Source organism: Burkholderia sp. MSMB617WGS, from assembly GCF_001532025.2.
Classification (GTDB): domain Bacteria; phylum Pseudomonadota; class Gammaproteobacteria; order Burkholderiales; family Burkholderiaceae; genus Burkholderia; species Burkholderia savannae.
In genome coordinates, this window is record NZ_CP013458.1 from 1,256,793 (window position 1) to 1,313,138 (window position 56,346).

Genomic DNA, 56,346 nt, shown 5'->3' on the forward strand with positions numbered 1-56,346 from the left:
ACTGCGCGCAGCCGCGCTCGCCGATCCGCCCGGCGAGGTGCGTGCGGTATCGCGTGACGAGCAGATGATCCGCGCAATCGAGCGCGATCACGCCGAGCGCGACGATCAGCGCTTCGATCCGCGGCTCGACGGACAGCAGTGCGCTTTGCCTGTCGTCGAGCCGCGCGGGCAGCGGCGCGCGCGGAAAGCCGCGCCGCGCGACGATCAGCCGGTCGATCGCCGCGCGGCACGCCGGATGGCGACGATAGCTTTCGCGCCACGCGGCGAGCCCGAGATGCGGCCACCAGCCGTCGTGCATCGTCGCGCCGGGCTGCCAGCCGAGCCGATGCAGGCGCTGCAGCGCGGGCGTGAAGGGCATGGACGACATGGAGGGCGCGAAGGGCATGACGGGCGGCTCGCTCATGATCATGACGCGCGCGGCTCGCCCGCCGAGCGGCCGCGCGACGCGACGACGGCGACCGCGAGGCTCGCGACGATGCCGAGCGCGCCGAGCGCGAGCCCGAGCCCGAGCCGGTGCGCGCGCAGCCACGCGATGAGGCCCGCGTCGGCTTGCGGCCCGACTTCGGCCGGCATGTCGTAGCGGTAATCGGCGGGCTGCAGCACGACGCTCACGCGATCCGCCGCGAGCCCCGGCGTGCCGGTGACGACGAGGCTGCGGATCTCGGCTTCGCGCGCGGCGAAGTTGCGCTCGGGGCTGTACTTGACGAACACCGACGCCGACGGCTGCGGCGGATCGCGCCGGTTCTGCGGATCGCCCTCGGCGATCGACACCTGCGCGTCGACGACGCCGTCCATCGCGCGCAGCATCTTCTCGAGCTGCTGCTCCTTGAGGAACGTGATCTTCGCCTGCTCCTGCGCGGGCGACGTGACGAGCTGGCCGGACGGAAACAGATCCTCGAGCGCGGCCGCCTTGCGTCGCGGCAGCCCGTTCTGCCGCATCAGCTCGACCGCGTTGACGAACTGGTTGGAATCGACGCGAATCGTCACGTTGCCGTCCTTCGACAGCTTCTTGTCGACGTCGATGTCGCGCAGCATCAGCAGCGCGATCATCTGGTTCGCCTCGGTTTCGGGCAGGTTCGTGCAGAGATCCGTCTTGCAGGCCGCGAGCGACAGCGCGAGCGCGGCCGCGCACACGGCGCGTGAAGCGCGTGCGGTCATTGCATGTTCACCAGCTTGTTGATGCCCTGCGACACCGCGCCCGCCGCCTTCGCGGTCAGGTCGACTTCGAGGATCGCGCGCAGCATCGCCGACTGGTTCGCGAGCATGTCGAGCGGCTGCATCAGCGCGGCGCCGGGATCGCGCGCCGCGTCGAGCGCGCGTTCGACGCCGAGCGAGCGATGCTGGAAGCCGCTCGCCGCGCGCGCTTCGGGCGTGCTCGCGTCCTGGCCGAACAGCGCGCGCGTGAACGCGTCAATCTGGGTCTGGTCGACGGGCGTCGCGCCCGGCTGCTGCGCCGCTTGCAGCGTCTGGAGCGCGTGTTGCGCGGCTGTGATGTCCATGGAGGCTCCTTGCGAATTCGGATGAGAACGGGGGCGGCGCGCCGGACGGCGCGTGCGCGGGCGCGAGCAGCCCGCGCAGCAGCGCGGCGTCGGGCCCCGGCATCGACGCGAGCAGCCGCGCGGCGCAGCCGTCGCGGCCGAGCCCGATCAGCATCGTCGCTTCGACGAGCCGCCGGTCGCCTGTGGCCGCGACGAGCGCCGGCAGCGCGTCGTAGATCGCCCATGCGTGCCGCGCGAGCCCGTGATTGACGGCCGCGAGCCCGCACTCGACGAGCAGGCGGCGCGCGTCTTGCGAGAGCGCCGTCATATCTTCTGGATGATGCCGGACAGCATGTCCTTGACGGCCTTGAGCACCGCGCTCTGATAGCCGACGAACACCGAGTACTGCTGGATCGCGAACTGCGCCTGCAGCATGCTGGTCGGATCGTTGAGGTCGGACGCGTTCATTTTCGACTCGACGTCGTTGCCGACCTTGTCGACGAGACGCGAGAGCTGCTGATTGACGGCTTCGATATCCATCGCAGGGCCCTCCGTCAGGCCACCGCGGCCGCCGGCCGCTTCGCGCGCAGCCGGTACTGCGTCGGATTGCAGAGGTAGCGGCGGCGGAAGCTGTCGGTGAAATGCGCGTGATTCGAGAAGCCGCATTCGTGCGCGATGTCGAGAATGCGCATCGACGTCGACACGAGCAGATGCTGCGCGTGCGCGAGACGGCGCTCGACGAGCCAGCGCTTCGCGGACATCCCGTATTTCTCGACGAACAGCAGGTTGAACTTGCGCGGCGGCAGCCCGAACTCCTCGGCGAAGCGCGCGACGCTCCACGGATTGAGCGCGTGCGCGTCGACGAAGTCGACGAACTCGGTGTCGCCCGCCATCGCCGCGTGCAGCAGCCGCGAGAAGTACGCGCGATCGGCGCCGAGGCAAAACACGTACAGGAAGCTGAGGAGCGCCGGGCGCGACACGGGCGCGAGCAGCTCCAGCATGCCGATCACCTCGGGCGAGGTCGGCACGACGCGCAGCGGCTCGCCGCGAAACGGCGTCGCCTCGGGCCGGTCGATCAGCGCGCTGATCTCCGCGTACAGCGTGCGGAAGTCGGCCGCGTAGAAGTCGGCGAACTGGATGTCGGTGCCCGCGCCGGCGTCGCACAGCGCGGCGTCGTCACGGGTGACGACGATACAGTCGCCCGGCACCGCATGGATCATGCCGCGCGTCCTCACCTGGCCGCTCAGGCGGCCGAACAGGAATCGTACAACTTGCATCAAGCCCCCGTGGCTGTTGTTGCTGCCCGGTCCGAATCATCGGCCATTTGGCTGAAAAATCGTCTCAGGTCATCACCTGAAACCGTCGGTCGGCGAGGCGGCATGCCGCACTTGCGCGCGTCGCCGGCCCGTTGCCGAAAAACCGGAATGCGCGGCCGGATTCCGACAAAGCGCGGCCGGATGCGTGGCTACGATGGACGCAACGGATCGGGGCGCGGCCGTTCGGGCGCGCCGATCGGCGCTCGTCGCGGACGCAGTCGGACGCGGCGGGCAGCGCCGAGTCAACCACCGGCTGCACGATAAAAAAGGAGGGTCCCACGATGCAAGTTGGCATTGAGCGCCAGGGCGCGGCTTCCGTCGGCACGCAATACGCCGTGGACGCGCCGGGCGAGCGCAACGTCGCGAATTCGCACCCGATCGGCGACAGCATCGCGATGATGCTGGTGATCATGGATCTGCTGAGCCGGCAGACGACGGCGAAGCTGGACGACATGCAGAAGAAGTCGAACATCTCGCGCGACGCGCAGGACATGGCGAACAAGGTGGAGGCGGCGCTCGCGAAGCTCGTCAAGCCGGAGGACAAGACCGAGCTGCCCGCCGACGTGCTCAAGTATATGAAGGACAACGACATCCTCGTGAACGGCATGACGATCGACGAGTTCATGGCGGCGAAGACGGCGGCCGGCCCGGACCCTCGGAAATTCGCGCAGATGCTCGAAAAGATGCAGTCGATGATCGACAAGGCCGATGTGGACGGGATGACGTCGACGCCGTGGCAGGACGTGGTCAGCTACATGGATTCGCTCGGCATCAAGATCGACGGCAAGCGCGTGTGCGACTACATCTGGTCGCTGCCCGAGGTGAACTACCGGCCCGGCCAGAAGATCAGCGTCGATCACATGAAGACGATCATGAGCGCGCTGCAGGGCGCGGCGGGCCTCGACAAGGCGGACCTGATGTCGGTGAAGTCGTCGCTCGAATCGGTATCGGGGCGCGCGTCGGATTTCATCCAGCAGAGCCAGCTGAAGATGCAGCAGCTGATGCAGAACTACAACACGGCGGTGCAGATGATCAACAGCCTGCAAAGCATGCTCGCCGAATCGACGAAGGGCATCGCGTCGGCGATCCGCTGACGCGCCGCGCGGCCGGCGCGGCTTCGCGCGCGCCGGCCGCGCGACGGCGATTGCGGTAAACGCGCATGCGCGGGTACGAATTCGAAAGCGGCCGCGGTTTTCAGTAAAGCGAAATCGCGCGGTGAAATTACGATGAAACCGTCAAGAACGAGGTGAGCGATGCAAGGACTCGAGCAACTGAAGGATGCGATGACCGACCTGCACCGGCGCAAGGAAGCGATGCGCGAGCAGATGCAGGCGTTTGAAGCGTTGCAGGACGAGATCGCGGCGCTGCGCGCGCGGGCCGCGCGCGATCCGGACGCGCGCCGCAAGCTGCAGCGTCTCGACGACCTGATGAAGCACGGCGGGCAGGGCCTCGCCGAGCGCATGACCGAGCAGGCCGGCAAGACGGAGCAGTGCCTGAAGCGGCTCGGCGACGAAATCGCGCAGCTCGCGCTCGCCGCCGCGCCGCAGCCCGAGGCCTCGCGCGAGCGCCGGACGCCGAGGAAATTCGCTCGCGCATTCGTCTGACACCCGTCCGATCCGGCCGCGCAGCGAAACAGCACGAAGCCGGAAACACGAAGCAAGCCGCAGCGAAGCGACCGGAACGTAGCGAAACGAACGAAACGAACGAAACGGAGAATCCGAGACATGACGACCATTCAACCGACCGCCCAGAGCCAGATGTCCAACGTCGACCCGATCGGCGGCGCGAGCGAGCGCAACGTCGCGAATCCGCACCCGATCGGCGACAGCATCGCGATGATGCTGGTGATCATGGATCTGCTGAGCCGGCAGACGACGGCGAAGCTGGACGACATGCAGAAGAAGTCGAACATCTCGCGCGACGCGCAGGACATGGCGAACAAGGTGGAGGCGGCGCTCGCGAAGCTCGTCAAGCCGGAGGACAAGACCGAGCTGCCCGCCGACGTGCTCAAGTACATGAAGGACAACAACATCCTCGTGAACGGCAAGACGATCGACGATTTCATGAAGGACAAGGGCGGCAAGCTCGACAAGGCGGACCTGATGTCGGTGAAGTCGTCGCTCGAATCGGTGTCGGGGCGCGCGTCGGATTTCATCCAGCAGAGCCAGCTGAAGATGCAGCAGCTGATGCAGAACTACAACACGGCGGTGCAGATGATCAACAGCCTGCAAAGCATGCTCGCCGAATCGACGAAGGGCATCGCGTCGGCGATCCGCTGACGCGCCGCGCGGCCGGCGCGGCTTCGCGCGCGTCGGCCGCCGCACGGGAGACCATCCGATGGCCGCACTCAATCAAACGACGCCGCACGACGATCACGCGGTGCTGCAGCGCTTTTTCGCGTCGGGCGGATCGATTCGCATGCTCGCCGACGTCGAGCGGCGCGATCTCGACACGCTGTACGCGTATGCCACGCAGCTCCTCGACGCGGGCGAGCTGCACGCGGCGCGCAACTTCCTGCTGATGCTCGCGCGCGTCGATCACTGGAACTTCGATTACTGGTTCGCGCTCGGCCTTTGCCAGCAGCGGCTCGCCTCGCATGACGAAGCGATCTTCTGCTTCAGCCGCGCCGGGATGATACGCGTGGACGATCCGCGCGCGTCGTATCACGCGGGCGTGAGCTACCGGCTCGCCGGCAATTCCGATTACGCGGCGAAGGCGTTTCGCGCGGCGCTCGGCTGGTGCGGCGAGCGCGGCGAGCACAGCGAGCTGAAGGCGCGCGCGGCGCGGCAGCTCGCGCAATGCGCGCAATGTGAACGGGAGGAATGAAATGACGGTTGCGATCAACGCACATGGAACGCAAGGCGGCGCGCTCGCGCCGATCGATCCCGAACGGCAGGCGGACGGCGCGGCGCGTGCGCGCGCCGCGGCGGGCCTGCTGCGCGTCGCGGCGGCCGTCGTCGACGATGCGCGCGCGGGGCTCGCCGCCGACGGCCGCGCGCCGCTCGCCGCGCAGGCGCTCGTGTCGATGAAGGAGGCGGCGGGCGCGCTTGGGCGCGTGCTCGGCCAGTTCGATCGCGCATCCGGCGAAAAAGGCTCGGCGTCGTCGATCGGCCTGCGCGATTTCGAAAAAATGTCGATGGAGACGATGCTGCTCGCGACGACGCTGCTGTCGACGAAGGCGCTCGGCAACACCGCGGAGCTGAAGAGCAAGGCGCTCGACATCATGTCCGCGAAGCAGGAGGAAGTCCGCCGGCAGGAGATCAAGGATTATCGCGAGCAGATCGACAACGCGGTCGAGCAGCAGCAGAAGGCGAAGAAGGCCGGCATCTTCGGCGTGATCTTCGACTGGATCGTCGCGGCCGTCGAGGTCGTGTCCGGCGTCGCGAAGATGATCGGCGGCGCGCTGTCCGGCAACGCGATGATGGTCGCGGGCGGCGCGATGGACCTGATGGCGGGCTTCGCCGGCGTCGTGAAGGCGACGATGAACACGCTCGCGCTGATCGACGAGAAGAACGCGGACAAGTACCGGCAGGTCGCGGACGTCGCCGCGAAGGTGCAGTTGACGTTCGAGATCGCGGGCGCGGTCGTCGACGTGACGAGCGCCGCGCGCAACATGCTGCTCACGAAGGCGATTCCGAAGGCGACGACCGCCGTGCTCGAGAAGGGCGCGGGCGAGGCGCTCGAGCAGGCGGTCAAGGCGGGCAGCAAGCAGGCGGTCGAGACGGCCGCGCAGGCGGTCGGCAAGGAAGTCGCGTCGCAGGTGTCCGAGCAGATCCTGCAGGGGCTCGGCAAGGCCGCGCTCGAGGCGTCGAAGAAGGCGGGCAAGGAAGCGCTGCAGAAGACGGTCCAGCAGCTCGGCGTGAACCGGATGCTCGAGAGCTTCTCGCGCGAGGCGATCGAGAAGATGGTGACGAAGGCGGTGCAGAAGGTCGCGAACGAGGCGATCGACCGCGGCGCCGAGATGACCGCGCAGGCGCTGACGCAGGCGATCGCCAAGCAAGTGAAGCGCGACGTGATGGCGGCCGCGCTGAAGGCGTCGCTGTCGCCGCTTCTGAACACGACGCGCGCGACGGTCGCGGCCGCGAGCCAGACGACGTCGGGCGTGCTCGGCGTCGAGCGCGCGAAGCTGCAGAAGGAAATCGACCAACTGATTCTCGACCAGCAATGGCTGCAGATGTGCTTCGAGTTCTACAAGCAGCAGAAGGAAGCGCAGACGAAGGACGCGCAGGCGCTCGTCGAGAAGGCGGGGCAGGCGATCGAGGACGGCGGCCAGGCGCTCAGGCAGAGCGGCGCGGTGCAGTCGCGGGTCGCCGCGTCGATGGTTTGAACGCACGGCGCAACGACGCCGTTTGAAATTCGAGGAGAACGAGTGATGAGTACTGTGACGCAAGCCGGCGGCGCGCCGGTCCGCACCGATACGCCGGGGCTCGGCGCGGCCGGCCTGTTCGACGGGGGCGACGCCGCGATGGGGCCGATGGCGACGATCGACCAGTTGAAGGCGAGGCTGCAGAAGATCTTCAGCGACATGCGCGACCTGGAGCGCACGTTCAACGAGACGATGCAGCGGATCGCGTTCGACCGGCAGGTCGGCGTGCTCGAGACGAGGAAGCAGGCGATCATGCAGAACTTCGACGCGGCGATGGCGTCGGCGGTCGCGCAGATCGTCGGCGGCGCGATGAGCGCGCTCGGCGCGGCGTCGGGCAGCCAGCTCGGCGCGACCGCGACCGACGGGCTGTCGAAGGCCGGGCAGGGGATCGCGGGCGTCGCGAACGCGTCGCTCGTGCGCGACGCGCAGCAGACGCAGTTGCAGGGCGATTTCGATAGCCAGTCCGTCGAGCGTCTGCAAAAGGCGCTCGCGTCGACCCTCGAGCGCGCGCTCGACGCGTCGCGGCAGATGCGCGACGCGCTGCGCGAGCTCGTGACGCTGCAAGGGCAGATGGCCGCCGCGGTGCGGTACTGACGGGAGGCGCGATGCAGGCCGAAGCCCTCGATGCGGCAACCCGCTATCTGCAAGCGCAGGGCATGCATCCGGAGCCCGCGTATTTCGGCGAAAGCCATTTCCGGATCGGCTGGCGCGTGCGGGTCAACGATCTCGATCTCGTCTACCGGCTCGTCGACGACAGCCTCGTCGTCTGCGATCTCGCCACGCGCGGCGGCGGGGGCGGCCCGAGCGACGCGGTCGCGACGTTCATCCATCTCGTGCACCGGATGGAGCGCGCCGGCATTGCGCTGCGCGAGGTGCGCGGAACCTTCTTCGAGACGGCGTCGAACGCGCAACTGAACCGGCTGCGGCAGCGGCTCGCGACGGTGCTCGAGGCGCAGGGCGCGTACTGGCGCGACATCGACGGCGATCCGTGGCTGATCTATCCGGTCGGCGCGCGCGGCGCGGAGGCGGCGCGGCAGTAGCGGCGCGATCGCGTGTCGGCGCGCCGCGCGCGTGTCGGCGCGACGCGCGGCCAGGCGGCGGCCGCATGCGCACGACGGCCGCGCGGCGATCAGGGCCGCCGGCGCGGCCGAGGCCCGCGGGCCGGCGCGCCCGGCCGCTTTGCCGGCCAGCCGCGCGGCGGCCCGGCCGTGATAAGCACATAAAAAAGAAGTCGTTGGCGAGGGCGGGAAACGGTGCTTTCATGTGCTGCCCCGATTCTTCCCGCGCGATGCGCGTCGACATCATGAGCGAGATCAGCGAAGCGATCGAGATACGCCGTCCGCCCGCGCATGCGCCGCGCCCGTCGTCCGGGCACGCCGCGCTGCCGTTCCAGCCGCAACGCGCCGGCCGCGCGCTCGACGCGCGCACGCGCCGCGCGATCCACGCGGCGTTCACCGCGAATCCGTGCCTGCGCAACTGGCCCGCCGAATCGATCGATGGGCTCTGCGACGCCGGCTATCTGAAGACCTGGCTGAACGGCGAGCTGATCTTCGCGCGCCATGGCCCGTGCGACGACATCCAGGTGGTGCTGTCCGGCGCGATCGAGATGAGCTGGACGAACGCGGCGGGCGCGCGCGCGGTCGCCGTCTACATGTGGCCGAACGAGGTGATCAACTTCATTCCGGTGATCGACGGCGGCGGCTCGATGCACGACCAGCGCGCGCACGGGCTCACCACGCTGTTCCACATCTCGCGCGACGCGCTCTTCGCGCAGTTCGAGCGCGAGCCGGCGCTGCTGCGCGGCGTGCTCGAGCTCATCTGCGTGCGCAGCCGCGCGCTGCACCGGCGGATCGGCCGGACCGCGCTGTCGGGCTTTCGCGCGCGGCTCGCCGACCAGTTGCTGACGCTCGCCGAATGGCACGGCCAGCCGACGCCGCGCGGGATCGAGCTGACGATCCGGCTGTCGCAGGAGGATCTCGCGTCGCTGCTCGTCGCGTCGCGGCAGAGCGTGAACAAGGAACTGCGCCGGCTCGTGCGCGAGCGGATCATCGATTCGCAGTACAGCCGGCTGACGATTCTCGATCTCGACGGGCTGCGCGCGATCAGCGACGGCGAAGAATGACGGTGTGACGCGCCGCGCCGGGGGCGGGGCTGTGCGTGCACGGCTCCGATCGCGGCGGCGCGGGCGCAGCCGCCGGATCTGCGCGGCCGCGCGCGATACGCGCGGCGCGCGCAATTCCGGTTTCGGTTCCGTCGGCGGCGACGCGAGCGCTCGATCGATCCGCCATGACAATCGGCACGGCCGCGTGACTTCCGTGCGGGCGTGCCACGGCTGCCAACCGTTCCCGGCCGCCGCGATCGCGCGGGCCGGATAGATCCGGCGTTCGATCGCGGCGAGGTTCGACCCGGCCGAGATTCGGCCGTTTCCCTTCGGCCGTTTCCCGACGGCATGCGCCCGCATGCGCATGATCGAAGGCGCGGCGGCGTGCTCCGCAACCCCTGACGCGCAGCGCAGGCGGCTCGCGTCGATCGGCGTCGGATCGCCGAACCGGAGCGCGGGCGCGCGCCGTCCTCCAGGTTTCATCCGAATGCCTGCTGAGCTTTTCAGGCCGCCGCGCATAACGGCATGCGAACTTCTTCTGTCAAATGTCCAACGCGCGATAGATTCGCCGCCGCCGCTCTGCCGATAATGATCTCCATCAAATGCAACCGGCAGAGCCCTTGACGTGCTGAATACGTTCGCGCTATCCGCCCATCGCCCGACTCGACGCCGCGTGCATCCCGCGCCGCGCCGCGCGCGCATCTGCCGCTGTCGCCGCCGCTGATCCGGCCGCGCGGTTCGCGGCGGCCGCCGCACCCGGTTTTTCCGGTTTTTTCCGATTCGCCGCTTTCGTCGTTTCCGTCGCCGCGCGCCGCGCAGGCGCGCCGTTTCGTCTCGTCCATCGTTTTCTCCATCGGAGTCCGTCATGACCAATCTGAGTCTCGCCGTATCGAACACGCTCGACGTGCGCCCCGTCACCGGCCGCATCGGGGCCGAAATCCATGGCGTGAAACTGTCCGCGCAGCTCGACGCGGCGTCCGTCGACGCGATCCGCGCCGCGCTCCTCAAGCACAAGGTGATCTTCCTGCGCGACCAGGCGCATCTGAGCGACGCCGAGCAGGAAGGCTTCGCGAAGCGGCTCGGCGAGCCGGTCGCGCATCCGACGGTGCCCGTCGTCGAAGGCACCGACTATCTGCTCGAGCTCGATTCGCATCGCGGCGGCCGCGCGAATTCGTGGCACACCGACGTCACGTTCGTCGACGCGTACCCGCAGGCGTCGATCCTGCGCGGCGTGACGATTCCGGAAGTCGGCGGCGACACCGTGTGGGCGAACACCGCGGCCGCGTACGACGATCTGCCGGCGCCGCTGAAGACGCTCGCCGACGCGCTGTGGGCCGTGCACAGCAACGAGTACGACTACGCGAGCCACCGGATCGGCACGGGCGACACGCCGCACGACGTCGCGGCGCTCAAGCGCTATCGCGAGGTGTTCGTGTCGACGCGCTACGAAACCGAGCATCCGGTCGTGCGCGTGCATCCGGAGACGGGCGAGAAGACGCTGATCCTCGGCCACTTCCTCAAGCACTTCATCGGCGTGACGCCGGGCGGCTCCGCGCATCTGTTCGAACTGCTGCAGAGCTACGTGACGCGGCTCGAGAACATCGTCCGCTGGCGCTGGCGCGAAGGAGACGTCGCGATCTGGGACAACCGCGCGACGCAGCACTACGCGGTCAACGACTACGGCGACGCGCGCCGCGTCGTGCGCCGCGTGACGCTCGCGGGCGACGTGCCCGTCGGCGTCGACGGCCGGCGCAGCGTCACGCGGCTGCGCGAGCCGAATCCGCGCGCGAGCGCGGACACGAAGGCCGCTTGATGTCGGCATGTCGACGCAGGCGCGCGCCGAGCGACCTCGCCCCCAGCGCGGTGGCGTCGCGCGCTGCCGCTGCCGCCGCCGCCGCGCATCGCGCGCCGCGCGTCGCTCGCTTCGTTCAACCCCAGAACGCCAGGATTTCCATGAAGCATCTGATTCGATGGCTGAAGCCGCTTCGGCTCGTCATGCTCGCGTGGGCGCTCGCCGCGCCGGCCCACGCATTCGCGCAAACCGTCATCCGCATCGCGGTGCCCGACACGAGCGCCGGGCCGAAGCCCGCGGGCGGCGGCGTGGTCGACGTGATCCATGCGAACCGGCTGCTCGAAAAGGCGTTCGCGAAACAGGGCGTGGACGTGCGGTGGACCTTCTTCAAGGGCGCCGGCCCGGCGATCAACGAGGCGTTCGCGAACGGGCAGGTCGATCTCGCGTTTCTCGGCGATCTCGCGGCGGTGATCGGCCGCGCGAACGGCCTCGACACGCGCCTCGTCGCCGCGCTCGCGCGCAACGTGAACGGCTTTCTCGCGGTGACGCCGGGCTCGGGCGTCACTGACCTGCGCGCGCTGAAGGGCAAGCAGGTCGCGGTGTTCCGCGGGACCGCGCTGCAACTGTCGTTCGACAGCGTGCTGCGCGCGGAAGGCCTCGCCGAGCGCGATTTCCGCATCGTCAATCTCGATCCGAACGCGGCGGCCGCGGCGCTCGCCGCGCGCCGGATCGATGCGGCGTGGGGCTCGGCCGGCGTGTTCGTGCTGCGCGACAAGGGGCTCGCGGACGTGCCCGTCAGCACGAAGGGCCGGCAGGGCGTCGGCACGCTGAAGGCGGGGCTCGTCGCGTCGTCCGCGTTCCTGCGCGCGCATCCGGAGCTCGCGCGCACGGTCGTGAAGACCGTCGTCGAGGCGTCGCAGTGGCTATCCGACAAGCGCAATCTCGATGCGTACATCGCGCTCGAACAGCAGCAGGCGAGCATTCCGCCGACCGTCTGGCGCAACGAGCTCGCCGAAAGCGATCCGGCCGTCGTGTTCTCGCCGCTCATCGATCGCCATTACGTCGACGCGTTCAAGCAGGACGTGCGCGTCGCGAAGGAAGCGGGGCTGATCCGCCGCACGTTCGACGTCGACCAATGGATCGACCGCAGCTATCTCGACGCCGCGCTGCGCGAGCTGAATCTCGGCGCGCGCTGGCAGGCGTACGAATCGTTCGGCCGGCCGGGCAGCGCGCTTTGACGGGCGGGGCGATGAAGCGCAATACGATTCGATTCGGCTCGACGCTCGTCGCGGCCGCGCTGGCGCCGGCGGCGGGGGCATGGGCGCAGGCGGAGGCCGGCGCGCAAGGGCAGGCCGGCGCGGCGGCGGACGTGGCGCGTGCGCCGCAGGCGGCGAATGCGGTGAATGCGGGGACGACGCCCGGCGCGGCGAACGCGCTCGATGGGCGCGATGCGACGAGCGCGGCGGGCTTGCCGGCCGCATCGACGCTCGCGCTCGCCGAAACCGCGACGCGCGCGCCCGATCCGGCCCGGGCGGCCGGCGTGCAAGATGGCGTCGAAGCCGCCGGTGCGCCGCCGCCCGCCGCGCGGACGGCGAATGCGTTGCCGGTTGCGGGCGGGGCCGATTCGGCGAATGCGCCCGATGCCGCAAGCGCCGCCGACGCGACTCGCGCCGAGCGTGCGAGCGGACCGGTTCGCGCGACGGCATCGTTCGGGGCCGCAGGCGGCGGCGCGACATCGGGCGCGACATCGGGCGCGACATCGGGCGCGACATCGGGCGCGACATCGGGCGCGACATCGGGCGCGACATCCGACGCGACATCCGACGCGGGCGCTTCCGGCGGCGGGCCGTCGAAGGCGGCCCGATCGGCTGGGCCGACTGGGCCGACTGAACCGAACGGACCGGTCGGACCGGCCGGGCAGGCTGACCGACGCGACGCCGCGTCGCCGGCCGCAACCGCCCCAGCCGCCCCAGCCGCCTCAGCCGCAACCCCACCGGCCGGGCGCAGCGCCGCCGCCTCGTCGAGCGCCGCGCTGAAGGACGTCGTCGTCACCGCGCGCCGCCGCAAGGAGAACGCGCAGCAGGTGCCCGCGCCGATCTCGACCGTCAGCGGCGACGATCTCGAACTGCAGCGCAACTACCGCGTGCAGGACCTGCAGACCGTGCTGCCGAGCACGAACGTCGCGTTCATCCACGCGCGCCAGTCGAGCATCTCCGTGCGCGGCCTCGGCAACAATCCGGCGAACGACGGCCTCGAAGGCAGCGCGGGCGTCTATCTCGACAACGTCTATCTCGGCCGCCCCGGAATGGCCGTGTTCGACGCGTTCGACATCGACCAGATCGAACTGCTGCGCGGCCCGCAGGGCACGCTGTTCGGCAAGAACAGCACGGCCGGCGTGATCAACATCACGACGCGCCGGCCGACGTTCAGGGCCGAGGCGTCGATCGAGCAGTCGGTCGGCCAGCGGGGCTATGCGCAGACGAAGGCGGTGCTGTCGGGGCCGCTCGCGGACACGGTCGCGGGCCGGCTCGTGCTGTACCGCACGCACGACGACGGCGACGTGAAGAACCGCTACACCGGCGGCCGGCTCAACGGCGGCACGCGCGAAGGCGTGCGCGGCGAGCTGCTGTTCAAGCCGTCGGCGAGCCTGAACGCGCGCGTGATCGCCGACTATCACCGCGAGGATTCGAGCTACGGCACGACGGTGCTGTACGGCTTCGGGCCGACGATCAACGGCTACAACCCGTTCCTGAGCCGCGCGGCGTCGATCGGCGCCGCGCCCGTCACGAACCCCGCGCTGCACGAGGTGAACCTCGATTCGCGGCAGCACGTGAGCGTGCATCAGGGCGGGCTGTCGGCCGAAGTCGACTACACGCTGCCGAGCGGCCACACGCTGACGTCGATCAGCGCCGCGCGCTTCTGGAATTTCGAGCCCGCGAACGACGACAACCTCGACAAGCCCGCGATCTACAACACGGGCGTCGCGGTCAACGATCACCAGTTGTCGCAGGAGCTCCGGCTCGCGTCGCCCACCGGCGGCCGCTTCGATTACGTCGCGGGCGCGTACTACTTCCATCAGCGCCTGAGCAACCGGACGTTCGCGTACTACGGCCCGTTCGCCGACGCGATCGTGCTCGGCAACCGCAGCGGCGCGCTCGCGAACACGACGTCGATCGCGCCCGCGACGATGACGACCGACAGCTTCGCGCTGTTCGCGCAAGGCACGTGGCACGCGAGCCCGCGCGCCGATATCACGGCGGGCATTCGCGGCACGTACGAGACGAAATCGGCGAGCGTCACGCGCGACGCGCCGGCGGGCGGCGCGGCCGTGCCGCCCGCCGTGCAGGCGGTGCGCGACGCGGTGATCGGCCGGTACGCGTCGGGCGACCTGAACCTGTACAGCCTGAGCCCGTCGGCGCTGCTCAATTTCGGCTACAAGCTCGCGCCGAACGTGCTCGGCTACGTGACGCTGTCGCACGGCGAGAAATCGGGCGGCGCGAACCTGTCGGTGTCGTCGGCGCCGACGCAGGGCGCGCAATCGCTCCTCGTCGGGCCCGAGCGCGCGAACAACGCGGAGATCGGCGTGAAGAGCGAGTTCTTCGAGCGCCGGCTGACGGTCAACGCGAACCTGTTCTGGACGCAGGTGAGCGGCTATCAGGCGACGAGCTTCCTCGCGACGCCGACGGGCGTCGTCTCGGTGCTGTCGAACGCGGCCGACGTGAGGAGCCGCGGCGCGGAGCTCGACGTGCGCGCGATGCCGATCCGCAATCTCGTGCTCGGGCTCAACGCGTCGTACGTCGATGCGGCCTACACGTCGTACGAGAACGCGCCGTGCCCGTCGGAAGTGTCGATCCCGAATCCGAAGGCGGTCTGCAGCCTGACCGGGCGGCCCGTCGCGGGCGCGCCGCGCTGGATCGTCAACCTGAACGCGCAATACCAGTTCCGGCTGCGTCACGACATCGACCAGTATGTCGCCGCGCAGTATTCGCTGCGCTCGAGCCAGTACGGCACGCTCGACGATTCGACGTACGGCCGGCTGCCCGGCTACGGCGTGCTGAACCTGACGACCGGCTGGCGGCTCGCGACGGGCCGCCATCAATGGGACCTGTCGCTGTGGGCGCGCAACGTGTTCGACCGCCGCTACTACCTCGCGTCGTTCGCGACGATCAACGGCGCGTACACGGCGTCCGTCGGCGACGAGCGGATGTTCGGCGCGACGCTGCGCTACGACTACTGACGCGCGACGACGAAGGAGCCAGACGATGACGAGATCGCCCCGCACCGCATCGGCCGCCGCGCCGTTCCTCGGGCCGGCCCGCGCGCCGCGCGCGGCGTCGTACACGCCGCAGACGCTGCGTCGCGCGTTCGCCCGCCGCGCGGGCGCAGCCGGCTGGCACCGGCTCGCCGGCGCGGTGCTGCCCGCGCTGCTGTTCGCGCTGTGGTGGCACGCGTCGCATCGGCAATGGATGTCGCCGCAGATCCTGCCGACGCCCGAGCTCGTCTGGCAAACGGCCGTCGAGCTCGCCGGCGACAACCTGTTCTCGCAGCTCGCGGTGAGCCTCGCGCGGCTCGCGACGGGGTTCGCGGCGGGCGTGGCCGCGGGCGTCGCGCTCGGCGCGCTGACGGGCCGCTCGCGCACCGCCGACGACATCGTGTCGCCCGTGTTCTATGCGTTCGCGCAGATCCCGACGCTCGCGTGGCTGCCGCTGCTGATGGTCGTGCTCGGCATCGGCGAGGCGCTGAAGATCGCGCTGATCGTCAAGGCGGTGCTCGTGCCGGTGGCGATTCACACGCAGCTCGGCGTGCGCGGCGTGCCGCCGCGGCTGCGCGAGATCGCCGCCGTCGCGCGGCTGCCGCGCGCGGCGACGCTGCGCCTGCTCGTCGCGCCCGCCGCGCTGCCGCCGGTGATGACCGGGTTGCGGATCGCGCTCGCGCAGGGCTGGCTCACGCTGATCGCGGTCGAGCTGCTCGCGTCGTCCGAGGGGATCGGCTATCTGATGGTGTGGGGCCGGCAGATGTTCCAGCTCGACATCGTGTTCGTCTGCATCGCGGTGATCGGCGCGACCGGCTTCGCGATGGACGACGCGCTGCGCCGGCTCGACGCGGGGCTCGTGCGCTGGCCGCGCGCGGCGCTCGCCGAGCATGCGAGCGCGCCGCGCCGCAGCGCGCTCGCATGGCTGCACGGCGCGCTGCTGCCCGCCGCGCTCGCGGCGCTTTGGGCGGCCGCCGCGCACTGGCATTGGGTGGACGCGCGCGTGCTGCCCGCGCCGTCCGCCGTGCTCGCGAGCGCGTTTCGCGACATCGCGAGCGGCGCGCTGCCCGTGCCGCTCGCGCGCACGCTGCTGCGCGCGCTCGAAGGGCTCGCGCTCGGCGCGACGGCGGGCGCGGTCGCGGGCGTGGCGTTCGGTCTCGTGCGCGGGCTCGGCCGCGCGGCCGGGCCGACGTTCGCCGCGCTGCGCCAGGTCGCGATCTTCGCGTGGATTCCGCTCCTCACCGCGTGGGCCGGCATCGACGAGCTGTCGAAAGTGATCTTCGTCGCGCTCGCCGCATTCTTCCCGATGCTCGTCGCCGCGCAGCGCTCGGTCGAGAGCCTGTCGCCGCAGCTCGCCGAAGCCGCGCGCACGCTGCGGCTGCCGGCGCGGCAGCGGCTGGGGCAGCTCGTGCTGCCCGCGATCGCGCCCGGCCTTTTCGCGGGCCTGCGGCTCGGCCTCGTCTATGCGTGGCTCGGCGCGATCGGCGCCGAGTACTTCATGCCGTCGGGCGTCGGCATCGGCGGCTTCATGCTCGACGCGCAGCAACTGTTCCGGATGGACCGGCTGATGAGCGCGGCCGTGATCGTCGGCGCGCTCGGCGCGGCGCTCGGCTGGCTGGGCGGCCGGCTCGAAGCCGCGGCGACGCGCTGGCGCGGCCCGCGCTGAGCGCTTCGCTTTTCTTCCTTTCCTTCGATCGAAACCAGAAACCAGGAACCAGAGCCACCATGTCGACCCAAGCAAGCTCCCGGCGCAAGCCGGCCGATCGGCCGAACTTTCTCGTGATCGTCGCCGACGATCTCGGCTTCTCCGACATCGGCGCGTTCGGCGGCGAAATCTCGACGCCGAACCTCGACGCGCTCGCTTACGCGGGCGTGCGCTTCACCGATTTCCACACCGCGTCCGCGTGCTCGCCGACGCGCTCGATGCTGCTGACGGGCACCGATCATCACGTCGCCGGGATCGGCACGATGGCCGAGGCGCTGACGCCGGAGCTGCAGGGCAAGCCGGGCTACGAGGGGTATCTGAACGAGCGCGTGGTCGCGCTGCCCGAGCTGCTGCGCGACGCCGGCTACTTCACGGCGATGGCGGGCAAGTGGCACCTCGGGCTCACGCTCGAGCGCGCGCCCGCCGCGCGCGGCTTCGAGCGCTCGTTCGCGCTTCTGCCGGGCGCGGCGAACCATTACGGATTCGAGCCGGTGCCGGCGGACGCCGAGCAGCCGCGGCTGATGCGCTCGACGCGCTCGCTGTACGTCGAGGACGATCGCTTCGTCGACGCGCTGCCGGAAGATTTCTACTCGTCCGACACCTTCGCGGACAAGCTGCTGCAATACCTCGGCGAGCGCCCCGACGACGGCCGGCCGTTCTTCGCGTATCTGCCGTTTTCCGCGCCGCACTGGCCGCTGCAGGCGCCTGCCGACATCGTCGCGAAATATCGCGGCCGCTATGCGGACGGCCCGGCCGCGCTGCGCGGCGCGCGCCTCGCGCGGCAGCGCGAACTCGGCTTGCTCGGCGCGCACGTCGACGCGCATCCGGTCGTCGCGCGCAACGCCGAGTGGGCGCAGCTCACGCCGGACGAGCGCGCGTTCTCCGCGCGGACGATGGAGGTGTATGCGGCGATGGTCGAGCGGCTCGACTGGAACGTCGGCCGCGTGGTCGACCATCTGAAGGCGACGGGCGAGCTTGACGACACGTTCGTGCTGTTCCTCTCCGACAACGGCGCGGAGGGCGCGCTGCTCGAGGCGCTGCCGGTGTTCGGGCCGAATCTCCAGCAATTCATCCGCGACTACTACGACAACCGCCTCGAGAACGTCGGCAACGGCAATTCATACGTGTGGTACGGCCCGCGCTGGGCGCAGGCGGCGACCGCGCCGTCGCGGCTGTACAAGGCGTTCACGACGGAAGGCGGGATTCGCGTGGTCGCGTTCGCGCACTATCCGGCGCTCGCGCGGCGGCGCGAGATCAGCGACGCGTTCGCGACGGTGATGGACGTGACGCCGACCGTGCTCGAGCTCGCGGGCGTCGCGCACCCGGGCGCGCGCTATCGCGGGCGGGACGTCGCGGCGGTCAAGGGCGCGTCGCTCGCGCCCTACCTGCGGCGCGACGCGGCGCGCGTGCATGACGACGCGCACGTGACGGGCTGGGAGCTGTTCGGGATGCGCGCGGTGCGGCAGGGCGACTGGAAGGCGGTGTTCATTCCGCAGCCGGTCGGGCCGGGCGCGTGGCAGCTTTACGACCTCGCCGCCGATCCGGGCGAGACGCGTGATCTCGCGGATGCGCAGCCCGATCGCCTCGCCGCGCTGCTCGAGCACTGGGCCCGCTATGTCGCCGATAACGGCGTGCAGGACGGCGCGGTGCGCGTGTTCGCGACGCAGCCGCAAGACGCATGAACGCGCGTGTCGATCGCGGCCGTTGCCTGCGCCGCCGCTGTTGCCCTCGCGGCGCGGGCGGGGGCGCGAGCGGGCGCGTGAGCGGAGGCGGGCGCGCGCCGGCCCATGCGCACGCGTTCGCGCGGGCGTGCGCCGCTTCGTCGTCCCGGCGCGCGGGGGCGTTCGTCGTCGTCGCGGACGACGGCCCGCCCAGCGCGGCGCATTTCCAACGGAGCCCATCGTGACGATTTCCGTGCAGACCGCTTTTTTTCCCGACATCGCGCGGCCGCAGGACGAAGCGGCGTCGTTCGCGCCGATTCCCGCGCGGCGCGGCGCGCATGCGGGCACGGCCGTGTCGGTCGCGCTGCACGGCGCGGCGCTCGCCGCGCTGTGGGCGCTTCACGCGCATGCGCCGCAGCCGCCCGCGCGCGAGCGCGCGATCGAGCTGACGATCGCGCAGCCCGCGCCGGCGCGCACGCTCGTCGCGCCGCAGCCGGCGCCGGCGCCCGTGCATGCGTCGCGCGAACCGGCGAACGCGCCCGTGAAGCGCGCCGCGCCGCCGCCCGTGCGCCGCAGCGAGCCGGCGCGGCCTGCGGCTCCCCGTTCCGCCGAGCCGGCCGCGCGCCCCGCGCCGCCGGCGAACGCGCCCGCCGCGACGGCTGCCGCGACGCCCGCCGCAGCGGCCGCGCAGCCTGCACCGGCCGCACAAGCCACGTCCGCGCTGCCTCCGCCCGCGCCGAGCGCCGCATCGACGCCCGCCGCATCGCGGCCGTCGCCGGCCGTCGTCGGGATGTCGGGCATCCCGAGCGATTACGCGGCGAAGGTGCTCGAGCGGATCGACCGCTACGCGGCCGACAGCTATCCGCGCGCCGCGCGGCTGCGCCGCGACGAAGGGCGCGTCGGCTACCGGCTCACGCTCGATCCGGACGGCCGCGTGCAGCACGTCGAAATCGTCTCGTCCGGCAACGGCGAGCTCGACGCGGCCGCGCGCGAAGCGATCCGCGCGGCCGCGCCGTTTCCGAAGCCGCCGGATCTCGGCGCGAGCGCGTACCGGCTCGCGGGCGCGATCGTCTACCAATTGACCGACTGACGCCGTCTTTTTTCTCAGGAGAACCGCATGAATTCCGCCCACGTCGCCGCCCATTTGTCGCCGCTGCAGCTATTCGAGCAGGCGGACTGGCTCGTCAAGAGCATCATGGCGCTGCTCGCGCTCGCGTCGGTGGCGAGCTGGGCCGTCATCGCCGACAAGCTGCTGCGCTTTCGCACGCTTGAACGCCGCGCCGCGCGCTGGCTCGCGCTGCTGCGCGAGCCGCGGCCGCTGCCCGCGCTCGCGCAGGCGCTCGGCGCGCACGCCGGCGATCCGTTCGCGCGCGTGTATCGCGCGATCGCGGCCGAGTGGCGCGAAAGCTGGCGGCAAGGGCTCGAGCAGCGCGAAGCCGGGCGCGACAGCCTGAAGGAGCGGCTCGCGCGCGTCGGCGCGATCGCGCGCGGCGTCGAGATCGAGCAGTTGCAGCGCGGCTTGCCGGTGCTCGCGACGGTCGGCTCGGTCGCGCCGTTCGTCGGGCTGTTCGGCACCGTCTGGGGGATCATCAATGCGTTCCAGGGGATCGCCGCGACCAACGACACGAGCCTTGCCGTCGTCGCGCCGGGGATTGCCGAGGCGCTGTTCGCAACCGCGCTCGGGCTGGTCGCCGCGATTCCGGCCGTCGTCGCGTACAACCGCGCGTCGGGCGATTTGAACGCGTACGCGAACCGGCTCGACACGCTCGCGGGGCTCGTCGAAGTGCAGTTGTCGCGGCAGCTCGATGCGGGCGATCCGGTCGTCGACGCGGACGGCGGCGCCGGCCGTGACGCGCAGCGCGTCAGCGGCCGCGACGGGAGCGCGGCGCACGGCGATGGCGCGCGGCCGGCGGTCGCTGGGGTAGCGGTGGCGGCGGTCGCGGCGAACACGGCGAACACCGCGAACACGGCGAACACGGCGAACACGGCGAACACGGCGAACACGGCGAACACGGCGAATACGGCGAATACGGCGAATACGGCGAATACGGCGAATACGGCGAATACGGCAAATACGGCAAATACGGCAAATACGGCAAATACGGCAAATACGGCAAATACGGCAAATACGCCGGCCCCAATTGCGCCGGCGGCGGCAATCGGCCGTACCGCGGCGGCCGCACCGGCCGCCGCGAGCATCGCTGTCGTGTCGACGCGAGCGGGGGAGCGCGACGCGTCGTCGGCGCTTGCGCGTTCGACCACGCGCACGTCGTCGGCGGCGGCGACGACCGCGACGGCGACGGCGGTCGAGCCGCGCGACGCGGCCGGCCTCGTGCCCGTTGCCGCAGGCATCGCGGGCGTCGCGACGGGAGGGGCGTGAGATGGGCGCGAAGATCGGAACGACATCGGCCGCGCGCGCGGCGGCCGCGCCCGTCAGCGACATCAACGTGACGCCGCTCGTCGACGTGATGCTCGTGCTGCTGATCGTCTTCATGGTCGCCGCGCCGCTGATGGCGCAGGGCGTGAAGGTGGACTTGCCGCAGGCGAAGGCGGGCGCGCTCACCGAGGACAAGCCGCCGATCGCGGTGAGCTTCGCGCGCGACGGCAAGGTGTTCGTCGGCACGACCGAGGTCGCCGCCGCGCAGCTCGTGCCAGCGCTCGCGCGCGAGGCGGCGGGCGACGCCGCGCGGCGGATCGAGATCCGCGGCGACAAGGCGCTGCCGTACGGCCGCATGATCGAGGCGATGGGCGAGATCAGCGCGGCCGGCTACACGAAGATCGCGCTCGTGTCCGAGCCCGCGCCCGCGCGATGACGGCGTCGCGGCGCGGTCCGGCCGGCGTTCGTTTTTTTTGACCGGAGAACGGAGATGAATCGATTGACGCCCGCCGTCGCGTTTCGCGGCGTCGGCAAGACGTTCGACATGGGCGGACGCGCCTACGAAGCGATCCGCGGCTTCTCGCTCGACATCGCGGCGGGCGAGCTCGTCGCGATCGTCGGCGCGAGCGGCTGCGGGAAGTCGACGCTGCTGCGCCTGCTCGTCGGCCTCGACACCGAGTTCGACGGCGAAATCCGCGTCGACGGCGAGCCGATCGCGGGCATCGGCGCCGAGCGCGGAATCGTGTTTCAGGAGCACCGGCTGTTTCCGTGGTTGACGGTGGCGCGCAACGTCGCGCTCGGCGTCGCCGCGCAGGCGCTGCCGGGCGACGAGGCGGCGCGGCGTGTCGCCGACGCGATCCGGCTCGTCGGCCTTGACGGCTTCGACGACGCGTTGCCGCATCAACTGTCGGGCGGCATGGCGCAGCGGGTCGCGATCGCGCGCGGGCTCGTCGCCCGCCCGCGAATCCTGATGCTCGACGAGCCGTTCGGCGCGCTCGACGCGCTCACGCGCCATCAGCTTCAGGACGAGCTGCTGCGGATACGCGAACGCGAGCGGATCACGACGCTGTTCGTCACGCACGACGTCGACGAGGCGGTGGTTCTCGCGGATCGCGTCGTCGTGATGCGGCCGCGGCCCGGGCGGATCGGACAGGTCGTCGAGATCGCGCTGCCGCGGCCGCGCGATCGCGGCAGCTACGACTTCCACCGCTATCGCGAGCGGCTCACCGAATCGCTGCTGAGCGACGGCGTCGAGGTAGGCGACTTGCGCGCGGCGGCGCATGCGTTCGAGCTCGATCGGATCGCGTGGTAGCGGGGCGGCTGCGGCGCGCGTTCGGCGCGCATGCGTTCCGTGAGGATGCGTTCCGTGAGGATGCGTCGAGGTTCGCGGCGCGACGGCGCGCCGTGACGTGCCGGGACGCGCGGCCGCGAATCCCTCGTATATCCCTCGTATATCCCGGGAATCCCGAGAATCCCGAGAATCCCGAGAATCCCGAGAATCCCGAGAATCCCGAGAATCCCGAGAATCCCGAGAATCCCGAGAATCCCGAGAATCCCGAGAATCCCGAGAATCCCGAGAATCCCGAGAATCCCGAGAATCCCGAGAATCCCGAGAATCCCGAGAATCCCGAGAATCCCGAGAATCCCGAGAATCCCGAGAATCCCGAGAATCCCGAGAATCCCGAGAATCCCGAGAATCCCGAGAATCCCGAGAATCCCGAGAATCCCGAGAATCCCGAGAATCCCGAGAATCCCGAGAATCCCGAGAATCCTCGCCGACTTCGTCAGGCTCTCCAAGTTCCCCGAGTCCGATCGGCCGGTCGCGACTTCCGTCCCGCGACCGCTTGCCGCACGTCGAACATGGCCGCCCGGCTGTCATATTTCGCCCGCCGCGCCGACTGTCGTCATGCCGGGCCCGTTCGCGGGCAACGGCGCATCGATTCGACTACGGAGGACGGAAGCTATGAAGAAAGAAGGGATCTGGATCGGCTCGCACGTGATCGCGTTCGTATTGGGCTTCGCGCTCGGCGTGTATTCGCTGCCGCTCCTGACGGCCGAAGCCGGCGCGAGCGAAACCGAGCTGCGCCCGATCACCGGACGCGCGCTTTACACGGGCCGCTTCGAGCGCGGCCTGACGGGCGGCGATCCGCTGCACTGGACGGACGGCAAGCTGTCCGTCACGCGCACGGCGCTCGCGTTCGAGGGGCGCGTCGCGCCGGGCCCGGACTACAAGATCTACCTTGCGCCCGAATTCGTCGCGTCGAAGCAGGCGTTTCTCGCGATGAAATCGCGCGCGCTGCGGGTCGGCGAGCTGAAGACGTTCGGCGACTTCGTCGCGCCGCTCGCGGAGGGCGTCGACGTCGACGCGTATACGACCGTCGTGATCTGGTGCGAGCGGTTCTCGCAGTTCATCGGGGCGGCGCGGTATCGGTGATGCGTGCCGGTCGGGCGCCGTCGGATCGGCGCGCGGCGAAATCGCGGCGGAATACGGATTGGGCGAGTCGATATCCTAAGAGCGCGAGAGCGCAAGAGCGCAAGAGCGCAAGAGCGCAAGTGCGCAAGTGCGCAAGTGCGCAAGTGCGCAAGTGCGCAAGTGCGGAAGTGCGCAAGTGCGGAAGTGCGGAAGTGCGCAAGTGCGGAAGTGCGGAAGTGCGGAAGTGCGGAAGCGCCGGTCCGCGCTGCCTTGCCCCGTCGACGGCTTGCGCCGGATCGGCGGAGCCGGGCGCTCTGCGCGCATCGAGCCTCTTTTCTCGCCGTTCAGCGTGCGCACGCTTCAATGCGCCGCTCGGCGCGAGTTTCGGGGGCTCGGGGGCACGCACCTCGGCGGGCCGCGCCGTCGCCGGTCACGCTCGCCGTGCTGCCCGATTGCGATGCCGGATGCCGGCGGGCGCCATCCCCGTCGCTTGTCGTCGGCGGCGGCCGATCGTCGGTCGCTGCTCGCTGCTCGCGGCTCGTCGCGCCGCCGCCGCCGCCGCCGGGCAACCGGCGAAGCGCGGCGCCGAACGAACCGTCAGCCATCGCCGTCGCGCGGCGCGGGCTTGCCGTCGTGCGGCCCGAGCGGCCGCGCGGGCCAATCGATCCAGCGGTCCGCGCGCGTCGCCTCGTACGCCTTGTTGCGCGGATAGCGAATGCGATTCTCGGCTTTCGGCCTTTCGCCGACGACGAGCAGCCGAACCTCGGCGTCCGTGTCGTTGATGAACGTGTGGCAAAGTCCGGTGCCGGCCGGGAACCCGACGGCGTCGCCGGGCGCGAGGCGGTGCAGGTGTCCGTCGAGCCAGACGTCCGGCGTGCCTTCCAGGACGAACACGAATTCCTCTTCCGCGCTTTCCGCGTGCGGATACGACGTGCGGCGGCCGGGCGGCAGCCGGCAATGATGAATGCCGATCCGCGTGATGCCGAGCTTCGCCGCGAGCGGCGCGCCGATCGCGAGCAGTTCGGTGTCGCCGCGATAGTGCGCGTCGTCTTCGTCCTCGAGTTCGGTCCAATGGCGGATGCAGTCCGGGCGGGTCAACATGGAAGGCTCCTTGTGAACGTGCGCCATCACACCATGCCGCGCCTGCCTTGTCCACGCTCGCGCGGCGGCGGTTCGGCGCGGCCACGCCGTTTGGATCGAAAGCGCTCGTCGGGCGGGCAAGAGCGTAACGCGGCTGCTCGAGTCCGTCGGCAGCATCGACCGAACTTGGCCGTGGCGAGCGGGGTGCTGCCGTCGTCGGCCGAATGTGCTCCCGATGAAGCCGATACCCGCCGAGTGCCGGCTCGACGGGCGCCGATCGACGATTTGCTCCGGCATGTTTCCCCGCTCCGTAGCGAACCTAGTTCGACCGGCGACGCACGCTTAACGCGTCAGCGCGGACTTGATCGAACGCCAGAGCGAGCGGCGAGCGGGAGACGATGACCGAAGATCGTAGTACATGCTCGAATAGTGTAGCTGGCCACGCTGGACGACGGCGTCGTGGCAGGGGGCGTGATCGAAGTACCGTGGCCTTGCCGAGGCCGGGCAGAAATGTCCGACGAGGCTTTGGCGAGTCAGCGCCGGATCGACGACGGGCGAGCCGCCGTGCGCGAGATCGGCATGCCACACGAGGATGTCGCCCTTCTTCGCGAGGAAGCGTTCGACGCCTCGCTCGCTACTGGCGGCGGAGCTGCGTAGCCAGTCGGACCATTGCTCGTGAACATCCCAGCCGTCCAGGGCGGCGTCGAAGTGCTTGCGTCCCTCGCCGAACGGCCAATCGGGCAGGCGGTGGCTGCCGGGCGCGTACATCAGTTCGCCCGAGCCTTCCTTGATGTCCTCGAGCGCGATCCAGCATGCGGCGAGTTCCATCGGGCGGTCGACGACGACATAGGCGGTGTCGCGGTGCAGGCCCTGCTGCGAACCTTGGTCGAAGCTGAGGCTTTGGAAGAGGAGCGGCGCTTCGCCGAAGATGGCCTTCAGGAAAGTGATCAGCCGCGGCGACGAAAAGAGGTCCAGCGCCTCGCTCATTGCGCCGTAGCAGTCCACGACGCGCGTGCCGAGGCGGTTCACGGGTTCGTCGAGCTTGCGCGTGTCACGCGAGCCGTGCTTTTGGTAGAACAGCTCCGGATTTCCTTCCCGGAACGAAAGGTCGATTTGCGCCTGGAACGCATCCACTGCGCTCGGATCGGCGCCGCCTTCCAGCACGATGAAGCCGTCGCGGACAAAATCCGTAATGAGACGAGCAAGCTCCGGAACAGGCACTCTTGATTTCAATTGCTCCTGCCAGTCGGTGCGGTCGATCCACATACCGCCGAAGTTGGAATGGTTGTCGACATGGCCCGAAGTTGTGATCATCGTTGGTCTCCAAGGGACGATTTTGGTCTGAATTGGGCGCGGCAAATAATGCGATGTATCGCGACATTTTGCTTACGCACAAATATCAATAATATTACATTCGCTGAGAGTGCGAATTACGGGAACGAGCGGGGATGTTTAGTCCAATTGGCTGCGACGCGGGATTGATCGCGTGATCGTGGCCGCAGAAAAGACCGTCCCAAACGGACTTGGGGAATCGAAATGACGAGAGGCGCGAAGCCAGGCGCTGTGCCGTTGCTGCCGTGAAGCGTAAGGAGCGGCATCGGACCGCGTGAATGAGCGCCGTGACAAGAAGCGCCGGCAATCCGCCCGAGCTTCGTTCGCGAAAGGCGAAGACTTTGCCGTATCGCGGGTGTGCGACTTGCCAATGCGTCGGCTCAGTCGGCGGTCGAGCGGTGGACGCGACACGAAGCCGATCCGCCCGACCGAGTTCGCTGGCCGCTCCGGCGCTTCTCCACGGTTTTCGCGCGCGGTAGATCCGCGCACGCTCAGTGAGGAACATGGCACACGTCGCTCGCCACGGCGAGGAGCGATGCGGCGAGCCAAATTGTCCCGAGCGCGACTACCGTGCGAAACGTCGCGCGCAGGGCCGCGTTGCTTCGGGCGCGGTCGCTACCGCTTCCCCGTCACGAGCCGGGCGCAGCACGGAACGAGGCACAGCAGGACGGCCAGCATCCAGAACGCGCTTTCGAGGCCGACGCTCCGGGCGACGAAGCCCATGCCGGCCGGGCCGACCAGATGGCCTCCGTAACCGGTGATCGTGATGACCGTGACGGCCAGCGCGGAAGGCATCGCCCGCTGCGCGCCCGCACGGCGAAACAGCACGGGCACGATGTTCGACGCGCCCAGGCCGATGAACGCAAAGCCGGCCATCGCGACGCCCGCAATCGGCGCGGTCAGCAGAATCACGAACCCGGCGACTGCGAGAAGTCCGCCCCAGAACATCGTCGGCCGATCGCCAATGCGCGTCGCGATCGCATCTCCGCCGAACCGGCCGGCGGTCATCGCGATCGAGAACAGCACATAGCCCAATCCGCCCTGGGCCGCGACGACGAGCCCCTTGTCCGTGATGAGCAACGCGCTCCAGTCGAGCAGCGCGCCTTCGGCGAGAAACGTGATCGCGGCGAGGAGCGCGAGGAGCGGAACCACGCCGCGCGGCATCACGAACCGCGGCCGCTCGCCGGCCTGCGCGCCTTGCAGCAGTCTGGGGCTCGCGAAGAGGATCGCGGCGAGCATCGGCATTGCGCACAGCAAGGTGCTGGCGAACGTGCCGATGCGCATCGAGAGCAGGAACGTCATGATGCTGGAGCCGGCGGCGCCGCCGACGCTGAAGAGCGCGTGAAATCCGGACATCAGCGGCCGCGCGGCGGCGCGCTCGACTTCGACCGCATGGACGTTCATCGCCACGTCGAGCGAGCCGAGCGCCGCGCCGAACGCGAACAGCGCGACGCCGAGCGTGATCGGCCCGCTCGCGACGGTCAGCAGCGGCAGGATCGCGGCGAGCGCGACTCCGCCCGCGACGATGATCGGCTTGCTGCCGTATCGCGTGCTGAACGGGCCGGTGAGCAGCATCGAGGCCACCGAGCCGAGGCCGACGCAGAGCAGCAGCGCGCCGAGAGCGCCGTCGTTCACGCCGAGCCGCTGTTTCGCGAACGGCACGAGGGGCGCCCAGCACGCGAGCCCGAAGCCCGCCGCGAGAAAGGCGAGACGGGTGGCAAGCCGGGTAGCCGGCCGGTCGGCGGACATATCGATCGACTCCACGAAGAACGGGCGTTACGGCCGCACGGGCGGCTGCGCCTGCAACACCGACGCACCGGCTTTCGACAGCAACGCGCATTCGGCGCGCGGCAGATCGTGCTCGACGACGATGCAGCCGATCTCGTCGATCGTCGCGACACGGTGCGGCGCGCGCGCGGCGAGCTTGTCGGCCGTCGCGAGGACGACGCGGCGCTCGCTCGCGGCGACGACGGCGCGCTTGAACGCCGCATCGGCGATGCCGAATGCGCTGAGGCCGCCTTTGGGCGACAGCGCGCAAGCGCCGAGAAAGGCGTGATCGACGTTCATCCGGCTGACGCTCTGAACGGCGGCCGCGTCGACGCATCCGCCGACCGCCGGATCGACCGCGCCGCCGATCATGATCAGGTTCAGATCGGAGCGCCGCAGCACGGCGGCGGCGATGTCGATCGAGTTGGTGGCGACCGTGAGCTCGGCGTCTTCGGGCAGGAACTCGACCAGCGCGAGATTGGTGCTGCCGCTGTCGAGAAACAGCAGTTCGCCGCGCCGGATCAGCGGCGCGGCCGCGCGGGCCAGCGCCTCCTTGCGTTCGCGCGCGGCGTCGATCCTGGCCGCCATCGGCGCGGACGCCGGCGTGACGGGCAGCGCGCCGCCATAGACCCGGCGGCAGCGGCCTTCGGCGGCCAGCGCGCGAAGGTCGCGGCGTATCGCGTCTTCGGAAACGTCGAATTCGGCGGCGAGCGCCGCGGCCTGGACCGGCTGCCCAAGGGCCAGCCGGCTTGCGATGGTGTCGCGTCGCGCGAGGGGAAGTGCGTCGGTCATGCACGCAGTATAACGTGCATAAATAAGAATTGAAACGTGCAAAAACGTGCATTTCGGAATGAGCGGGCGCCGCCGCCGTCGCGCGCCGGCGTTCGGCCGGACGCGCGGCGGCGCGAATTCCCGTGGCTGCACTTCGATCCGGCGCCCGCTGCAGGCGAGCGCGGAATGCCCGCCGCCGCAACGGCGCCTGGCTAACGCGCCGCCCGCGCGGCCGTCCAGCGCCGGTAACGCCGCGTCTGGCAGGACGTGGACAACTGCTGCAGGAGCAGCGCTCTCAGCGGCGAGACGCGCGGATTCGTCACACGCCCCTCACTGAGCCGCTTCAGCTGAAACTTGACGACCGCCATGTTGGCGAGCGAGCCCAGCACCTTGTTCTTCCAGACGATCGGGCGCAGCGCCGGCGCATTGTTTCCGCCCGCCAGCCAGTCGCGCGGCAGGTTCGGATCGACGGACAGCGCGGTGGCGATGCCGACCATCGCGACGCCGCTGTCGACGACCTGCTCGGCGACCGCGCGGCGGCGAATGCCGCCCGTGACCATCAACGGCATGCGCGCGGCCGCAGCGATGTCGCGAGCGAATTCGAGGAAATAGGCTTCGCGGGCGAGCGTGCGGCCGTCGCGCGCTTGTCCCTGCATCGCCGGGGCCTCGTAGCTTCCGCCAGACAGTTCGACCAGATCGACGCCGAGCGGATTGAGCATCTCGACCACGCGCTTCGCGTCGTCGGAGCTGAAGCCGCCGCGCTGGAAATCGGCGGAGTTCAGCTTGACGGACACCGCGAACCCGGGCGACACCGCGTCGCGCACGGCGCGGACGATGTCGAGCAGCAGGCGGGCGCGGTTCTCGATGCTGCCGCCCCACCGGTCCTGGCGGCGGTTCGTGATCGGCGACAGGAACTGGCTCAGCAGGTAGCCGTGCGCGGCATGAATCTGCACGCCGGTAAAGCCGCTTCGTTCCGCCAGCCGCGCGGCCTGCACGAAGCTGCGCTGCACGCCGGCGATGTCGTCGTCCGTCATTTCCCGCGGCACCGGAAACTGCTTGGACAGCGCGCCGAGCGCCAACGGCACCGCGGACGGCGCGAGCGTGGTCTGGCCGAGCGCGGCGGCCATCTGGCGGCCGGGGTGGTTGATCTGCATCCAGATGTGCGCGCCGTGGGCGCGCGCGACTTCCGCCCAGCGCCGGAAGCGGTCGAGGTGGGCGTCGTCCTCCAGCACCACGCCGTTCGGGCCCGTCACCGCGCGGTGATCCACCATGACGTTGCCGGTCAGGATCAGGCCGGCCTTGCCCTTCGCCCATGCGTCGTACAGGCGCAAGAGCGCGTCGGACGGCGCGTGGTCCGCATCCGCCATGTTTTCTTCCATGGCCGCTTTGGCGAGACGGTTCGGAATCACCGCGCCGTTGGGGAGAACGAGGGGAGTGAAGAGCTTCATGGGGAGCACCCGCGGTTGACGACATCGTGACCTTAAGCTTAAAGTCAACTTCAATGTCAAGTGCCGGGAGGGCGCGAATGAAGATCGGCGAGCTCGCGCAGTTGAGCGGCGTGACGGCGTCGCGCATCCGGTTCTACGAGGCGAGCGGCTTGCTGCAGCCTGCGCAGCGGCAGGCGAACGGCTATCGGGAGTATGCGCCGGACGCGTTGACGCGGCTGGAGATCATCGTCGGCGCGCAATGCGCGGGTTTCTCGCTCGACGAAATCCGGGCGATTCTGCCGCCGGATCTGGACAAGTGGCCTCGCGAGGAACTGCTGCAGGCGCTGCGGCGCAAGATCGACGAAATCGAGCTGCTGGAGCGGCGTCTCGCGAGCAGCAAGCGCCAGCTTGTCGCGCTCGCCGACGAGATCGATCACAAGGCGGACGGCGAGGATTGCGCGGGCAGGGCGAAGCGCGTGCTGGACAAGATGAATCGACGGGCCGCCGAGCAATCGCCGGTGGAGCTTCGCAGCCGTCCGAAGAGAAGGCGCGCTTGACCGGCGGGGTCGCCGCACCCGCTGCACCCGCCGTGCTCGCCGCACCCGCCGCGCCCGCCGCACCCGCCGCACCCGCCGCGCCACGAACGACGATCCGAATCCCTCATGCGGAAGCCAGCGGCGCTTCCGTCACGACTTGCGCGATTTGGCTTCCTTCCGGCGTGGTCCAGTTGCCCGAGGGTTGCCTGACGATCCGGCTCGGGCCGGCGAGCGCGACGCCGTGACCTTGCGTGCGGCGCCGGACCATGCCGTCGACGATCTTGCCGGGCGGGCCGTCCGCATCGGCGACGGCGGGCACGCCGCAGCCTTCGCGCACGACGCTCAGCGCCGGGAGCGCCGGGAGCACTGTGCACACGTCGTTGGTGACGCCGGCGACGATGAACTTGGTGCGCCCGGTCGCCTTCACGGCCGCCGCGAAGCGTTCGTCGCCCATCGCGGCGACGATGCCGGCGAGCGCGGATTCGCGCCGCGTACCCGGTGGGCGGGATCGATCCGGGTTCGTTCAACGGCAGCGCCTGCGCATGTCCCTCCATGCCGGAGGTCGGCGCGGCCGGCATGCTCGGGATGCGCGCGGTCTTCGCCGGCATCGGCGAGGTGCGCTTCATGTCGCTGAACGGCATGGACTTGACTCAGCCCATGGCGCCGATCCGATGGTCGATCAGCGCAAGCGCGGCGTGCTCGCCATCGAATCGCTCGCAGCCCATGTTGAAACGCCGTTGCGCTCAGGTTGACGCGGCGTGCAGCGGCGAGCCGGCGAAAAGCATGACCTTGGCGCCGCCGTGACGCGCCTGGAGCAGGATCGCGCGAAGCGCGTCCGCGGCCGGAAAGACGGGAAGCCTGAGATCGCCGAGATCGAAGTCCCGGCCGTCGACCGTCGTCGCGCCGACAATCGGCATGACGAACGCGCAATGGCCCGCCGCGACGGGCACCGCGAGCTCCGTGCCTTCGCCCAGCGAAATGTCGAGCATCGTCACGTCGGTGGGGGCGGCGAGCGGCGAGCGCGCGCCGGCGAAGCTGCCCGCCGGCACGCGCACCTCGACGCCCGGCAGCGACACGACCGGCACGTCCTGCGGTTCGAGACTCAGCGCGAACGGCGCGATCCGCCGCCGCTCGCGGGCGAGGTCGACGAAGATCCGCAGCGAATGGACGGTCTTGCCGGCCTCCGCCGGGACTTCCTCGTGCACGATGCCACTGCCGGCCGCTGTCCAGTGCAGGCCGCCCGGCCGGATCAGGTTGCGGGTGCCGAGGGAATCGCGGTTGTCGATGCCCGTTTCGGAATCCGGAAACAGGTAGGACACCGCCGAGAAACCGGCATGGGGATGAGGCGGGAAAGTCGGCGCGCTCATCCATGCGTGGTCGACGCAGAGGAACGGATCGATCTGCGCGGCGACGCCCCGCAGGCCGTAGGCCCGGAAGTGGCCGCCGTGGTTCGCGCGCTGCGGCGGAGCAAGGATGGGCATGACGAGGGCCTCATGCGCCGCCGGCTGCGTTCAGGCTCGGATAGTCGGTATAGCCCTGCGCGGCGCCGCCGAAGAACGAGTTGCGGTCCGCCGCGTTCATCTGCGCGTTGGCCTTCAGCCGCGCGACGAAATCCGGATTCGCGAGCACCATCTGGCCGTAGGCTTCCAGATCGGCCAATCCGGACGCGACGTCGGCGCCGATCAGCTCGCGCGGGCGGCCCGGCCGATTCAGGATCAGCGTGCGTTGCCAGCGCGCGCGGAGGTCGGCGAGCAGCGGTTCGTCGCCCTGATGCATCACATGCAGGTACGCGAGGCCCAGCTCGTCGAGCTCGGCGACCAGGTGGCGGTAGAGCGCCGGCCCTTCGTCGCCTTCGTCGATACCCCACAGCGTCGTGCTGGGCGACAGGCGGATCGCCGTGCGGTCCGCGCCGATTTCGTCGGCGATCGCGGCGGCCACCTCGATGGCGAAGCGCGCGCGGTTCTCGATCGAGCCGCCGTATTCGTCGGTGCGCGTGTTCGCGCTCGGCGCGAGGAACTGCTGGATCAGGTAGGCGTTCGCGCCGTGGATTTCGACGCCGTGCGCGCCGGCCTCGATCGCGCGGCGGGCCGCGTGGCGGAATTCGTCGACAGTCCGGCGCACTTCGTCCGTGCCCAGCGCGCGCGGCACGGGAATGTCCTGCATGCCGGCAGCCGTGAACATCGGCGCGCCCGGCGCGATGGCCGAAGGCGCGACGCCCGGGCGGTGATGCGGCGTGTTGTCGGGGTGCGACATGCGCCCGGCATGCATGAGCTGGATGAAGAGATGGCTGCCCTTCGCGCGCACGGCCGACGCGATTCGCCTCCAGCCGGCGACGTGCGCATCCGTATAGATGCCCGGCGTGGCGAGGTAGCCCTGGCCGTCGTCCGAAGGCTGGGTGCCTTCGGTGACGATCAGCCCGACGCTCGCGCGCTGTGCGTAATACTCGGCGGCCAGGTCGGACGGCGTGCCGTCGAACAGCGCGCGGCTGCGGGTCATCGGCGCCATGGCCAGGCGGTTTTGCAGCGTATATCGGCCGACGCGGACGGAATCGAACAGGGTGCTCATGATGAAATCCTTGATTGGGGGAAGGGAGAAAAGAAGGGCGTCCGCCGTTACGGCGCCGCATGACGCGCGCCCGTCCGGGCGAGCAGCGCGTTCGGCGCGGCGGCGAACCCGCGGATGCGCTCGTCGGTCAGCCCCGGCGACGGCAGAATGGCGCGCCGCTTGCCGTCGAACATCGCGCCGCCGTGGCCTTCGATGTCCGGCGCGGCTTGTCATGCTTCATGACGGCTTCCTTCGAGTTCCGACGGCGGCATCATCGCCCGCTTCCCGTTCGGGATAAATATGGTAATTTGGATATCATTGATCCATTCATGGAGCAGTTGGCGTGGAGCTGCTGAACGACATGGCGTTGTTCGTCGAGGTCGTCAAGGCGAAGGGCTTTCGCAGCGCCGCGGACGCGATGGGGATGCCGAACTCGACGCTGTCGCGGCGGATCAGCGGGCTGGAGAAGGCGATCGGGCTGCGCCTGCTGCATCGCACGACGCGCAAGATCGAATTGACCGAAGCCGGACAGATCTATTTCGAGCGATGCAAGCGCATCGTCGACGAAGCGCGCCTCGCGCACGAGCAGCTCGGCGAAATGCTCGCGCAGCCGAGCGGCGTGCTGCGCGCGTCGCTGCCGGTGGATTTCGCCGTGACCTACCTGGCGCCGCTGATCGCCGAGTTCGCCGCCCTCTATCCGGGCATCACGTTCGATTTCGATCTGACGCCCAGGCGCGTCGATCTCGTCAGCGAGCCCTTCGACGTGGCGATCCGCATGGGGGAATCCGAAAGCTCGCAGCTCATTGCGCGCCCGCTGGCGTCGCTCACGCCGCATCTCTATGCGTCGCCGGGCTACCTCGAACGATCGGGCGAACCGGCAAAGCCCGCCGATCTGGCGCGGCACGAGTGCCTGGGCATCCTGAGAGCGGCCTCGTGGACGCTGCGCGACGGACGCCGAGAGACGACGGTTTCGGTGGGCGGGCGCTTCACGCTGAACAGCGTCGGGATGATCCGCCGCCTGGCGACGCTCGACATGGGCATCGTCCTGATGCCGGAGGAAGTCGTCGCCGACGAGCTGGCGAGCGGGAAACTGCGCCGGATCATGCCCGGATGGCACGGCGTGCCGATGCCCGTCTATGCGATCACCGAGACTCGTCTGCTGCCCGCGAAGACACAGCGGTTCATCGAGTTTCTCCGCGAGCGGCTGGGGCGGTAGCGTGCGGTGCGTGCAGGTCCGGCCGTCGGCGCGCTGCGCGCGCCGGGCGCGGCTTGCCGACGTCGGCCCGTGGGGCCCGGGAAAACGCGGCGATCAGTGCTGCGGCACGAGCATGCGCGACAGCCATTCGCCCCGGTCGCCCTTGGTTTCGGTCGATATGGCCGCGCCGAAAATGCCGCGCGCCGGATCGTCGTGCGGGTGAGCGCGCCGCCATCCCGGATCGAAGCGGCTGGCATGACCGTCCGGCCATTGGGCGACGAGCGCGCCTTCGGCATCGATTCCGGCCGTCGGAGGGCGCGGCTTGGCGATGGGCCGGAGCGCACGTCGCGGCAGATGCCCGACCGCGCGAATCAATACGCCATGTGAATCAACGGAAACGGTCTGCCGGCCGAATCGGTTTCCGAGCGCCCGACGTCCTTGAATCCGTATCGGCGATAGAAGCCGTGGGCCAGCGGATTCTGTTCGTTGACGTCGACGCTCAGGCGAGGATGCTCGGCCCTGACATGGTCGAGCAGGCGCGTCCCGACACCCTGGCCGACCAGGTCCGGATCGACGAACAGCATTTCGATTCGCGCGCCGTTCGCGCCGACGAAGCCGGCAATGCGGCCGTCGATGGCTTCGTCGATCCATACGGTGACGTTCGGCAGGTAAGTGTTCCGGACTTGCGGATATAACTCCCGGATGTCCTGTTCGCTCAGGAAGGTATGCGTCGCGCGCACCGAACGGTGCCAGATTTCCGCGAGTACGGGATTGTCCGTGGAAAATCGACTGCGAATGCTCATGGCGATAGAAAGTAATTGATTGATGGCCGGTTATTTTAAGGATTTATGCATGCGTGTATATAGGAAATAAGGAAATAGCGTCAAGACGGGAGCCATTCCCCATGCGTTGCCCGGTCATTCAGTCGGCCCGGATTAATCGAGTCGGCCAATCGGGCGACGCAGCGGGTGATGATCGATATCGGGAAAATGCATGATCTCGATTCATATCGGTCGACGTCGCTTATTGTGGCGCAGCGCGAATTCGCATTTCAAATCGTGGACGAGCGAGATGCAAGCGTGCCTGCCATATGCGACATGGCCGACTTTTCGTCATGGAATTTCGGCTATCGCCACGAACGATTCATTTGCAACGGGAGCCTCGGCGCAGCGCCCGTCGGCGATCCGATCGAAACGGAAAAGGCGCGACGCGGCAGGCGCGGCGGCCGGGGCGCGAGCGAAATCCCTCGGGCCGGTCCCGCACGTGCGGCGGACCGGCGCTTCGCCTACCTGCCGTTCATGCGTCTTGCGGCACGTGCCGCCGCACGCACAGCCGCGCAACGATCATCACGACGATCCACGTGACGCCGAACGACGCGAGCATGAACCCGGCATCCACGCTCACGCCGTCGAATAGCCGGCGCGCATAGATCGGCAGCGGCGCGCGATAGGCGTCGTACGACGGGGCGATCCCGGCCGCGGCGATCGCGCACGCGATCGCGTAGCGAAGACGATTGCCGATACGTGCGCGCGCGATGCGCGCGAACCCGCGCGCGAGAGCGATGAACGGCAGCCCGTAGACGGCCAGCAGCGGCGCCATCAGCACCGTAATGAGCAGATACAGCAGGAAAGTTTGCATGTCCATGGCGGGTATTCGCTTAGTGTGTCGAACGATCGGCGCGCGAGGCGACGAGCTGGACGGGGCCGGCCTGAATCGCGCCGGCGCGATTCGATCCGGCGCGGGCGAGCATTGCGCGGCTTCCCGCCGCTCGGCTCGACGCTTGCCGATCGGCCGGCAAGCGATCTGACGCGTCGCCGGCAGCGGCCGCCGCCGTGCTTGCCGTACCGCCCGCCGCCGCGCCGCCACGCTCGCCGTCCGGATACAGACAGATGAACGACGCGCGCGCGCCTTCGATCCCGTACGCGGGCAGATTCGACGAACTCGAGCACACCGCGCCGTCCTGCGTGAACGACATGTCGCGCAGCCACGTGACGCGCGTCGGCAGCGGATACGTGACGAAGGTCCGGGTGGACGGCGCGAAGCGGAAGATCCGATCGGACATGTTCGACGTGATCCACACGTCGCCCGTCTTCGGATTCACGTTCAGCGCATACGGCACTTCGTATTCGTTGTGCGCGAGAAGCGGCAGCTTGTAGGTTTCGAAGCGATGCGTGCGCGGATCGAATTTCATCAGCCCGCCGTCGTCGAACGCCGGAATCCACAGGTTGCCCTGCGGATCGAAGCGCAGCCGTCGCGGGCCGCTGAGCGGCGTGTCGAATTCGGTGACGTCGAGCGTCGCCGGATCGATGCGGCCGATCTTGTTCGCATAGAGCTTCGCGTACCAGATCGAGCCGTCGAGCGGATTCACGTCGATGCCGTACGGGAACGGGAACGCGTCGCGGCCCTGGAATGCCCACTTGTGATGCGTGAGCGCGAGGTGCAGGTTCTGCCCCGGGAACCACGCGGCCATCTTCACGACGAGCGGAAACAGATAGTGCGACACCGCGCGCCAGAACCCGCCGTCGGGCAGATGGATGATCGTGAACGTCTCGGTCTTAGGATCGAAGCGCGCGACTTCGTTCGATGCGACGATCGTGAACCAGACGATGCCCGCGCGGTCGATGCGGAGCGTGTGCGGATACAGATGCGAGTGGCCGAGCGGGTAGAGCTTGAAGCGCTTCGTCGCCGGATCGAACGACGCGAGCGTCGACGACAGCGCGTTCGTGATCCAGAACCGGCCGTCGGCCCCCTGCGCGAGGCTGTGCGGCCCGTGCTTGCCGCTGAACACGCCGATCGGCAGCTGCACGCCCGAGAATATGCCGCCCACCGGCAGATCGACGTCGGGCTCCTTCCATTCGCTGAGCTTGCCGCTCTTGCGGTCGAGCTCCCAGATCTTGTCGTGGCCTTCGTCGGCGCCGTACAGATGATCGTCGGAGCCGACGTCCGCGTCGTGGATGAACGTGAGGCCGTCGCCTGCCGCCCATTCCCGGATCTTCGCGGGCGCGAGCTGATCGTCATACAGGTATTTCTCGACCGCCGCGACCGCGCGGCCGTCCATTCCCTCGTGCAGCGCATGCGTGATGTCCCGCGCCTGATTGTTCGTGAGGAGCGCCGCGTAGCCCTCCATCCGGCGCACCGTCGCGCCCCACGCGGCCTCGTCGCGCGGCGTGCGCGTGAGCGCATTGCCGACCTGGTGGCAGTAGTTGCACTGGCTGATGAACGCGGTCCGCGAGTCCTGGCTGGGCCACGACAGCGCGCTCAGATGCGCGGACGCGGGCAGGCTCGCGGACAGCTCGTCGGCCACCGTCTGCCGCTCGAGCGAGAAGTCGAGCGTCTTGCGCGCGCCGGACGCAAGCGCGAGGCTCTGCGCCGCATCCTTGAAGTACGGCGTGCGGGCGCGTACGCGCAGCTCGCCCGCGAAGTCGACGGCGATGCCGTAGTGGCCGTTGCGGTCGGTGTAGACGGTGTCGCGGCGCGTCTGCGCCGCGTCGAACACGGTGACCATCGCGCCCGGCAGCGGCTTGCCGTCCGACGAGACGGTGCCCGTCAGCGTGCCCGCCGCGGCGCCGAGGCTCACGGCCTGCACGCCGAGCAGCAACAGCGGCGCAACCCGTTTCAAGCGAATGTCGATCATGGGTAATGTGGTGTAGGCAAAGAAAATCGATGAATGGGTGGAACCGCGCGGGCGGCGGCGAACGAGGCGGGCGATCGAGGGGCGCTCAAGTCGTCTTTTTCGCGCCCCAGTTGCCGCCGTGCGCGGCCGCCTGCGTGGCGGGCGAGCGCGCGAGATAGTCGAGCGCGAGCTCGGTCGAGCCTTCGCCGTGCGGCGTGTACGCGGGGTTGAAGTAGCGCAGCGCGGCGCCGATCGTCTTCCAGAACGACGGCAGGTGCGCGCGCCGCGAGCCGCGCTTCCACGCGCGCACGAAACCGGGATAGCGGCCGGCCTGCGGATCGCGCGTGTACATGAACTTCGAGCCCATCGACACGAACAGGATCAGCAGCGCGATCGCGAGCAGCATGTGGAACGCGCGGCCGAAGTAGCCGCCGCCCATGTAGCGATGCAGGTCGAACGCGACGGTGCCGTGCTCGACTTCCTCCGCGCCGTGCCAGCGCAACAGGTCGAGCATCGCCGGATCGGCCTGCGCTTCGTCGAGCTCGCGCGCGTTCAGCACCCAGCGGCCGAGGTACGCGAAGAAATGCTCGAGCGCGGCGATGATGCCGAGCTGCTGGCGCAGCCAGAAGCGCGTGCCGCCGATCTTCAGGCCGAGCGGCGTCTCGCCGAGCACCTTGCTGAAGAGCCAGGTCAGGCGTTTCGTGTACGGCTGCGTGTCGACGCCGTGCCGCGCGTAGCACTGCTTCGCAACCGCGTGATGCGAGCGCGAATGCACCGCCTCCTGGCGCAGGAAGCCGTCGGCGTCCGCGTGCAGCGCCGGGTCGTCGATGAGCGGCAGCGCCTTGTTGTACACGCGGCAGAACCACAGCTCGCCTTCCGGGAACAGCAGGTTCAGCGTGTCGATGATGTGCGTGCTCTCGGGGTCGCCCGGAATCCACTGAAGCGGCGTCGCGCTGAAATCGAACTTGACGTGACGCGCCTTGATCTGATGGTGCTTGCCGACTGCCATGTGTGCCTCCCTGTGGTTTGAATTCATCGGACGGCGTGCGGCCGTCCCGTATCGCGTGTGGCTGGAGAATGCGGGGCCGCGCGGGCGCGGCGGCCGGCGCCGCGCGGGGCGTCGAGGCGTCGCGTGGCCGGATGCGGCCGTCGCGCGCGCCGCCGCGGCGTCCGCGTCGTTCGCGGCATCGGCGTGGCGTTCGCGGCGCCCGGCGGCATCCGCGACGTCCGCGGCGCGGATCGTCTTCGTCGTGTTCGCCGCGTGTCGCATGACGCGTTCCATCGCGCGTTCCTCGCGCATCCGCTCATGCCGCTCATGCCGCTCATGCTGCGTACTCGAGCGCGGCATGAGCGGCCGTTTGCCGGCGCCGCCAGCGGCGCACGTGCGGCAGATCGTCGTCGAGCCAGTACGCATCGTCGGCGGTGACGACGAGCAGCTCCTCGAACTTCGCGCCGACGCCCGCGAACCCGAGATGCGGTTCGACCGCCCAGAGTCCGGGCGTCGGCGCGTGCTCGGAGCGGCGCTCGGCCGACCAGAGCGGCGACCAGCCTTGCGCGCGGCCCGCGCGCATCTGCTTCGCGACGAGGTTCAGCGCGAAGTCGACGCCGAAGCGCGCGACGAAGCGCGGCTTGCCGCCGGTGGCGATCCGCTCGATCCGGTGCGCGAGCACGTGAAACGGATACGCCTTGTGGCGCGGCTCGACGCCCTGGCGGCGGCAGAGCGCGTCGACTTCGCGCGCGACGTCGGCGAGCGTGCGGCGCGCGTTGACGAGCGTCACGATCAGCTCGCGATGCGCGATCAGATCGTCCTGGATCTGCGCGAGAATCGGGTTCTCGCCAAGGCAGGTCGTGTAGCCGACGTCCGCGACGAAGCCGTCGACGACGGGCGCGATGTCGAGGATCACCGGCATGCCCGGCTCGAGGCGGCGATCGCTCGGGAAGAACGCCGGATTGAAGCCCGCGAGGTGCGTGAGGCCGGAGAAGCCCGCGAATGCGGTGCGTTCGCCGAACCACGCGAACGGCTTGTGCCCCCAGTTGCGCACGCCGTGGTCCTGTGCCCATTCGGTCAGGAGGCGCACCGCGGTTCTCTCGGTGATGCCGGGGTAGAGCATGCCGCCGACGGTTTCGACGCAGCGATACGCGAGCTGCTGCAGCGCGCGGAACGATTCGAGCTCGTCCGCGCGGACTTCGGGCAGCGGGTGGTCGGCCATGATCGATTGCCTCCTAGTCGACGCCGGTTCGCATCGGCGACGCCGTCGCGGCGTCCGCCGGGATTCACCGGCAACCATTACATTGAACGATGTAACGATGATAATCGCTTGATCGGCGAGCACCAGCCGTTTCGCGTGGGGATTTCCCCTGATGCGGCGATGGGAATATCCGGGGCTTTGGAAATGCCGGAGAAGAGGGCGTGTCGCGCGCTGTTTGATTGCCGGTCGGAAAGCAATATGGGTAGGGCGTTCAGACGAATCGTCATGGTTCGATTTCGAACGGATTCGGTGAAGTGCGACGGATGGTCGCGGAAATGGCGGTGAAACTCTTTTTCTGAATGCTTTCCAACAGAACGAGTTTTGATTCGCTATGAACCGAATGAAACTTGATTTGAATCAAGGATGGGATGACTAATTCGGATTAAGCGGCGATCCGAATTCATTCGACGAGGCGATGGCGGCCGTCCGCAGAATGTTCGTGGTGCCGGCCCATCGGAGTCAGAGTCAGAGTCAGAGCGGCGGCCGGCGCGACAGGCGACATCCGCGCGCAGCCGCGCCGCAAGGCGATGCGGGGCCGATTCATTCTGCGCACCGCATGTGTGCAGTGTGCGCGCGCACGCTCGGGCGCGAATCCCGCTGCAAGGCCGGAGGCCGGCAAGCGCGCCGCCGGCCGGGCCGCTCGCCCGACCCGGCGCGCCGCTGCGGCCGCCCGCCGCGTTCTCGGATCGCTGCCCCCGGCAAATTTTGGTCAGTTCGCACATTTGCCGCCGCGATCCCTTATCCTTGAAGCCTTACGAAAACGTTACATCGAATGGAGCACGGATGCCTCATGACGTCAGCCTGATTGCACTGCTCGCGGCCGGTTTCGGTCTCGCGATGATCCTCGGTTACTTCGCGTCGCTGCTGAAGATGCCGCCGCTCGTCGGCTATTTGCTCGCCGGCATCGTGATCGGCCCCGGAACGCCCGGCTTCGTCGGCGATCTCGCGCTCGCGCAGCAACTCGCCGAAATCGGCGTGATGCTGCTGATGTTCGGCGTCGGCCTGCATTTCTCGCTCGGCGATCTGCTCGCCGTGCGCAAGATCGCGCTGCCGGGCGCGATCGTCCAGATCGCGGTCGCGACGGCGCTCGGCGCCGGGCTCGCGCTGCTGTGGGGCTGGAACGTCGGCGGCGCGCTCGTGTTCGGCCTCGCGCTGTCGGTTGCGAGCACGGTCGTGCTGCTGCGCGCGCTCGAAGGGCGCGGGCTCGTCGATTCGGTCAACGGGCGGATCGCGGTGGGCTGGCTTGTCGTCGAGGATCTCGTGATGGTGCTCGTGCTCGTGCTGCTGCCGCCGCTCGCCGCGCTCCTCGGCGGCGGCCCTCAGGCGCACGGCGATGCGGCCGCGCAGGCGGCCGAGGCGGGCGGCAGTCTCTGGAGCGCGCTCGGCGTCACGCTGCTGAAGGTCGCGGCGTTCATCGCGCTGATGCTCGTGGTCGGCAAGCGCGTGTTTCCGCGCATCCTGTGGCTCGTCGCGCGCACCGGCTCGCGCGAGCTGTTCACGCTGTGCATGATCGCGGCGGCGGTCGGCGTCGCGTTCGGCGCGGCGAAGCTGTTCGACGTGTCGTTCGCGCTCGGCGCGTTCTTCGCCGGAATGATGATGCGCGAATCGGAGTTCAGCCGCCGCGCCGCCGACGAAACGCTGCCGCTGCGCGACGCGTTCTCGGTGCTCTTCTTCATCTCGGTCGGCATGCTGTTCGACCCGCGCGTGCTGATCGACGAGCCGCTGCACGTGCTCGAAGTCGCGGCGATCGTCGTGGTCGGCAAGACGCTCGCGGCGGTGGCGCTCGTGCTCGCGTTCCGCTACCCGCTGAACACGGCGCTCACGGTCGGCGCGGGCCTGGCGCAGATCGGCGAGTTCTCGTTCATCCTCGCGAGCCTCGGGCGCGGGCTCGGGCTGCTGTCGGCCGAAGGGCAGAGCCTGATTCTCGCGGTCGCGCTGCTGTCGATCGCGCTCAACACGCTGCTGTTCGCGGCGATCGATCCGGCGCTCGCGTGGATTCGCCGGCACTCGGCGTTCGCGCGCCGGCTCGAGTCGCGCGACGATCCGCTCGCCGCGCTGCCGATGTCGACGCCGCAGACGCATCTGACCGGGCAGGTCGTGATCGTGGGCTACGGGCGCGTCGGCACGCGGATCGCGCAGGCGCTCGACGCGCGCGGGATCGCGTACGTCGTCGTCGAGCAGAATCGCGAGACGGTCGAGAAGCTGCGCGTGGACGGCGTCGCGGCGGTGTCGGGCGACGCGATCGAGCCGATCGTGCTCGTGCAGGCGCACATCGCGCGCGCGGGGATGCTCGTCGTCACGCTGCCGGACGTGTTCGACGTGCGGCAGATCGTCGACATCTCGCGCACGCTGAATCCGGCGATCGAGATCGCGCTCTGCACGAACAGCGACGACGAGGCGGCGCTGCTCGCGAACGAAGGGATGGGCGACGTGTTCGTCGGCGAGACCGAGCTCGCGCGCGGGATGACCGAGCACGTGCTTGCGCGGATGGGCGCGGATGCGGGCAGGGTGCGGCCGGCGGCCGCGCATTGATCGTTGGACGGACGCGCGCGCCGGGCGCGTGCGCGCGTTCGGTTCGTTTGGTTCGTCCGGTTCGTTTGGCGCGGGCGTGGCGGCGAGGGCGGCGCGCCGGAGAGCACGCCTTGTTCGGGAAAGCGCCGGAACGGCGGGCGGTTGTCGTCGGTCAGGAGACCGGCGGCGACGGTGCTCTTGTCGCCGCGAAACGCGATGTTCGACGGCGCGATGAACGGCAAATGCCTGCGCGGCCAGCGAAACTTGAATTCGCACGAGTTCGGAAATTCCATCGCCGCGCTCGTCAACAGGACCTCGAATCGGGCGGCGTCTCGAAGGAGCGGCCTTCGGCGACGGCCGCCTCCATCATCTGCGCATGCCCCGGCGCGACGAAGTTCGCGGGATCGCGCCCAGCGCATGCTTGCCGTGACGGCTCGCAACGATGCGTCGCCCGATATGCCATGCGGGCCGCGCGGAAAACGCATCGGCGCCGTGATCACGGCGGCGTCCGCGTCGACCGCGATTCAAATCATCCGGCGCGTCTGCGGTCACGCCGGACGTTCCGGCGGTTCGCGCGCGGCGCGAACGCATCGTTCGCCGCACGTCAATAGAACGATTCGAGCGTCAGTTCCTGCGCCATCACCCGATTGCCGGCGAGCAGCCCGCCGTCGACGGGCAGCGTGACGCCCGTGATCGCGCGCGCCGCGTCCGACGACAGGAAAAAAGCCGCGTTCGCGACGTCGTCGGGCGTCGCGAAGTCTTCGAGCGGATACCACTTCTTCAGTTGCTCGAACACCTGCGGGTTCTGCCGCACGCGCGCTTCCCATGCGGGCGTCTTCACGGTGCCCGGACAGACGATGTTCGCGCGCACGCCCTCTCGCCCGTATTCGATCGCGAGCGACTTCGCATAGCTGATGAGTCCCGCCTTCGCCGCGCTGTACGCCGGATGGCCGAGCGCGGCGACGCCGTTCACCGAGCCGACGATCGTGATCGCGCCGCGCCGGCGCGCGCGCATCCCGGCGAGCGCCGCCTCGACGCTCACGTAGGTCGCGGTCAGGTTCGCGTCGAGATCCGTGCGCCACGACGCGCTCGTCGTCGTGCGCAGCGTCGCCGACGCGGCGGTGCCCGCATTCGCGACGAGCACGTCGACGCGCTCGCTCGCGAGCGCGGCCGCGAGGCGCTCGGCGTCGGTCAGGTCGTCGACGACGGGCGCGACGGCGGCGCCGCCGAGCGTGTCGACGAACGCGGCGAGCGCCGCGCGGTCGCGGTCGAGCGCGAGCACGCGGTCGCCCGCGGCGAGAAAGCGGCGCACGAGCGCCTGTCCGATGCCGCCCGCGGCGCCCGTGATCAACGTGGTGCGTGTCGTCATGCGTATTCCTCCGATTCGAAGCGGACTGTCGACGCCGCCCGCCGCGCGGCGCCGCTCACAGCCCGAGTTGCGCGCGCGCCGTTTTCTCGTTCGCGCGCGTGATCAGCGTGCCGGACGTCAGCACGAGCGGCGGCGGCGTCCGGTTCCGGGTGATCCAGTCGTACATGTTGACCGACGTGTCGTAGCCGTGCTGTCGCGGATTCAGCAGGATCGAGCCGAAAAAGCCCGTCGGCTTCGGTTTCGCGAACTCGTTCATCGCGACCTGGCTGCCGTTGATGCCGACCGCGATCATGTCGTCCGCGCCGATGCCGCGACCTTCGCCCGCGCGCACCGCGCCGACTGTCGTGTCGTCATTCGATCCGAACGCAACCCAGCGCTTGAAGTTCCGATGCTTGGTGAACGCGATGTTCGCGGCGTTGAACGCGCCTTCGGTGTCGGCCGTCATCTCGGGCGCGTCGACGACGTTCGCGGCCGGGAAGCCGGCTGCCTTCAGCGCGTCGACGGCGCCCGCCGTGCGCTCGCGCGCGGTCGGCAACTGGTCGTACGCGAGCCGCAGCACGCCGACCTCGGCCGGATTCCAGCCGCGCCGCTTCGCCTCGGCGGCGAGCGCGTCGCCGACCTGCCGGCCGATCTTGTACGCGGAGATGCCCATGTGCGGCACGCCCGCCAGCGTCGCGCCGCGGCCGTCGACGAGCTGGTCGTCGACCGACATCAGCTTCATCCCGTAGCGCTTGGCCTTCGCGGCGATGCCCGGGCCGAGCTTCACGTCCGGCGCGCAGATGATCACGCCTTGCGCCTTTTGCGCGGCGAGGCTATCGAGCGCGGTCGACACTTTCTCGCCGCTCGGCGCGGCGATCTTCACGAGCGTGAACTGCTTGTCCTTCGCCGCTTGCTCGGCGAAGCGCCATTCGTCCTGAAACCAAGGGTCGTCGGGCTGCTTGACGACGAAGCCGATCTTCACCGGCGCGGCGCCTTGCGCATGCGCGAGGCCCGCCGCCGACAGGCCGGCGGCGACGCTCGCGCAGACGAGGGCGGCTCTGGACCAACGCGATCCCATAAGCGTCTCCTTCGTGCTCCGTTTTGAATGGATGCGGCCTTGCGAGCCGCGCACGGCATGCATGTCGTGCGGCAGATTGTAGGCGGCGGGAAAGCGGGCTTCCAAATAATGCGAGGTGATCCTAAAGAATGGGACCGCCGGGGGATGGGGGGGTTGTTCGTGCAAGTGCCGGTTGCGGGATGCGGCCGCGCGGATGGCGACGAAGCTCAGCGAAGTAGGAAGCCGCAATGACATCGGCGCGCCGCGGCGCAGGCACGATGATGCGACCGGTGTGTTCGCGGTGCGGAGCGACGTCCCGACGTCCGGAATCGGGCATGAAGCATTCGATCGCCGAGATTCGACGCGGGCCGCGCGTGGGCGGGCACGGAAAAGATGAGGGCCGTCCGAGCGGCGCGACGTATCGAAGCGCCCAGGCTCGACGTGAACGGGCGAAGCGCCGCTCGGCGGCAAACATCCGGCGATGAAGCGCCGGCGGCGGGCAGACTCGAATCGGCAAGCCGATCAGTCGTAAAGCGCCGCGCGACGAACGCGATGCAAACGCCGACGTGCCCAACTCGTGATGCGACGCCGTTGCCAACCGCGGCGCAAACGCGCGATCGCTTGCCCGCGCCGCAGTGCGTGCATCGACTCAAGTTCTTGCGTTCGCTTGAGCCGGAGCCTGCGCCTGCGCCCGAGGCTGCGCTTGCGCTTGCGCCTTCGCCGGAGCCTGCGCCTTCGCGCCGCCCGTCGCCGGCTTGCCGGCCGCGACGGGCGCGTCCGGCGGCACGCCGAGCAGTTGCAGCGAGCCGCTCATCACCGACGAGAACACCGGCCCCGCCACCGTGCCGCCGTAATAGCTCTTCGCGGCGGGCTCGTCGATCATCACGGCGACGATGAGGCGCGGATCGCTCATCGGCGCCATTCCCGCGAAGAGCGCGCGGTACTTCCCCTTCGCGTACGACGCGCCCACCTGCTTGCGCGCGGTGCCCGTCTTGCCGCCGATGCGATAGCCGTCGACGCGCGCGGCGCGCCCGGTGCCGCCCTGGCCGACCGCCATCTCGAGCATCGAGCGGATCGCGGCCGCGGTGGCCGGCGTCGTCACGCGATGGCCGCGGTGCGCGTCGGCGAAGTGCGGATCGGCCGTCGTCCTGAGCAGCGACACGGGATGGATCGTGCCGTCGCCCGCGTACGCGGTATAGACCTGCGCGATCTGCAGCAGCGACGTCGACAGCCCGTAGCCGTACGCCATCGTCGCCTGCTCGATCGGCCGCCAGCGCTTGTACGGGCGCAGCCGCCCGGACGCGACGCCGGGAAACGTCAGCTCCGGCGCGCGGCCGATTCCGTATTCCTGGTACTTGTTCCAGATCGTCTCGGCGGGCAGGTGGAGCGCGAGCTTCGCGAGCGCGATGTTGCTCGACATCTGCAGCGCCTGCGCGACCGTGATCGCGCCGTGGTTCGACGTGTCGTGAATCACGTTCGGGCCGATCTTGTACGAGCCGGGGGACGTGTCGATGATCGTCTGCGGCCGCACCTTGCCCGCGTCGATCGACAGCGCGACGACGAGCGGCTTGATCGTCGAGCCCGGCTCGAACGTGTCGATCACCGCGCGGTTGCGCAACTGCTGGCCCGTGAGGCGCGAGCGGTCGTTCGGATCGAACGTCGGATAGTTCGCGAGCGCGAGGATTTCGCCGTTCTGCGCATCGAGCACGACGACGCTGCCCGCCTGCGCGTTGTTGGCGGTGATCGCGGATTTCAGCTGCGCGTACGCGAGCTGCTGAATCCGCCGGTCGACCGTGAGCTCGATCGTCGCGCCGTGCTGCGCGGGCACGAGCGGCCCGGTGTCGGAGATGATCCGGCCGAGCCGGTCGCGGATCACCTGGCGCTGGCCCGCGGTGCCGGACAGCCGCCCGTTCGCGGCGAGCTCGACGCCTTCCTGGCCCTGATCCTCGACGTTCGTGAAGCCGACGACGTGCGCGGCCGATTCGCCCTCCGGGTAGAAGCGCTTCGAATCGGCGATCTGCGTGAGCCCGTCGACGTCGAGCTTCTCGATCCGGGCGGCCGTTTCGGGATCGACCTGGCGCTTGAGCAGCACGAACGAGCGGTCGCTCCTCAGGCGCCGCCGCACTTCGGCGAGCGGCAGGTCGAGCAGCTTCGCGAGCGGCGCGTAAGCCGTCTCGTCGACCTGCTTCGGATTTGCCCAGATCTCGTAGGTCGTCAGGCTGACGGCGAGGAGCGCGCCGTTGCGGTCGACGATGCTGCCGCGCATCGCGCCGAGCTCGATCGTGCGCTGATAGCGTTTCTGGCCCTGGCCGACGTAGAAATCCTGGTTCGCGATCTGCACCCAGAATGCGCGGGCGATCAGCGTGCCGAACGCGAGGAACACGAGGATCACGACGAATTTCGAGCGCCACATCGGCAGGCTCGCCGACAGCATCGGGCTTTTCGCGACGGCGACGTAAGGATCGGACGACTTCGGTTTTTTCTTCAGGCGCATGGGCTGGCTATCGCTGGGCGGGACCGCGGATCGCGTCCCGAAGATGGAATTGTAATGAATGAGTAATGATTTCGTCTGGATTGGCTGCCAAATCATTGAAAAATCTGACAAATGTGGAAGAAGGGCGCGGGGCGCGCGGAACCGGTGCGAGCGGCGAAAGAGAGCGCTACGAGACGTGACGTGCGCGACGCGTGCGCTCGCGGTTGCGCGCGAGCGCGATCGGCGAACGAATCGACGCGTCGGCGCGGCGCTGGATTGACGGTGTTGCCCGGCGAAAGCGGACGGTGGCCGGCGAGGCGTTGCGAATGCGCTTGCCTTGCGCGCCGAGGATGGAAGCCATCGGGCGGTGGGAGGCCGTCGGCGCTAGACGCGCGGCGATCGGCGGATGCGACGAGGCGTGCGATACGTCAGCGGGCGTGGGGACGTCGGCCGGATGGAATGGATCGCCCGCGCATGTGGTCGATTCGGCGTTCGGCCGATGGGATCGCCCAACGGAATGGGCCGGAGGAGCGAGCCGGCGCCCCGAAACCGAAAGCGATCGGCGAATGCGGCGACGGGCGCGATGCGCGAGCTCGAATGCGTCTGCCGCGACGTGTCTGGGCGTTGGCGTGCGCGGGCCGGCCCCCGGTGTCGGTCCGGCGGGATCGCGCGCTGAGCGAGCCGGCGGCGCGAAGCGTCGAGAGGGCGACGTATGCGGCGGGGGGCGTCATGCGCGGGCACGGACAAGTCAGCCGAAGAGAAAGGGGCGTTCGAACGCTGGGCGAAACGGCGTCCGGCGAGCGGAAACGGCCGATTGGCGGAAAGGGCCGCGCGCGAGGCGCGCGCACGGGCAAACGGGCAAACGGGCAAACGGGCAAACGGGCAAACGGGCAAACGGGCAAACGGGCAAACGCTCGCGCGCCGGACGTCACGCGCCGCGAGCGGCGCGCGGTGCGGCTGGACGATTGGACGGTTGGGCGGCTGGGCGGCTGGGCGGCGGCGTGCAAACGCAAACGGGGAGCACGCACCGGATTCGGAGAAAGGCCCGCGAGCTCCTCGCCGCGAGCGACAGAAAGGCCGGAAACGCCGCCCGGCCAACGAAACCGTCCGGGCGGCGAAAGCAAGACGGCGAAAGCAAGACCGGGGCGGCCGAGCCGCCCATCGCATCGGCCGGCGTCGCTCAGGCCGGCAGCGCGAACAGCGCGACCGCCGAGCGCAGCGCGTCCGCCTGATCCTTCAGCGAATGCGCGGCGGCCGCCGCCTGCTCGACGAGCGCGGCGTTCTGCTGCGTGACCTGGTCCATCTCGCCCACCGCGCGGTTGACCTGATCGATGCCCGCGCTTTGTTCGTGCGACGCGTGGCTGATTTCCTCGAGGATCTCGTTCACGCGCTTCACCGACTGCACGATCTCCGTCATCGTCGCGCCCGCGCGCGTGACGAGCGTCGCGCCGTGCTCGACCGTCGTGTTCGACGTCTCGATCAGCGATTTGATTTCCTTCGCCGCCGTCGCGCTCCTCTGCGCGAGCGTGCGCACTTCGCCCGCGACGACCGCGAAGCCGCGGCCCTGTTCACCCGCGCGCGCCGCCTCGACGGCCGCATTGAGCGCGAGGATGTTGGTCTGGAACGCGATGCCGTCGATCACGCCGATGATGTCGCCGATCTTGCGCGACGCGTCGGTGATCTCGTCCATCGTCCGCACGACGTCGTCGACGACCGCGCTGCCGCGCGTGGCGACCTGCGCGGCCTCGTTGGCGAGCTCGGCCGCCTGCGACGCGCTGTCCGCATTGTGCTTCACGTTCGACGTCATCTGGTCCATGTTCGACGCCGTCTCGACCAGCGCGGCCGCCTGCTGCTCGGTGCGCTGCGACAGATCCGTGTTGCCGGCCGCGATCTCGGACGCGCCGACGTTGATGTTCTCGGTGCCGAGCCGCACGCGCGACACCATGTCGATGAGCGCCGTCTGCATCGTGTGCAGCGCGTGCAGGAGGCTCGCGCGGTCGCCGTGGTGGAGGTCGACGTGCGCGGTCAGGTCGCCCTGCGCGATCCGCTGCGCGGTTTCGACGGCCGCTTCGAGATCGCCGCCGAGGCTGCGGCGCACGCTGCGCAGCACGAGCACCATCAGGATCGTCGCGGCGACGCCGAGCACGGCCGTCATCGCGAGCCAGCGGCCGGTGCTCGCGAGCACGGCGGCGTGCAGGTCGTCCATGTACATGCCGGTCACGATGTACCAGTCCCACGGCGCGAAATGGCGAACGGCGCTCGTCTTGTCGATCGGCTTGTCTGCGCCCGGCTTCGGCCACATGTATTCGACGAAGCCGAGGCCGCCTTCCGTGTTGCCCGCCTTCACGATCTCGACGAACAGATGCTTGCCGCCCGGATCGGTGAAGCCCGATACGTCCTTGCCGTTCAGCGCCTGCTTGATCGGATGCATCACGACGACGGGCTTCGAATCGTTGACCGACAGGTAGCCGTCCTTGCCGTAGCGCATCGCGGCAATCGCTTCGAGCGCGGCGCGCTTCGCGTCGGCTTCGGGCATCGCGTTTTGCTGCGACAGCTTGTAGAAATGGCTGCTGACGCTGTACGCCTGCGCGGTCAGGTTCGCGAGCTGCTCGCGCCGGTCCGTGATCATCGACGCGCGGTTCTGCCACGCGCCGGTCGCGCCGATCAGCAGCAGGCCGATCCAAAGAATGACGATCATCGACGCGAGCTTGTGGTTCAGTGAAAGGGAGCGCATGGTCTGTTGTCGGTCAGGCGGCTGATGCTTGGGGACGAATGCCTGTTTATCGGCGCGGCGCACGAGGGGCGCAGGCGGGTATTCCCTAGGTGCGGGCGCGGGCGGGCAAGCCCTGAGAGCGTGTTTGGAAATGCAAATTCTCGCCCTTCCAGCCTTCTCGACGAAGAGCGCCGCTCTGAAAAAACCGTCGCCAAGGCATGCAAGCGCGGTCCAGATGGGCTGGAATTCTCCATTTCATCAATTTTCAAACGGGCTCCGAGAGGCGGTTGGCGGATGCCGGCAGGCGTCGCCGCGCGCGCCGAGGGGCGCGGGACGGTGGGTCATCACGCCGGCCGATCGCGTCGTGGATGGCGATTCGTCGGTCGAACCCGGATCGACGAGGCGGCCGGCGAGATCGGCAAGGCGGCGATCGGCAACGCGTTGCGGCGCCATGCGCAGCGCCGGCATCCGCCGCCGCACGACCGACGTGCGACGACCGACGTGCGCCGCGTAAGGCCGATTTCAAGCCGCGGGCGGCAGGGTGGCCGGCCGAATCGGCGGCGCGGGACGAATCGGGCGGGGTTTCGGCCGTGGGCCGTTGCGCGCGTCCGAAGCCTGCGCGCCGGCCCCGTGCTCGAAGCTCGCTCCAGCGCCGCTTTCCCGATTCTCTCTCCCGATCCGCGCTTCCGATCCTCGCGCTTGCACCCGGCGTGCGAGCCCGAAAGCCGAAGCCGAACGAACGCCGACGCTCAGGTTCGCGGCGCGAGCCGCGCGCACGATCGGGGCGCGCGCGGCGCGTCGGCGCGTCGCGCGCGCGTCAAACCGGGTCCTTGCTCGGCGGCTCTTCCGGTTTTTGCGGATTCTCGTGGTGATGGTGGCCGGGCGACGGCGGCGCGAGCGTGTCTTCCTCGGGGTCGCGAGTGGGGTCGGCGGGCGGTTCCGGCAGCGGCGTGGTGTGATCGGTCATGGAAGTCGGCAAGTGTCGGTGAAAGCGGGACCGGCGCGGCACACGCCGGGTCTCGTCTTCCGTTATAGCCAATCGGGCGCGCGTTTGCCGGGCGATGCGGCGTTAGTCGCGCGGCGGCGGCGCGAGCAGGTCGGCGCGCGTGTCGACGTCGCGCAGCACGGCCGGATCGGCGACGTCGACGAGCGCGGGCGGCGCGGCCGTCAGCAGCGCGCGGGCGCCGATGTCGCCGTCGAGCGCGGCGAGCGCGTCGTAATGGCGGCTCGCGAAGCCGACCGGATGGCCGCGCTGCCCGCGATAGACGGGCGCGACGCTCGACGCGAGCCCGGCGTCGAGCGCGCGCGCGACGGCCTCGATCGTCGACGGCGCGATCCACGGCATGTCCGCGAGCGCGACGATCCAGCCCGGGCTTTCGGCGCGCGCGCGCACGCCGGCCGCGAGACTCGCGCCCATGCCGCGCTCGGCGTCCGGCGCGAACACCACCTGGCAGCCGGCGTCGTTGAGCAGGTGCGCGAGCCGCTCCGCGCCGGGGCGCACGACCGCGACGACATCGGGAAGCACGGCGGCGAGCCGTTGCGCGGCCGCGACGGCGACGGGCGTGCCGTCGGGCAGCTTCGCGAGCAGCTTGCTGTGCACGCCGCCGGGATCGAAGCGGGTGCCGAGGCCCGCGGCCAGCAGCACGCCGGAGGCGAGCGACGCATGGGTCATGGCGGTATGCGGTGGCGAAGGTGCAGCGATTGTGCGGTGCGGCGCGGGCGGGGCGCAAGTTCGGGGAAGCCCTTTCTTCGGACGGGAGCGGCGGGGTGCGGGCGGCATGCCGCTGAAGTCCGCCGGGATGGCGGGCATCGAGATGGGCGGCGCCCGAGGTGAAGGGCGACGATAAACGACGACATACGACGGTAAGCGACGACAAACGACGACAAACGACGGCGGCCGACGACAAGCGAAAACAGGCGACGACAAGCAAGAACAGGCGGCGACGCATTGTCGATCCCGTTTATCGACGCGGCCGATATGGCCGATACAATCGTCGCTCGGTTTATCTTCGCGATCGATTCGCTTTCCACATGGACGCATCCACATTGCTTGCCGCGCGCGCCGCGTTGCTGCTCATCGATTTGCAGAAAGGCATCCACGAACCGAAGCTCGGCCGCCGCAACAATCCGGACGCGGAGTCGCACGCCGAAGCGCTGCTGGCGAGCTGGAGGCGCAGCGGGCGTCCGGTCGTGCACGTCCGGCACGTGTCCCGGTCGCCGGAATCGGTGTTCTGGCCGGGGCAACCCGGCGCGGCGTTTCAGGACGCGTTTTCGCCGCTCGCGCGCGAGCACGTGGTCGAGAAGAACGTTCCCGACGCGTTTGCGGCAACCGGGCTCGCACGCTGGCTGCACGAGCATGGGATCGCGCAGCTCGTGATCGCGGGCGTCATCACGAACAACTCGGTCGAATCGACCGCGCGCTCGGCCGGCAATCTCGGCTTCGACACGATCGTCGCGGGCGACGCGTGCTTCACGTTCGATCAGCGCGACCTGTCGGGGCGGCTCTGGGCCGCCGAGGATGTCCATGCGCTGTCGCTCAGCAACCTCGCGATGGACTACGCGCGCGTGCTGGACGCCGCGAGCATCGTGGCGCGCCTCGGCGGCTGACGCGTGAATCGGCGGCGGCCGTCGCGATCGGCTCGATTGCGTGCCGCCGTCGATGCCGATTGCGTCGGCGCGGTTGGCCGGCGGCCCGGTGCGCGGGCGCGCAGGCCGGCGTCCAATCGCGTACGCCGGCAATTTCGTGTGATTGCGTATTTCCTCGCCCGATCGAAACAATGAAAAGGGCAAGCCGCGATCAAGCGGCGCCGTTCGGTCGTCGGCCGCAAATCGACCGACTGCGGAATCGTCACGCCCGATCCGCATCCGATCCGCATCCGACGGCGGCCGGCGATCGATGGCAATTCCTGACTCCCATCCGAACGCCGCCCGAATCCTCACGCGTCACGCATCGGCCCACCGCCGCAGCAGATTGTGATAAATCCCGGTGAGCGCGATCACGCTGGCATCGCGCCCGCCTTTGTCCGCGGTCAATTGCTGAATCTGCGTGTCGAGCTGGAACAGCAGGGTGCGGTCCGCGTCGTCGCGCACCATGCTCTGAATCCAGAAAAACGACGCGATTCGCGCGCCGCGCGTCACGGGCGTCACGTGATGCAGGCTCGACGCCGGATACAGCACCATGTCGCCCGCCGGCAGCTTCGCGCGGTGGACGCCGAACGTATCCTCGACGCACAGCTCGCCGCCGTCGTACGCATCCGGCTCCTCGAGAAAGAGCGTCGCCGACAAGTCGCTGCGCACGCGGAAATCGGTGCCGCGCAGCAGGCGGATCGCATTGTCGACATGCGTGCCGAACGCGTCGCCGCCCGTGTAGCGGTTGAAGAGCGGCGGAAATACCTTGAGCGGAAGCGCCGCCGAGAAGAACAGCGCGTTGCGCGCGAGCGCGTCCTGGATCGCGTCGCCGATCGCGCGCGCGACGGGCGAGCCCTCCGGCAGTTGCTGGTTGCGCTTCGCGAGCGCCGATTGCGCGCCGGACGTCGCATTGCCGTCGGTCCAGTCGGCGAGCTCGAGCGCGTCGCGGCATTGCGCGACCTGCTCCTTCGTCAGCACGCCGGGAATGTGAAGCATCATGTCGCGAACTCCCGCCGCGCGGCGATCGAACGAAACGCGTCGATCGGCGACGCCGCGAGATACGCGCGCATCTTCGCGACGAACGCGGGCGTCGCGGTGCGCGGCACCCGCGCGAGCCATTCGAGCGCCTCCGCCACGCGGCCGCGCTCGCCGAGCAGGCGCGCATAGTTGAACTGGCCTCGGAAGTCGCCCGCGGCGGCGGCGCGCCGGTAGCAGTCGAAGGCCGCGTCGCGGTCGGCCGCGACGACCCAGCCGTCTTCATGGAAGCCGCCGATCAGGTTGATCGACTTCGCGTGGCCGAGCGCCGCCGCCTTCTCGAACCATTCGAGCGCGGCCGCGCGATCCTCGTCGACGCCTTTGCCGAGCGCGAGCAACGTCGCGTAGTTGTACATGCCCCAGTCGAGCCCCGCGCGCGCGGCCTCGCGATACCAGTACGCGGCGACGGCCGCGCTCGCGGCCGTTCCCCAGCCGAACTCGTAGCAGCGGCCGACCATGTTCATCGCCATCGGATGATCGGCGCGCGCCGCGTGCTTGAACCATTCGAGCGCGGCCGCGGTGTCGCGTGCGACGCCGCGGCCGTCGAGCAGGTATTGCCCGTAGACGGCCTGCGCCTCGACGATCCCGTTCTCCGCGGCCGCCGCGACCCACGCGGCCGCGCGCTCGGGCGGCCCGGCGAGGACCCCGGCGAGATCCTCGCGCGACGCCGATGCGAGCGCCTTCAACGATACCGGCCGCATCGCGTCAGTAGCGCGCGTTCAGCGTGACGAACGCCGAGCGGCCCGGCGCGATCGACGCGTAGTGCGCCGGATACGCCTGATCGAAGTACGTGCGGTTGAACAGGTTGTTCACGTTCAGCCGGACGTCGAGCTTCTTGCTGATCCGGTACTGCGCCATCGCGTCGAAGCGCCAGTACGACGGCACGGCGCGCAGGTTCGCGGTGTCGCCGAACACCTTCGACATGTAGAACGCGCCGCCGCCGACCGTGAGCTTCGGCGTCACGTCGTAGTTCGTCCACAGCGTGAAGCTGTGCTTCGGCGTTTGCGGGAACTGGTGGCCGTTGTCGGCGGTGTTCTTGCCGTTGTCGCGCAGCTCGCTCTTCATGTACGTGTAGCCGCCGAACACCTGCCACGCGCGCGTGAGCTGCCCGGCGAAGCCGAGTTCGAGCCCCTGCACACGCTTGTCGCCGACCATCGCGTACTGGTCGTTCGGCAGCGTGACGCGCGCGTTCGTCGTGTCGATCTGGAAGAGGGCGGCCGTGAGCGAGAGCTTGTCGTCGAGCACGTTCCACTTCGTGCCGAGTTCGATGCTGCGGTTCTTCTCCGGCGCGAGCTGGTCGGCGTTCGAGCCGACGCCGCCGCGGCCCGGCGTGAGCGACTGCGTCTCCGAGCCTTCGCCGAGCAGCATGCCGGCGGGCGTCGACGACGTCGCGTACGACGCATAGATGCTGCCGTTCTGCGCGGGCTTGAACACGAGGCCGAGCTGCCAGTTGAAGAGCGTGTCGTCGCGCGTGTAGGTCTTGCCGCCGTTCGCGCGGGTGTCGGTGAAGCGGGTCGAGTAGTCGTCGAGACGCACGCCGGCGTTCACCTGCCAACGCTTGCTGAGCTCGATCGTGTCGAAGCCGTAGATCGATTTCGTGACGGTGCGCGCGTGCGCGTAGTCGTTGTTGCGCGTGATCGAGCCCGTCCACGGATCGTTCGGGTTCGGCGACCACAGGCTCGTGCAGTTGTAGCCCGACGCGGCGCCGATCCCTTGCTGGCAGATCTTGCCGGTGCCCGTCGCGACGGTGTACGTGTCGCGCTTGCCCCATTCGCGCGACAGCTCGATGCCCGTCGTGAAGCTGTGCTTGAACGGGCCGGTGCGGAATTCGCCGAACAGCTCGGTCAGGTTCGCGATGCTGTTGATCGAGCTGTTGCGATTGTTGTTGCGCCGCCAGACACGGCCGTTGATCACGTTGCCCTGGCTGTCGTCGGGCTGCGTCCAGATGTAGTCCTGCGTCGATTCCGTGTAGCGCGTCGTGTTGCGGATCGTCAGCGACGGCGTGATGTCGTGCTCGATCTTGAGCGTGCTGATGTCCGACGTCGTCTTGCGGAAGTCGCGGTCGATCAGGCCGTAGAAGTTGTGGCGGTCGACGTTGGCCGGATAGATCGTGTCGACGTTCGCCGGCTTGTTCGAGCTCGTGTAGAAGTACGGAATGCCGCTATCGGGCAGGTCGTCGGTCGACAGGTGGTAGTAGCTCGCGGTCACGCGCGTCGGCGTGCCGAGACCGAACGCGATCGACGGCGCGACGCCCCAGCGCTCGTTGTTGACGGCGTCGCGGCCGGCGACGTCGTTGTTGTGGCTCATCAGGTTCAGGCGAAACGCCGCGTGATCGGCGAACTGCCAGTTGCCGTCGGCGGTGAAGCGGCGGTAGCGGTCGGTGCCGAGGCCCGCGCTCGCTTCGGCCGTCGTGCCGAGGTGCGGCGCCTTCGTGACGAGATTGACGCTGCCGCCCGCGCCGCCGCGGCCGCCGTACGCGCCGTCCGAGCCCTTCGTGATTTCGACGCGCTCGGTGTTGAAGATCTCGCGCGTCGTCGCGCCCGTGTCGCGCATGCCGTCGACGAAGATGCTGCCTTGCGTGTCGTAGCCGCGGATGAACGGGCGAT

55 protein-coding genes (2 of these 55 running past the window's edge) are annotated in these 56,346 nt (G+C 69.4%); 23 read left to right on the top strand and 32 right to left on the bottom strand.

What is annotated here, in order from left to right; genetic code table 11:
• The 6 genes in view from WT60_RS26060 to WT60_RS26085 are tightly spaced (at most 38 nt apart) and all read right to left on the bottom strand, a layout consistent with a single transcriptional unit that may run on beyond the window.
• Positions 1-367, bottom strand: partial view of a type III secretion system domain-containing protein gene (locus tag WT60_RS26060; RefSeq protein WP_186448657.1) — the 5' portion only. It extends 575 nt beyond the left edge of the window; the window shows 367 of its 942 coding nt (coding positions 1-367); it begins with the start codon at positions 365-367; its stop codon lies off the left edge, out of view.
• Between the two features lie 38 nt (positions 368-405).
• Positions 406-1,158, bottom strand: coding sequence for a type III secretion inner membrane ring lipoprotein SctJ (gene sctJ, locus WT60_RS26065; protein WP_060356206.1), 753 nt, complete (start codon positions 1,156-1,158; stop codon positions 406-408).
• On the bottom strand, positions 1,155-1,499 hold the full coding sequence (gene sctI / locus WT60_RS26070) for a type III secretion system inner rod subunit SctI (RefSeq protein ID WP_038747793.1): 345 nt from the start codon (positions 1,497-1,499) through the stop codon (positions 1,155-1,157). The genes sctJ and sctI overlap by 4 nt, the downstream gene beginning before the upstream one ends.
• Positions 1,411-1,806, bottom strand: a complete 396-nt coding sequence (locus WT60_RS26075; RefSeq protein ID WP_063889467.1) for an EscG/YscG/SsaH family type III secretion system needle protein co-chaperone — start codon at positions 1,804-1,806, stop codon at positions 1,411-1,413. Before WT60_RS26075 ends, sctI begins: the two co-directional genes overlap by 89 nt.
• Positions 1,803-2,018, bottom strand: a complete 216-nt coding sequence (gene sctF / locus WT60_RS26080; protein WP_038747791.1) for a type III secretion system needle filament subunit SctF — start codon at positions 2,016-2,018, stop codon at positions 1,803-1,805. Before sctF ends, WT60_RS26075 begins: the two co-directional genes overlap by 4 nt.
• A gap of 14 nt (positions 2,019-2,032) precedes the next feature.
• The gene (locus tag WT60_RS26085) at positions 2,033-2,755 is read right to left on the bottom strand and encodes an AraC family transcriptional regulator (RefSeq protein ID WP_226377297.1); all 723 of its coding nucleotides are present in this window, start codon (positions 2,753-2,755) and stop codon (positions 2,033-2,035) included.
• A 320-nt stretch (positions 2,756-3,075) separates the two neighbouring features.
• On the opposite strand from WT60_RS26085, the gene WT60_RS26090 reads away from it, so the two are divergent.
• The 8 genes from WT60_RS26090 to WT60_RS26125 all read left to right on the top strand — a co-directional run bounded on the left by WT60_RS26090 (position 3,076) and on the right by WT60_RS26125 (position 9,282).
• Entirely contained in the window at positions 3,076-3,888 is an 813-nt protein-coding gene (locus tag WT60_RS26090) for a secretion protein EspA (protein ID WP_060356232.1), read from the top strand.
• A 159-nt stretch (positions 3,889-4,047) separates the two neighbouring features.
• A complete protein-coding gene (locus WT60_RS26095) occupies positions 4,048-4,398 on the top strand; it encodes a hypothetical protein (RefSeq protein ID WP_038744729.1) in 351 nt (116 codons plus the stop codon).
• Between the two features lie 120 nt (positions 4,399-4,518).
• Complete coding sequence (locus WT60_RS26100) at positions 4,519-5,073, top strand: secretion protein EspA (RefSeq protein ID WP_059582074.1); 555 nt, start codon at positions 4,519-4,521, stop codon at positions 5,071-5,073.
• Between the two features lie 58 nt (positions 5,074-5,131).
• A complete protein-coding gene (locus WT60_RS26105; protein ID WP_038754772.1) occupies positions 5,132-5,620 on the top strand; it encodes a SycD/LcrH family type III secretion system chaperone in 489 nt (162 codons plus the stop codon).
• 1 nt (position 5,621) lies between these two features.
• Entirely contained in the window at positions 5,622-7,121 is a 1,500-nt protein-coding gene (gene sctE / locus WT60_RS26110; RefSeq protein ID WP_038754769.1) for a type III secretion system translocon subunit SctE, read from the top strand.
• A 45-nt stretch (positions 7,122-7,166) separates the two neighbouring features.
• Entirely contained in the window at positions 7,167-7,754 is a 588-nt protein-coding gene (locus WT60_RS26115) for a pathogenicity island effector protein (RefSeq protein WP_226377298.1), read from the top strand.
• An 11-nt stretch (positions 7,755-7,765) separates the two neighbouring features.
• On the top strand, positions 7,766-8,200 hold the full coding sequence (locus tag WT60_RS26120; protein WP_038754765.1) for a secretion protein: 435 nt from the start codon (positions 7,766-7,768) through the stop codon (positions 8,198-8,200).
• A 263-nt stretch (positions 8,201-8,463) separates the two neighbouring features.
• On the top strand, positions 8,464-9,282 hold the full coding sequence (locus WT60_RS26125; RefSeq protein ID WP_161788711.1) for a Crp/Fnr family transcriptional regulator: 819 nt from the start codon (positions 8,464-8,466) through the stop codon (positions 9,280-9,282).
• Between the two features lie 482 nt (positions 9,283-9,764).
• Here WT60_RS26125 and WT60_RS33980 read toward each other — a convergent pair whose 3' ends face one another.
• Positions 9,765-10,103 (bottom strand): hypothetical protein, encoded by a 339-nt coding sequence (locus tag WT60_RS33980; protein ID WP_145986879.1) that lies wholly within the window; start codon positions 10,101-10,103, stop codon positions 9,765-9,767.
• Positions 10,104-10,126: 23 nt separating this feature from the next.
• Between WT60_RS33980 and WT60_RS26135 the strand changes: the two genes are divergently transcribed.
• The 9 genes from WT60_RS26135 (at position 10,127) to WT60_RS26180 (ending at position 22,360) form a co-directional block, all read left to right on the top strand.
• Positions 10,127-11,074: a TauD/TfdA family dioxygenase gene (locus WT60_RS26135; RefSeq protein ID WP_059582066.1), complete on the top strand. Its 948-nt coding sequence runs from the start codon at positions 10,127-10,129 to the stop codon at positions 11,072-11,074.
• Positions 11,075-11,214: 140 nt separating this feature from the next.
• Entirely contained in the window at positions 11,215-12,291 is a 1,077-nt protein-coding gene (locus WT60_RS26140; RefSeq protein WP_063889466.1) for an ABC transporter substrate-binding protein, read from the top strand.
• Positions 12,292-12,302: 11 nt separating this feature from the next.
• Positions 12,303-15,290: a TonB-dependent receptor gene (locus tag WT60_RS26145; protein WP_145986880.1), complete on the top strand. Its 2,988-nt coding sequence runs from the start codon at positions 12,303-12,305 to the stop codon at positions 15,288-15,290.
• A 25-nt stretch (positions 15,291-15,315) separates the two neighbouring features.
• Positions 15,316-16,971: an ABC transporter permease subunit gene (locus WT60_RS26150; RefSeq protein WP_082717375.1), complete on the top strand. Its 1,656-nt coding sequence runs from the start codon at positions 15,316-15,318 to the stop codon at positions 16,969-16,971.
• Between the two features lie 59 nt (positions 16,972-17,030).
• Complete coding sequence (locus tag WT60_RS26155) at positions 17,031-18,692, top strand: arylsulfatase (RefSeq protein ID WP_060356204.1); 1,662 nt, start codon at positions 17,031-17,033, stop codon at positions 18,690-18,692.
• A 220-nt stretch (positions 18,693-18,912) separates the two neighbouring features.
• Positions 18,913-19,761, top strand: a complete 849-nt coding sequence (locus tag WT60_RS26165) for a TonB family protein (RefSeq protein WP_060356203.1) — start codon at positions 18,913-18,915, stop codon at positions 19,759-19,761.
• A 27-nt stretch (positions 19,762-19,788) separates the two neighbouring features.
• Entirely contained in the window at positions 19,789-21,051 is a 1,263-nt protein-coding gene (locus WT60_RS34745) for a MotA/TolQ/ExbB proton channel family protein (protein ID WP_082759422.1), read from the top strand.
• A 1-nt stretch (position 21,052) separates the two neighbouring features.
• Positions 21,053-21,484 carry an ExbD/TolR family protein gene (locus tag WT60_RS26175; protein ID WP_038754753.1) on the top strand — a complete coding sequence of 144 codons (432 nt, stop codon included), beginning with the start codon at positions 21,053-21,055 and terminating at the stop codon, positions 21,482-21,484.
• Positions 21,485-21,592: 108 nt separating this feature from the next.
• A complete protein-coding gene (locus tag WT60_RS26180; RefSeq protein WP_231751972.1) occupies positions 21,593-22,360 on the top strand; it encodes an ABC transporter ATP-binding protein in 768 nt (255 codons plus the stop codon).
• Here WT60_RS26180 and WT60_RS26185 read toward each other — a convergent pair.
• Positions 22,258-22,845 (bottom strand): hypothetical protein, encoded by a 588-nt coding sequence (locus WT60_RS26185; protein WP_222430154.1) that lies wholly within the window; start codon positions 22,843-22,845, stop codon positions 22,258-22,260. The two genes, WT60_RS26180 and WT60_RS26185, sit on opposite strands and share 103 nt — an antisense overlap.
• Positions 22,846-23,011: 166 nt before the next feature.
• On the opposite strand from WT60_RS26185, the gene WT60_RS26190 reads away from it, so the two are divergent.
• On the top strand, positions 23,012-23,482 hold the full coding sequence (locus WT60_RS26190; protein ID WP_038745489.1) for a DM13 domain-containing protein: 471 nt from the start codon (positions 23,012-23,014) through the stop codon (positions 23,480-23,482).
• A gap of 576 nt (positions 23,483-24,058) precedes the next feature.
• On the opposite strand, the gene WT60_RS26195 is transcribed toward WT60_RS26190, so the two are convergent.
• The 5 genes from WT60_RS26195 to WT60_RS26215 form a co-directional block, all read right to left on the bottom strand.
• On the bottom strand, positions 24,059-24,559 hold the full coding sequence (locus WT60_RS26195) for a cupin domain-containing protein (RefSeq protein ID WP_038745513.1): 501 nt from the start codon (positions 24,557-24,559) through the stop codon (positions 24,059-24,061).
• Positions 24,560-24,883: 324 nt separating this feature from the next.
• A complete protein-coding gene (locus tag WT60_RS26200; protein WP_081989418.1) occupies positions 24,884-25,855 on the bottom strand; it encodes a phytanoyl-CoA dioxygenase family protein in 972 nt (323 codons plus the stop codon).
• A gap of 633 nt (positions 25,856-26,488) precedes the next feature.
• Positions 26,489-27,622 (bottom strand): MFS transporter, encoded by a 1,134-nt coding sequence (locus WT60_RS26205; protein WP_038745486.1) that lies wholly within the window; start codon positions 27,620-27,622, stop codon positions 26,489-26,491.
• A gap of 27 nt (positions 27,623-27,649) precedes the next feature.
• Positions 27,650-28,432: a DeoR/GlpR family DNA-binding transcription regulator gene (locus WT60_RS26210; protein ID WP_038745483.1), complete on the bottom strand. Its 783-nt coding sequence runs from the start codon at positions 28,430-28,432 to the stop codon at positions 27,650-27,652.
• 191 nt (positions 28,433-28,623) lie between these two features.
• Positions 28,624-29,859 carry an NADH:flavin oxidoreductase/NADH oxidase family protein gene (locus tag WT60_RS26215; RefSeq protein WP_060356201.1) on the bottom strand — a complete coding sequence of 412 codons (1,236 nt, stop codon included), beginning with the start codon at positions 29,857-29,859 and terminating at the stop codon, positions 28,624-28,626.
• A gap of 77 nt (positions 29,860-29,936) precedes the next feature.
• Here WT60_RS26215 and WT60_RS26220 point away from each other — a divergent pair, with 77 nt between their 5' ends.
• Complete coding sequence (locus WT60_RS26220; RefSeq protein ID WP_059670212.1) at positions 29,937-30,395, top strand: MerR family transcriptional regulator; 459 nt, start codon at positions 29,937-29,939, stop codon at positions 30,393-30,395.
• A 103-nt stretch (positions 30,396-30,498) separates the two neighbouring features.
• Here the strand turns inward: WT60_RS26220 and WT60_RS35395 are convergent, their stop codons facing one another.
• Positions 30,499-30,801, bottom strand: a complete 303-nt coding sequence (locus tag WT60_RS35395; RefSeq protein WP_236860930.1) for a hypothetical protein — start codon at positions 30,799-30,801, stop codon at positions 30,499-30,501.
• Between the two features lie 71 nt (positions 30,802-30,872).
• Between WT60_RS35395 and WT60_RS35400 the strand changes: the two genes are divergently transcribed.
• Positions 30,873-31,178: a hypothetical protein gene (locus WT60_RS35400; protein WP_236860931.1), complete on the top strand. Its 306-nt coding sequence runs from the start codon at positions 30,873-30,875 to the stop codon at positions 31,176-31,178.
• Here the strand turns inward: WT60_RS35400 and WT60_RS26230 are convergent.
• The 3 genes from WT60_RS26230 to WT60_RS26240 are packed head-to-tail and all read right to left on the bottom strand — an operon-like array spanning position 31,118 to position 33,112.
• A complete protein-coding gene (locus WT60_RS26230) occupies positions 31,118-31,855 on the bottom strand; it encodes a pirin family protein (RefSeq protein ID WP_060356200.1) in 738 nt (245 codons plus the stop codon). The genes WT60_RS35400 and WT60_RS26230 overlap by 61 nt on opposite strands.
• 10 nt (positions 31,856-31,865) lie before the next feature.
• A complete protein-coding gene (locus tag WT60_RS26235) occupies positions 31,866-32,939 on the bottom strand; it encodes an alkene reductase (RefSeq protein WP_060356199.1) in 1,074 nt (357 codons plus the stop codon).
• Between the two features lie 47 nt (positions 32,940-32,986).
• Positions 32,987-33,112, bottom strand: a complete 126-nt coding sequence (locus tag WT60_RS26240; protein WP_331458218.1) for a hypothetical protein — start codon at positions 33,110-33,112, stop codon at positions 32,987-32,989.
• 149 nt (positions 33,113-33,261) lie between these two features.
• Here WT60_RS26240 and WT60_RS26245 point away from each other — a divergent pair, with 149 nt between their 5' ends.
• On the top strand, positions 33,262-34,134 hold the full coding sequence (locus tag WT60_RS26245) for a LysR family transcriptional regulator (RefSeq protein WP_186448658.1): 873 nt from the start codon (positions 33,262-33,264) through the stop codon (positions 34,132-34,134).
• 93 nt (positions 34,135-34,227) lie between these two features.
• On the opposite strand, the gene WT60_RS26250 is transcribed toward WT60_RS26245, so the two are convergent.
• The 6 genes from WT60_RS26250 to WT60_RS26280 form a co-directional block, all read right to left on the bottom strand.
• A complete protein-coding gene (locus tag WT60_RS26250) occupies positions 34,228-34,488 on the bottom strand; it encodes a hypothetical protein (RefSeq protein ID WP_060356198.1) in 261 nt (86 codons plus the stop codon).
• Positions 34,485-34,916 carry an acetyltransferase gene (locus tag WT60_RS26255; RefSeq protein ID WP_038745466.1) on the bottom strand — a complete coding sequence of 144 codons (432 nt, stop codon included), beginning with the start codon at positions 34,914-34,916 and terminating at the stop codon, positions 34,485-34,487. The genes WT60_RS26250 and WT60_RS26255 overlap by 4 nt, the downstream gene beginning before the upstream one ends.
• Positions 34,917-35,409: 493 nt before the next feature.
• Entirely contained in the window at positions 35,410-35,757 is a 348-nt protein-coding gene (locus WT60_RS26260; RefSeq protein ID WP_038745463.1) for a hypothetical protein, read from the bottom strand.
• Between the two features lie 13 nt (positions 35,758-35,770).
• Positions 35,771-37,747: a carboxypeptidase regulatory-like domain-containing protein gene (locus WT60_RS26265; protein WP_060356197.1), complete on the bottom strand. Its 1,977-nt coding sequence runs from the start codon at positions 37,745-37,747 to the stop codon at positions 35,771-35,773.
• Positions 37,748-37,832: 85 nt separating this feature from the next.
• A complete protein-coding gene (locus WT60_RS26270) occupies positions 37,833-38,735 on the bottom strand; it encodes a metal-dependent hydrolase (RefSeq protein ID WP_038745505.1) in 903 nt (300 codons plus the stop codon).
• Positions 38,736-39,048: 313 nt separating this feature from the next.
• Positions 39,049-39,936, bottom strand: coding sequence for a M24 family metallopeptidase (locus WT60_RS26280; protein ID WP_038745457.1), 888 nt, complete (start codon positions 39,934-39,936; stop codon positions 39,049-39,051).
• An 822-nt stretch (positions 39,937-40,758) separates the two neighbouring features.
• On the opposite strand from WT60_RS26280, the gene WT60_RS26285 reads away from it, so the two are divergent.
• Positions 40,759-42,507: a cation:proton antiporter gene (locus WT60_RS26285; RefSeq protein WP_060356196.1), complete on the top strand. Its 1,749-nt coding sequence runs from the start codon at positions 40,759-40,761 to the stop codon at positions 42,505-42,507.
• A gap of 583 nt (positions 42,508-43,090) precedes the next feature.
• On the opposite strand, the gene WT60_RS26295 is transcribed toward WT60_RS26285, so the two are convergent.
• From WT60_RS26295 to WT60_RS26320, 6 genes are all read right to left on the bottom strand, one after another.
• Positions 43,091-43,861: an SDR family oxidoreductase gene (locus WT60_RS26295; RefSeq protein WP_038745452.1), complete on the bottom strand. Its 771-nt coding sequence runs from the start codon at positions 43,859-43,861 to the stop codon at positions 43,091-43,093.
• Positions 43,862-43,910: 49 nt separating this feature from the next.
• Positions 43,911-44,912 carry an arabinose ABC transporter substrate-binding protein gene (locus tag WT60_RS26300; protein WP_038745501.1) on the bottom strand — a complete coding sequence of 334 codons (1,002 nt, stop codon included), beginning with the start codon at positions 44,910-44,912 and terminating at the stop codon, positions 43,911-43,913.
• Between the two features lie 628 nt (positions 44,913-45,540).
• Positions 45,541-47,385: a penicillin-binding protein 2 gene (locus tag WT60_RS26310; RefSeq protein WP_059582010.1), complete on the bottom strand. Its 1,845-nt coding sequence runs from the start codon at positions 47,383-47,385 to the stop codon at positions 45,541-45,543.
• A gap of 1,159 nt (positions 47,386-48,544) precedes the next feature.
• Positions 48,545-50,098, bottom strand: coding sequence for a methyl-accepting chemotaxis protein (locus tag WT60_RS26315; protein ID WP_059647053.1), 1,554 nt, complete (start codon positions 50,096-50,098; stop codon positions 48,545-48,547).
• Positions 50,099-50,894: 796 nt separating this feature from the next.
• Positions 50,895-51,044: a hypothetical protein gene (locus WT60_RS34750; RefSeq protein WP_162836169.1), complete on the bottom strand. Its 150-nt coding sequence runs from the start codon at positions 51,042-51,044 to the stop codon at positions 50,895-50,897.
• A 102-nt stretch (positions 51,045-51,146) separates the two neighbouring features.
• Entirely contained in the window at positions 51,147-51,749 is a 603-nt protein-coding gene (locus tag WT60_RS26320) for a nucleotidyltransferase family protein (RefSeq protein WP_059582000.1), read from the bottom strand.
• A 359-nt stretch (positions 51,750-52,108) separates the two neighbouring features.
• Between WT60_RS26320 and WT60_RS26325 the strand changes: the two genes are divergently transcribed.
• The gene (locus tag WT60_RS26325) at positions 52,109-52,684 is read left to right on the top strand and encodes a cysteine hydrolase family protein (RefSeq protein WP_038745443.1); all 576 of its coding nucleotides are present in this window, start codon (positions 52,109-52,111) and stop codon (positions 52,682-52,684) included.
• 336 nt (positions 52,685-53,020) lie between these two features.
• On the opposite strand, the gene WT60_RS26330 is transcribed toward WT60_RS26325, so the two are convergent.
• The 3 genes in view from WT60_RS26330 to WT60_RS26340 are tightly spaced (at most 4 nt apart) and all read right to left on the bottom strand, a layout consistent with a single transcriptional unit that may run on beyond the window.
• Positions 53,021-53,704 carry a Fe2+-dependent dioxygenase gene (locus WT60_RS26330; protein ID WP_060356195.1) on the bottom strand — a complete coding sequence of 228 codons (684 nt, stop codon included), beginning with the start codon at positions 53,702-53,704 and terminating at the stop codon, positions 53,021-53,023.
• Complete coding sequence (locus WT60_RS26335) at positions 53,701-54,441, bottom strand: tetratricopeptide repeat protein (protein ID WP_060356194.1); 741 nt, start codon at positions 54,439-54,441, stop codon at positions 53,701-53,703. Before WT60_RS26335 ends, WT60_RS26330 begins: the two co-directional genes overlap by 4 nt.
• A 4-nt stretch (positions 54,442-54,445) precedes the next feature.
• Positions 54,446-56,346: the 3' portion of a TonB-dependent siderophore receptor gene (locus WT60_RS26340; RefSeq protein WP_059581992.1), read on the bottom strand. It continues 346 nt past the right edge of the window; 1,901 of the gene's 2,247 nt are visible here — the last part of the coding sequence; the start codon falls outside the window, past its right edge; it ends in the stop codon at positions 54,446-54,448.

Bases quoted from the DNA above. Each gene is read 5' to 3' on its own strand.
- sctJ (WP_060356206.1), bottom strand. From the start codon at position 1,158: ATGACCGCACGCGCTTCACGCGCCGTGTGCGCGGCCGCGCTCGCGCTG.
- sctI (WP_038747793.1), bottom strand. From the start codon at position 1,499: ATGGACATCACAGCCGCGCAACACGCGCTCCAGACGCTGCAAGCGGCG.
- WT60_RS26075 (WP_063889467.1), bottom strand. From the start codon at position 1,806: ATGACGGCGCTCTCGCAAGACGCGCGCCGCCTGCTCGTCGAGTGCGGG.
- sctF (WP_038747791.1), bottom strand. From the start codon at position 2,018: ATGGATATCGAAGCCGTCAATCAGCAGCTCTCGCGTCTCGTCGACAAG.
- WT60_RS26085 (WP_226377297.1), bottom strand. From the start codon at position 2,755: ATGCAAGTTGTACGATTCCTGTTCGGCCGCCTGAGCGGCCAGGTGAGG.
- WT60_RS26090 (WP_060356232.1), top strand. From the start codon at position 3,076: ATGCAAGTTGGCATTGAGCGCCAGGGCGCGGCTTCCGTCGGCACGCAA.
- WT60_RS26095 (WP_038744729.1), top strand. From the start codon at position 4,048: ATGCAAGGACTCGAGCAACTGAAGGATGCGATGACCGACCTGCACCGG.
- WT60_RS26100 (WP_059582074.1), top strand. From the start codon at position 4,519: ATGACGACCATTCAACCGACCGCCCAGAGCCAGATGTCCAACGTCGAC.
- WT60_RS26105 (WP_038754772.1), top strand. From the start codon at position 5,132: ATGGCCGCACTCAATCAAACGACGCCGCACGACGATCACGCGGTGCTG.
- sctE (WP_038754769.1), top strand. From the start codon at position 5,622: ATGACGGTTGCGATCAACGCACATGGAACGCAAGGCGGCGCGCTCGCG.
- WT60_RS26115 (WP_226377298.1), top strand. From the start codon at position 7,167: ATGAGTACTGTGACGCAAGCCGGCGGCGCGCCGGTCCGCACCGATACG.
- WT60_RS26120 (WP_038754765.1), top strand. From the start codon at position 7,766: ATGCAGGCCGAAGCCCTCGATGCGGCAACCCGCTATCTGCAAGCGCAG.
- WT60_RS26125 (WP_161788711.1), top strand. From the start codon at position 8,464: ATGAGCGAGATCAGCGAAGCGATCGAGATACGCCGTCCGCCCGCGCAT.
- WT60_RS33980 (WP_145986879.1), bottom strand. From the start codon at position 10,103: ATGGACGAGACGAAACGGCGCGCCTGCGCGGCGCGCGGCGACGGAAAC.
- WT60_RS26135 (WP_059582066.1), top strand. From the start codon at position 10,127: ATGACCAATCTGAGTCTCGCCGTATCGAACACGCTCGACGTGCGCCCC.
- WT60_RS26140 (WP_063889466.1), top strand. From the start codon at position 11,215: ATGAAGCATCTGATTCGATGGCTGAAGCCGCTTCGGCTCGTCATGCTC.
- WT60_RS26145 (WP_145986880.1), top strand. From the start codon at position 12,303: ATGAAGCGCAATACGATTCGATTCGGCTCGACGCTCGTCGCGGCCGCG.
- WT60_RS26150 (WP_082717375.1), top strand. From the start codon at position 15,316: ATGACGAGATCGCCCCGCACCGCATCGGCCGCCGCGCCGTTCCTCGGG.
- WT60_RS26155 (WP_060356204.1), top strand. From the start codon at position 17,031: ATGTCGACCCAAGCAAGCTCCCGGCGCAAGCCGGCCGATCGGCCGAAC.
- WT60_RS34745 (WP_082759422.1), top strand. From the start codon at position 19,789: ATGAATTCCGCCCACGTCGCCGCCCATTTGTCGCCGCTGCAGCTATTC.
- WT60_RS26175 (WP_038754753.1), top strand. From the start codon at position 21,053: ATGGGCGCGAAGATCGGAACGACATCGGCCGCGCGCGCGGCGGCCGCG.
- WT60_RS26180 (WP_231751972.1), top strand. From the start codon at position 21,593: ATGGGCGGACGCGCCTACGAAGCGATCCGCGGCTTCTCGCTCGACATC.
- WT60_RS26190 (WP_038745489.1), top strand. From the start codon at position 23,012: ATGAAGAAAGAAGGGATCTGGATCGGCTCGCACGTGATCGCGTTCGTA.
- WT60_RS26200 (WP_081989418.1), bottom strand. From the start codon at position 25,855: ATGATCACAACTTCGGGCCATGTCGACAACCATTCCAACTTCGGCGGT.
- WT60_RS26205 (WP_038745486.1), bottom strand. From the start codon at position 27,622: ATGTCCGCCGACCGGCCGGCTACCCGGCTTGCCACCCGTCTCGCCTTT.
- WT60_RS26210 (WP_038745483.1), bottom strand. From the start codon at position 28,432: ATGACCGACGCACTTCCCCTCGCGCGACGCGACACCATCGCAAGCCGG.
- WT60_RS26215 (WP_060356201.1), bottom strand. From the start codon at position 29,859: ATGAAGCTCTTCACTCCCCTCGTTCTCCCCAACGGCGCGGTGATTCCG.
- WT60_RS26220 (WP_059670212.1), top strand. From the start codon at position 29,937: ATGAAGATCGGCGAGCTCGCGCAGTTGAGCGGCGTGACGGCGTCGCGC.
- WT60_RS26230 (WP_060356200.1), bottom strand. From the start codon at position 31,855: ATGCCCATCCTTGCTCCGCCGCAGCGCGCGAACCACGGCGGCCACTTC.
- WT60_RS26235 (WP_060356199.1), bottom strand. From the start codon at position 32,939: ATGAGCACCCTGTTCGATTCCGTCCGCGTCGGCCGATATACGCTGCAA.
- WT60_RS26240 (WP_331458218.1), bottom strand. From the start codon at position 33,112: ATGTTCGACGGCAAGCGGCGCGCCATTCTGCCGTCGCCGGGGCTGACC.
- WT60_RS26255 (WP_038745466.1), bottom strand. From the start codon at position 34,916: ATGAGCATTCGCAGTCGATTTTCCACGGACAATCCCGTACTCGCGGAA.
- WT60_RS26260 (WP_038745463.1), bottom strand. From the start codon at position 35,757: ATGGACATGCAAACTTTCCTGCTGTATCTGCTCATTACGGTGCTGATG.
- WT60_RS26265 (WP_060356197.1), bottom strand. From the start codon at position 37,747: ATGATCGACATTCGCTTGAAACGGGTTGCGCCGCTGTTGCTGCTCGGC.
- WT60_RS26270 (WP_038745505.1), bottom strand. From the start codon at position 38,735: ATGGCAGTCGGCAAGCACCATCAGATCAAGGCGCGTCACGTCAAGTTC.
- WT60_RS26280 (WP_038745457.1), bottom strand. From the start codon at position 39,936: ATGGCCGACCACCCGCTGCCCGAAGTCCGCGCGGACGAGCTCGAATCG.
- WT60_RS26285 (WP_060356196.1), top strand. From the start codon at position 40,759: ATGCCTCATGACGTCAGCCTGATTGCACTGCTCGCGGCCGGTTTCGGT.
- WT60_RS26300 (WP_038745501.1), bottom strand. From the start codon at position 44,912: ATGGGATCGCGTTGGTCCAGAGCCGCCCTCGTCTGCGCGAGCGTCGCC.
- WT60_RS26310 (WP_059582010.1), bottom strand. From the start codon at position 47,385: ATGCGCCTGAAGAAAAAACCGAAGTCGTCCGATCCTTACGTCGCCGTC.
- WT60_RS26315 (WP_059647053.1), bottom strand. From the start codon at position 50,098: ATGCGCTCCCTTTCACTGAACCACAAGCTCGCGTCGATGATCGTCATT.
- WT60_RS34750 (WP_162836169.1), bottom strand. From the start codon at position 51,044: ATGACCGATCACACCACGCCGCTGCCGGAACCGCCCGCCGACCCCACT.
- WT60_RS26320 (WP_059582000.1), bottom strand. From the start codon at position 51,749: ATGACCCATGCGTCGCTCGCCTCCGGCGTGCTGCTGGCCGCGGGCCTC.
- WT60_RS26325 (WP_038745443.1), top strand. From the start codon at position 52,109: ATGGACGCATCCACATTGCTTGCCGCGCGCGCCGCGTTGCTGCTCATC.
- WT60_RS26330 (WP_060356195.1), bottom strand. From the start codon at position 53,704: ATGATGCTTCACATTCCCGGCGTGCTGACGAAGGAGCAGGTCGCGCAA.
- WT60_RS26335 (WP_060356194.1), bottom strand. From the start codon at position 54,441: ATGCGGCCGGTATCGTTGAAGGCGCTCGCATCGGCGTCGCGCGAGGAT.